Origin of the sequence: Candidatus Merdisoma sp. HCP28S3_D10 (genome assembly GCF_052065835.1) — a bacterium.
Taxonomy (GTDB): domain Bacteria; phylum Bacillota; class Clostridia; order Lachnospirales; family Lachnospiraceae; genus Laedolimicola.
Window position 1 is genome coordinate 572509 of record NZ_JBQHTG010000001.1, and the last position, 57671, is coordinate 630179.

Sequence of the window (57671 nt, forward strand, 5' to 3'; positions counted from 1 at the left end):
TGCTGCTTCTGCCGCAGGTGCCGCTGCAGGCGCGGTACCCTCCTTCAGGCCTTCGATGCTGTCTCCCGGCTGTCCGATTGCGCAGACATTCACCAGTACCGGTACCTCATCGCCATCCTGATAGAAGATCTTCAGAAGCTGTCCTGCCGCTGTAGACTCGCACTCGAAGGACGCCTTATCTGTTTCATATGTAAAGAGAACATCGCCTACATTGACCTGATCTCCCTCTTTCTTCAGCCACTCAGTAATCACGCACTCCTCTACGGTGATTCCCGCCTTCGGCATCAGGACTCCCTGTGCCATATGGGCTCCGCCTGCCGGTGCTGCCGCCGGTGCGGGCGCTGCTGCCGGAGCCGATGCCTCTGCTGCCGGTGCTGCAGGCGCTGCTCCTCCATCCTTAATTCCGGAAATATCGTCTCCCGGCTGTCCGATTGCACAGACATTGACCAGTACCGGTACCTCATCTCCATCCTGATAGAAGATCTCCAGTAATTCTCCTTCTGCTGTGGACTCGCACTCAAAGGACGCCTTATCCGTCTCATAGGTGAAAAGAACGTCGCCTACATTGACGTGGTCGCCCTTCTTCTTCAGCCATTCCGTAATCACACATTCCTCTACGGTGATTCCCGCTTTTGGCATTAATACGCCTACTGCCATGTTTTTACCCTCCATTATAATTCCTATATAGTTCCATTTTATTGCTCACATTTTCAGGATTCTGTCTACAGAATCTGGGTTCCGGACTTTTCCGCCCGTTCCCTTATGGATGCCGGAAGTTCTCCATCGGTAATGATATAATCCACATCTTCCACATTTCCAAAAGTGTAGGGAAGAATCTTTCCACATTTGGAGCTGTCCATCAGGATTACCTTCTTTCCGGCCCGCTCCAGCATAAGCCGTTTGACTAACATCTCATCCTCTTTACCGCAGGTAAAACCACCCTTGTCCGCATAACCGGATACTCCGATGAACGCCAGCGCGATATTGATCCCGCCAAGCATCTGCAGGGTACTCTGCCCTGAGACTGCCTGGTTCAGCCTGTTCAGTGTTCCGCAGCACATATGAATCGTCGGTGCGGACAGCCTGGATAATTCAATGGCCACATTGGGGGCCGTCGTAAAAATGTTCAGATCCATGTCCGGCAGCATCTGCGCCAGGGCGATACTTGAGGTTCCCGCGTCCATAAAAATGGCGCTTCCCGGTTCAATCAGCTTCAATGCCTTTTTCGCCATCTCGCGCTTTGCTTTCATGTTCGTCTGCATCCGCGCTTCCAGCTTAACCTCTGTGGGACTCAAACCCTGCACCACTGCAATTGCGCCTCCACGGCTTCTGGTAATCAGGCCTTCCTTCTCCAGCTTTTCCAAATCCCGGTGGATGGTCATCAGACTGACCTCCGGATAAAGAGCCCCCAGCTCCTTTACGGTAACAGCGCCCTTCTCCTGGATATATTTTCCTATACTCTCTTTTCTGAGTAAATTCATAACGATACATCCTTTGTTAAGATTTGTTACATTGATCCCGTTCTGTATAACACATCATAACATTTTATAACATTTAAGTCAACGTATTTTTCACATTTTTCCTCTTTTCTTCTATAGGAAGCTTTTACTGCCGGGGCTTGATTTTTCAGTTAAACCATGTTATACTATCGCCTGTTGCAAAGCCCACAAAAACAAGGTCTTATTGGGCTTTCGCCGATTCCCGGCGTTAAATGAATCGAGTGTTCGTGACCTTCCACTCGTAAAACAAAACTAAAGGAGAACTGAATATGAAAACAAACAAGGTACAGTTTATGACCCAGGCAGCTATGATCGCTGCCATCTATGTGGTGCTCTGCGTGGTCTTCCAGCCTATCAGCTACGGACCCATCCAGACCCGGATCGCCGAGGCGCTGACGGTTCTGCCGTTCTTTACCCCGGCTGCGATTCCCGGCCTTTTCGTAGGCTGTCTGATCGCCAATCTTCTGGGCGGCGGTATCCTTCTGGATGTAATCGCAGGAAGCGTGGCTACGCTGATCGCAGCCTTTGCCACCTACGCCCTTCGCGGCAAAAGCCGGTATCTGGCTTCCGTTCCGCCGGTTGTGGCCAATGCCCTTATCATTCCCTGGGTATTGAAATACGGCTACGGCGAGCCCTTCCCCATTCCCTTTATGATGGGAACCGTCGCTGTGGGTGAGCTTCTGACCGCTACGATTGTGGGAACTATCCTTCTGGTAGTCCTGGACCGTTACCGGACCGCTATCTTCAAGACAGCATAAGCTAAGGGTATCTTGAAAAACCTTCGAACACTTTTCTGTTGAAAGAGCAGAAAAGTGTTCTTTTTTATCAGCATTTCACCGCTTTAATCCGCTGTATTGACGCATTGGTACATTGTTTGCTATGATTATACTTATTTAAAATAAGAGGGAGAATTTTGTATGGAAAAACGTGAACGCTTTTCATCCCGGCTGGGCTTTATCCTGATTTCAGCCGGCTGCGCCATCGGACTGGGAAATGTCTGGCGCTTTCCTTATATCACCGGTAAATACGGCGGAGCTGCCTTTGTACTGATTTATCTGGTCTTTCTGATCATCTTAGGTATGCCGATTATGGCTATGGAATTTGCGGTGGGCCGCGCCAGCCGGAAATCCGCGGCGCGCAGCTTTCATGTGCTGGAGCCCAAGGGCACCAAATGGCACATTGAGGGCTATCTGGCCATGCTGGGCAATTACCTGCTGATGATGTTCTATACCACCGTGGGCGGCTGGATGATTTCCTATATCTTTAAGATGGCTTCCGGTTCCTTCCAGGGGCTCGCTCCGGATCAGGTGGGCGGCGTATTCAACGATATGCTGTCCTCTCCGGGCTCGATGACCTTCTGGATGGTGGTAGCTGTACTTCTGGCCTTCGGTATCTGCAGTATGGGACTCCAGAACGGCGTTGAACGCATCACCAAAATCATGATGTCCTTTCTACTGATTATCCTGATCGTGCTTTGCATCCGCAGCGTGACCCTCCCGGGCGCGTCCGCGGGACTTCAGTTTTATCTGATTCCCGATTTCGGCAAAATCGTGGAAAATGGTCTCGGAGAGGTCATCTTCGCAGCCATGGGACAGGCCTTCTTTACCCTAAGTCTTGGCATCGGTGCCATGGCCATCTTCGGCAGCTATATCAGCCGTGACCGCACTCTGATGGGAGAATCTGTCAATATCTGTATTCTGGACACCATCGTAGCCCTGATGGCCGGACTGGTGATTTTCCCGGCCTGCTTTGCCTTCGGGGTAGATCCGGGCGAGGGACCCGGACTGGTCTTTGTCACCCTGCCGAATATCTTCAACCAGATGGCTGCCGGAAGACTGTGGGGAACCCTGTTTTTTATCTTTATGAGCTTTGCGGCCCTGTCCACCATCATTGCCGTCTTTGAAAATATCATCAGCTTCGGCATTGACCTGTGGGGCTGGACCCGTAAAAAATCTGTCCTTGTAAACCTGGTTCTGATTCTGGTGCTGTCCCTGCCCTGCGTACTGGGCTTCAATGTATGGAGCGGTATCGCGCCCCTGGGAGCCGGAAGCACTATCCAGGATCTGGAGGACTTTATCGTATCCAACAACCTGCTTCCCCTGGGAAGCCTGCTCTACCTGCTGTTCTGTACCAGCCGCTATGGCTGGGGCTGGGATAATTTCATTGCCGAGGCAGACGCCGGTAAGGGAATCAAGTTCCCGAAATGGGCCAGATTTTATGTCAGCTACATCCTTCCGCTGATTGTGCTCTTTATCCTTGTGATGGGATACTGGCAGAAATTCGCGGCGTAAATAAAGCACATTGTTTAAAAAGCCCCTCTTCATGCAGTCACTTGCATGAAGAGGGGCTTTTTATTTATTCTACATCCTGCAGAGCGTCCATATCCACTTCGCCGGTACGGACCTTAACCACCTTATCCACACTGTATACAAAGATCTTGCCATCTCCGATATGTCCGGTATACAAAGCCTTCTTAGCTGCCTCGATCACTGTATCTACCGGGATACTTCCGACAATCACCTCTACCTTTACCTTGGGAAGCAGGGTTGCGTCCATCTCAACGCCACGATATTTCTCACCTGCGCCCTTCTGGATACCGCAGCCCATAACCTGGGTTACAGTCATACCTGTTACGCCGATATCGTTCATGGCCTTCTTCAGCTTGTCATAACGTGACAGCTTCGCAATGATGGATACCTTGTAAATACCCGTTGCGGATACCGCCGGCTGGATGACCTTCACCGCCGCGTTCTTCTGGACCTCGGAAGCTGCCTCATATTCATCTACGCCCAGATTGGTGTTCTCATTTACCTCCATGGTCATGGTATTGGAGATATCCATAATGCTGAAGCCGGCATAAGCGGAGGGAAGTCCATGCTCACAGGAATCCAGACCTACAATTTCTTCTGTCTCACTTACCCGGAGTCCGAACACTGCCTTGATAAAGAAGAATACCAGCGTCATGGTGACTCCGGTCCAGGCGAGTACGGAAACCATGCCCAGAAGCTGTTTGCCCAGAAGCGTAAAACCACCGCCGTAGAAAAGGCCTATCAGCGTATCATTTCCCGGAGCGCTGGTTGTCGCGAAAAGACCTACCGCAATGGTTCCCCACATACCATTCATGAAATGAACGGCTACCGCGCCAACCGGATCGTCCACATGCAGCACATAATCCAGAAACCATACGCCGAATACCACCAGGACGCCTGCCACCGCACCGATGATAATTGCACCGAGACAGTCTGTCACATCACAGGGAGCTGTAATCGCTACCAGACCTGCCAGAGACGCATTCAGGCACATGGATACGTCCGGCTTGCCGTAACGGATCCAGGTAAATACCATACACACTATGGTTGCCACAGCAGGAGCCACCGTTGTAGTCAGAAATACGCTTCCCAGCTGCTCTACGCTTGTGCAGGCCGCGCCGTTGAAGCCGTACCAGCCCAGCCACAAAATGAAGCAGCCCAGACAGCCCAGGGGCAGGTTGTGTCCCGGAAACGCGTTTACCTTGATAATCTTTCCTTTCTTATCCTTTCCGAATTTTCCGATACGGGGTCCGAGAATCTTCGCGCCAATCAGCGCGCTGCAGCCGCCTACCATATGGATTGCGCAGGATCCTGCGAAATCATGGAAGCCAAGCTGCGCGAGCCAGCCGCCGCCCCAGATCCAGTGCGCCTCAATGGGATACACCAACGCGGAAATGATAGCGGAGTATACACAGTAGGAAAGGAACTTTGTTCTCTCTGCCATGGCGCCGGATACAATCGTCGCTGTCGTGGCGCAGAATACCAGGTTAAATACAAAGCTGGAATAATCAAACTCTCCATAAGCTGTAAAAATATCAAAACCGGGCTTTCCGATGAGTCCGACCACGTCCTCACCGAGAAGCAGCCCAAAACCAATCAGAATAAACACAACAGTACCGATACAGAAGTCCATAAGATTCTTCATCAGGATATTACCGGTGTTCTTGGCTCTCGTAAAGCCTGCCTCCACCATGGCAAATCCTGCCTGCATCCAGAATACCAGCGCGGCTCCAATCAGGAACCAGACAGCAAACAGCTGACCGTCAACAACACTTAACATTTCCTGGGTCATAACACTTCCTCCTCTTTTTTCACAGATTATCCTGCAGGGCTCCGGAGTTATAATACATTCCCTGCAGAACGGTAACGAGCTTTGCTCATTACGTGTGGCAATAAAAAAGGAGATTCGGTCCGGCGGAATATCCGCTTCCAAATCTCCTTTGATATGTGACATATTATACACAGGAATTTCAGAAACTGTCAATCATTAGATTATATAAAATTACATCTTAAATTTTTGTAAAATTCTTTGATTTTTAACAAAATGTGCAAAATCTCCGTTCATATTTTATTCATATTTCTTTTAAAAATCGTTCAATTCATGCTCATATCGAATTCATTTTCCGCCCATATAATAACAGTATAAGATAAAGAAAAACAAAGAAACACCTAACAAAGTCCATTACTTATTTTTTGAATAAACTTTTTCATAATAAATGCCAGGCAGAATAGCTGCCTGGCATCCTCCCGTTTATGGGGCTTTTTTTATTTTTCCTTCTTTTCTTCCCAGTCTTCCCCGTAAAGCTCCTCCATGGTATAAACCCGCACCACGGATTTATCCTCTACCTCCCGGTAGGCGGGCCACATGATTTTCACCACGCAAAACAGGGCGCAGCCTGCCATCCACAGACAGACAAGCGTCAGCAACACCGATATGGCCTTCCGAGCTGCCTCTCCCCACCGTCGCTCCAGCCATTTCACCCAGAAATACAGGCCTCTGGCTATATAATACATAAAGGGAAGCAGCATAGGCATACTGTAGCGTCCCTGGGGCTGGTAATCCGTCCCATAGGAATACCAGAAATTCAGGATATTCGGAACCAGAACTGCCACCAGCATTCCCAGATGCCAGCACAGACGCTCTGAACCGGGCAGCGTCTTTTCTGTCCTACCGCGGAATTTTACGATACTCTCTGCCAGCATTCCAAAAACTCCGGCTGCAAAAAGCAGACTGTAGCCAAGATACATCCACCAGCGCAGAGCATACCACAAGGGGCCCAGTACGCCGATAAAGCTCTTCCATACGGAAATGGCCCAGTCTGAATGAAACAGCATATAGGCCATGGAATGACCCTGGTTCCGATAATTCTGCCGGTTGGAGGGCTTCAGAATATCCATGGCGTAATGCTCCGCATACTCCTCCTGGGTCCGTAGTCCCAGAATGTCCCCGTCGTACAGGAAATAATTCCGTACAAACCACCAGCCTGCCAATACCAGTACGATACCCAGAATCAGAAAACCCTTTTTCCAAAATTGCTGCCAGATCAGCTTCTTCCGCTCCGGATCCGGCTCCTTCCGGCTCCATTCCAGATGAAAGCCCAGGTAAATCAGGGCCGCGGTAATCAGAAAACCATAGGCATTGTAGTAGGACAGGATACAGATAGCGCAGGAAAGCGCAATCCCGATACAGGTTCTGACGGAAAACCGGTCTTCCATTCCCCTGAGCACATAGAACAGAATCATGGCCGTAGCCATCAGCGCCATAGAATCACAATTCAGATAGGTAAACAGAAAGCAGGCCTGGGGCAGACAGACCGTCAGCAGAGTAAACAGCCACTGTACCGTCTTCCGGTCAAACAGCTTTACGGAAATTGCCCTCACATACCCGGCAAAAATCAAACCGCAGATCACGCTGACCAGACGTCCCGCAAAAATCAGGGAAAAGGCGTCCTTCGTCACAAGCATGGCAATCCGCACAAAGAGCGCCTCTGCCATCTGGGGCAGAATGGGCCGGAAGCCATAGGTAAAGCCCCAGGAATAATCCATAATTTCCTGCTGATAACCTGTGGGCAGCTTGCCGTATTCCACGATATAATCCACGATACGGGAGCGCATATACTCATCCGGCCCCTCGTTAAAGGGCAGGATCCAGGCCCAGGCGATCCAGATCAGCAAAAGGAAAGCAAAGAATGCCAGCTCTAACCCTTTCTCTTTTGTAAGCTTTTTCATAAATTTTACATATTCCTTTATTCCATATTTTTCTTGTTGTAAAAATCTATTATTTTATTATAGCAATGAATGAACGGGAACACAATATAGAACACCCACTTAAAAAGGGCAAAAAAAATGCGGAGGCATTCGCCAAGGTCACATGCAAGCATGGACTTTGGCTCACTGCTCACGCAAATAAAAGGGAGAGATAGGGCCTGGTGCCCTGTAATATAGAAAAAGGCATCACCACGGGAATTGGTAACGCCTTTGTTATCATTAGTATTTTCTCTGTATTATCTTTTGTTGGTATGATTCTACTACGCGTTCCCCCAAAAGTCAATACGTTCTGCCGTCCAAAAATGTTGGTAATTTTTGTCGATTTTTCTGTGATTTGCACAAAGCGCTGAAATCTCAGGCCTCTGCTCTTTCGTCCAGCATCAGCTTCGCGCAGCCATAGATACCTGCGTCATTGCCCAGCTCTGCCAGGGCGAACGGGGTCTCACGGGTAGATTTATAGGCTACGGTCTGATAATGCTTCTGCACATAATCCAGCAGAATGGGACCAGCTTTGGATACGCCTCCGCCGATTACGATGATCTCCGGATCTAATACGGCTGTCATGACCGCAACCACCTTGCCCAGATACGCGCCGAACTCTTCTACGATTTTCTCTGCCAGCGCGTCCCCCTCTTTTAATGCGTCAAACACGGAACGGGCGCTGATTTCCCGCTCACGCAGCACAGACGCCTCGTTGCTCTTCTCCAGCCATTCCTGCTCCAGGCGGGCGATACCGGTCGCAGACGCGTACTGCTCCAGACAGCCCTGGTTACCGCAGCCGCAGTGTCTTTCCTCGCCGTCCTTCACATGGATATGTCCAATCTCGCCTCCTGCTCCATGGGCGCCCACCAGAATCTTTCCGTCTATGACGATCCCGCCGCCGACTCCGGTTCCCAGCGTAATCATCAGGACGTCCCGATGACCTTTTCCGCCGCCCAGCCACATTTCACCCAGAGCTGCCACATTGGCGTCATTTCCTGCCTTACAGGGAAGTCCGGTCAACTCGGTCAGCTCCTTCGTTACCGCCTTATAGCCCCATCCCAGATTCGCCGTATGGGGCACGCTGCCGTCTGCGGCCACCGGTCCCGGCACGTCTACGCCAATGCCTGCGATCTCGCTCCGATCCAGCTTCTTCTCCTCCATTTTATCCAGAACAGCCTTTGCCAGATCCGGAAGAATCGCTTCCCCTTTCTTTTCCGTACGAGTCGGAATCTCCCATTTATCCAATACGATACCAGCTGAATCAAAAAGTCCCAGCTTCATGGTTGTTCCGCCGATATCGGCTCCAAAACAATATTTCTTCATGTTCTTATCCCCCATCACTTTTTTAGTTCTTTCTTGCCATGCTCTCCTGTACGCGGCGGTACAGCTCCTGAGCCGCGTTGTAGCCCATCTTCTTCTGTCTGTTATTGACAGCGGCCGTCTCTACGATGATCGCCAGGTTCCGGCCCGGACGGATGGGCAGGGAATGGCAGACTACCTTATTGCCCAGGAATTCAGTATACTCCTCTGTCAGTCCCAGACGATCGTACTCCTTGTCCTTATCCCAGTCCTCCAGCTTGATTACCATATCGATGGTCTGGGTTTCCTTGACACACTCCACACCGAACAGCGTCTTTACGTCCACGATTCCGATACCGCGCAGCTCGATAAAATGCTTGGTGATCTCCGGAGAACGGCCCACCAGGGTGTCGTCGCTGACCTTGTGAATCTCCACCACGTCGTCGGTTACCAGTCGGTGTCCCCGCTTAATCAGCTCCAGGGCCGCCTCGCTCTTACCGATTCCGCTCTCACCCATAATCAGGACGCCCTCACCGTATACGTCGACCAGTACGCCATGGATCGAGATACGGGGCGCCAGCTGCACGTTCAGCCAGCCGATGATGGCTGCCATAAAGTTGGACGTCTTCTTGTCGGAATAAAAGACCGGAACGCCGTATTGATTAGCCATCTCCAGGGCATAGGGCTCCGGCTCTGTACGGGAAGTATAGATCACGCAGGGGATATTGCTGGAAAAGAACTTCTCGTAGATAGGCTTCTTTTCCTCGTCAGTTCTGCTCTGCAGATACGTATATTCCACATATCCCAAAATCTGCACACGCTCTGTGGCGAAATGCGCGAAATATCCGGACAGCTGGATAGCCGGACGGTTAATCTCCGGGGACGCCAGCTTCTTTCCTGTCAGCTCTATCTCCGGCGTCAGATTCTTCAGATTCAGTTTTTCCACCATAAGCGTCATGTCTACGGTCTGTACACTTCCCATTTTTGTTTCCTCGCTTCCTTATTTTCCCTTTTTATCAATTCTGACTGTCTGCGTTTCCTGCATTCCCGCTTGAATCCGGTATCGCAGACTCTGTTTTTATTTTACCATACTGCCTGAGAGCGGTACAAGGATCAATGGAAAAATTTCCATACTTTCTCCGCGGCCGCCCGGTTCATGGAGGGTACGGCTGCCAGCGTCTCCACGTCTGCCTCCCGGATAGCCTCCAGCGACTGGAAATGACGCAGCAAGGCCTTTCTTCTGGCCGGACCGATCCCTTCGATATCGTCCAGCACGGAATGTACCTGCTCCTTGCTTCGCAGGGAACGGTGGTACTCGATAGCGAAGCGGTGAGCCTCGTCCTGGATCCGGGTAATCAGGCGGAAGCCCTCGGAATTGCGTTCAATGGGCAGCTCGCTATTCTGGTAATAGAGGCCGCGGGTACGGTGATTGTCGTCCTTGACCATACCGCAGACCGGGATGTTAAGTCCCAGCTCCTCCAGCACCTGCTGGGCAATATTGACCTGCCCCCGGCCGCCGTCCATCATCAGCAAATCCGGAAACCGGGTAAAGCTTCCTACCTCCTCCGGCATTTCCTTCTCCTTCAGTTCCCGGCTTTCCTCCAGTCCGTGGGTAAACCGACGGGTCAGCACCTCCCGCATGCTGGCATAATCGTCCGGCCCCTTCACGGTACGGATTTTAAACTTGCGGTAATCGCTGCGTTTGGGCTTTCCATGATCGTAGACAATCATGGATCCTACCGACTCGAAGCCGTTGGTATTGGAGATATCGAAGGCCTCGATACGATGAATCCCGGGAAGTCCCAGAATATCCGCAATTTCCTTCATAGCGCCTATGGTCCGTCCTTCTTCCCGCTTGATCCGCTCCCGATCCTGACTCAAAACCAGACTGGCATTTTTCTTCGCCAGCTCCACCAGCTTCTCCTTTTCCCCGATCTTGGGTACTCTCAGATAGACCCGGTGCCCCTTGCGGGCTGTCAGCCACTGCTCGATGAGCTCCTGATCCTCGACCTCGCATTCCAGCATCAGCTCCCGGGGAATGTAGGGTGTGCCGGCATAAAACTGCTTGATAAAGCTTCCCAGAATGGCAGCCTTCGGCTCTCCCTCATAGGTCTTCAGATAAAAATGATCCCGGCCGATGAGACGTCCGTCCCGGATAAAAAAGACCTGCACCACCGCGTCCCAGCCATCGCAGGACAGGGCGATAATGTCCTTATCTTCCATGTCGCTGTTGGTGATTTTCTGCTTCTGGGCAATCTGTCTCACACTGTTTAAAAGCTCCCGGTACTCGATAGCCTTTTCGAATTCCATGGCGTCGGAAGCCGCTGTCATCTTTTTCTCCAGCTCCTTTAAAAGCGGGGCATAATTTCCATTCAGGAAATCCAGCACCCGGGCTATGTTTTTTCCATATTCATCCTGTGAAATATAACCCTGGCAGGGAGCGTCGCACTGGTGAATGTGATAATTCAGGCAGGGGCGGTCTTTTCCTATATCCCGGGGCAGAACCCGGTGACAGGTGCGGATCTTATAAAGCTTATGGATAAGCTCTATGGTGTCCTTGACTGCTCCGGCGCTGGTATAAGGCCCGTAGTATCTGGCCTTGTCCTTCTTAAGCATTCTGGAAAACAGGACCCTGGGGTAAGGCTCATTGGTGGTTACCTTAATGTAAGGATAGGTCTTATCGTCCATGAGCATGGTGTTATATTTTGGACGGTGCTCCTTGATCAGATTGCATTCCAGAACCAGGGCTTCCAGCTCTGAATCGGTAATGATATATTCAAAGCGGGCAATGTGCGTGACCATCTGCTCGATTTTCGGTCCCTTGTTCCGGCTGCTCTGAAAATACTGACGCACCCGGTTTTTCAGGGAAATGGCTTTCCCCACGTAAATGATTGCGTCGGTCTCGTCGTGCATAAGATAGACGCCCGGTTTGGATGGAAGCTTTTTTAATTCTTCTTCGATGTTGAATTGCATGGGATGGCTCCTTATAAACGGACGGGGCTGCTGTAATATACATGGCTTTCAGCTTTCCATATCCCATGTCCGCCCGTTTCTCGTTACATCTGGATATAAGAAAGCTGTCTGCCTCATATCACAACAGCCCCTGTCTTTGAAAGGTGTTACGTTATGCTTCTGGTTCGTCGTTCGGTGTAGAAGTCGGGACACTGGCCTCCTCGCTGCCTGCCGGGGTCGGAAGACCTTTGACCTCCCGGAAGATCTGCATGAATTCTTTACCTGTGATGGTCTCTTTCTCAATCAGGAAGTCGGCAATTTTATCCATCGCTTCCCGGTTTTCGGAAAGAAGACGCTTTGCCTCCTCGTAGGAGTTCTTCAGAATCTTCATAACCTCCGTATCTACCTCGGCCGCTGTGGCGTCGCCGCAGTTCATGACGGTACGGCCGTTCAGGTATTCATTTTCCTGTACCTCCAGTCCCATCAGGCCGAATTTCTCGGACATACCATACTGGGTAACCATGGCCCGGGCCAGACGGGTGGCCTTCTCAATATCGTTGGCCGCTCCCGTGGTAACGGTGTCAAAAACGATTTCCTCTGCAGCCCGGCCTGCCAGAAGTCCTATCAGCATGGCGTCAATTTCTTTCTTCGTATTCAGGTATTTTTCTTCCTCCGGTACCTGCATCACATAGCCCAGCGCTCCCATGGTACGGGGTACGATGGTGATTTTCTGAACCGGCTCCGCATCCTTCTGCAGGGCGCTTACCAGGGCGTGTCCTACCTCGTGATAGGATACGATACGGCGCTCCTCCTTGCTCATGATACGGTCTTTCTTTTCTTTTCCCACCAGAACTACTTCTACTGATTCAAAGAGATCCTTCTGGGATACGGCCTTGCGTCCGTTCTTGACTGCCAGGATCGCGGCCTCGTTGATCATGTTGGCCAGGTCGGAGCCCACAGCTCCGCTGGTAGCCAGGGCGATGGCGTCCAGATCCACCGTTTCGTCCATTTTGACATTTTTGGAATGAACCTTCAGGATATCGACACGGCCCTTCAAATCCGGGCGATCTACGATAACCCGGCGGTCAAACCGGCCGGGACGCAAAAGCGCAGGGTCCAGAACCTCCGGACGGTTGGTCGCTCCCAGCACCAGGCAGGCAGTATGGCTGTCGAAGCCGTCCATCTCTGCCAGCAGCTGATTCAGGGTCTGCTCACGCTCGTCGTTGCCTCCCATGCGGGAATCACGGCTTTTTCCGATGGCGTCTATCTCATCGATGAAGATGATACAGGGTGAATGCTTTTTGGCTTCCTGGAACAGATCCCGCACACGTGACGCGCCCACGCCTACGAACATTTCCACAAAATCCGATCCGGACAGAGAGAAAAACGGCACATGCGCCTCTCCTGCCACAGCCTTGGCCAGCAGGGTTTTTCCGGTTCCCGGCGGGCCCACCAGCAGGGCACCCTTTGGCAGCTTTGCTCCGATCTGGGCGTATTTGCCCGGATTATGAAGAAAATCTACCACTTCCTGAAGCGACTCCTTTGCTTCCTCTTCTCCGGCCACATCCTTAAAGGTGACGCCGGTGTCCTTTTCAATATAAACCTTGGCCTTGCTCTTGCCCACGTTCATACCCATCATGCCGCCACCGCCGCCCATCCGGCGCATAATCAAGGCAAAAGCTCCCCACAGCAGCACAATCGGCAGAATAATATTAATCACCGCGGACAGGATTACAGCCTTCATATCCTCAATGGGAGAAGAATATTCCACGCCTGCTTTTTCCAGACGCTCCTGCAGCTGGTAATCCGGCACAATTCCGGTAGTATAGATCTGTTCCCTACCCAGCGCGTCCTTTTCCTTCGCTGTGATCTTCAGGCTGCTGGAGGTAATCTCAACCTCCTTTACCTTGCCCTCGTCCAGCATCTGTACAAATTCATTGTAGGTAATGGTATTGCTGGTGCTGCCCATGCTTCCGATATAATTCCAGAACAGGATCGCCACCATGGCAATGATCAGAAACATCAGAATGCTCTGACGGTTCTTCGGATTCTTATTGTTATCTCCGCCTCCGGAGGGGCGGTTGGAATTTTTGTTATGTTCTTCCATATTTCTCCTCCTTGTATGCTATAGCATGGAAATTACAGAAAATCCTCCAACCATAACACTTCTATTATAATGTCCGGAAAAGGATAAAGCAATATGGAAAAATCTGAAATTTCCCTAAACAAGTTCAGCCCAAGGTTCCATATATGCGGATTTCATGCTTGCATGAAAATCCGTATGTATGAAATCTTGGAGGGAGCGCCATGGTATGAGCAAAATGAGCTGCGACAGCAGCGGAGAGCTCCAAAGGAGCAGTTTTGCGAATGGCGCGGCTGAACGCAGTCAGCCATGATTTTTCTCTTTTTTCCTGCGTATTTCCATAATTTTTTTAGTGTGTTTTTCTGGATTTTCCTGTTTCACAGTAGTATAATAATTCAGTTATTTTTTACCTATTATCCCACTATCAAATAAGGAGGAAACGTACATGCCTGTTAAATATGTCTTTGTCACCGGCGGAGTGGTCTCCGGTCTTGGAAAAGGTATCACAGCGGCTTCTCTGGGCCGTCTTCTGAAGGCCAGAGGATACAAGGTGACTATGCAGAAGTTTGACCCCTACATCAATATCGACCCGGGCACCATGAATCCCGTACAGCACGGCGAGGTCTTCGTCACCGACGACGGCGCGGAGACGGACCTGGATCTGGGTCACTACGAACGCTTTATCGACGAATCTCTGACAAAAAATTCCAATGTTACCACAGGAAAAATCTACTGGTCTGTTCTGCATAAGGAACGCCGGGGCGATTACGGCGGCGGTACGGTCCAGGTTATCCCCCATATTACCAATGAAATCAAGAGCCGTTTTTACCGCAATTTTAATGAGGAAGAGACTCATATTGCCATCATCGAGGTGGGCGGTACCGTCGGCGACATCGAAAGCCAGCCTTTCCTGGAGGCCATCCGTCAGTTCCAGCATGATGTGGGACATGAAAATGCCATTCTGATCCACGTTACCCTGATTCCCTATATCAAGGCCTCCGGCGAGCTGAAAACCAAACCGACCCAGGCCTCCGTGAAGGATCTGCAGGGTATGGGGATCTGGCCGGATATTATCGTCTGCCGGAGCGAGCATCCGCTGGACAACCATCTGAAGGACAAAATTGCCCTGTTCTGTAATGTGCCCAGCTCCCATGTGCTTCAGAACCTGGATGTGGAGTATCTCTACGAGGCCCCGCTGGCCATGGAAAAGGAGCAGCTGGCCCAGGTGGCCTGCGAATGTCTGCACCTGCCCTGTCCCGAACCGGATCTCAGCGACTGGACTGCCATGGTAGACGCTCTCCGTCATCCCACCTCCAAGGTCCGCATTGCCATCGTTGGAAAATATATCCAGCTGCATGACGCTTACATCAGTGTGGTGGAGGCCCTGAAGCACGGCGGTATCGCCAGCCACTCTGTGGTAGATCTGAAATGGGTGGATTCCGAGCTGGTCAACGACGCCAATGCGGCGGAGTATCTGTCCGATGTGGACGGTATTCTGGTGCCGGGCGGCTTCGGCGATCGCGGTATCGAGGGTAAGATCAGCGCCATCCGCTATGCCCGTGAAAATAATATTCCTTTCCTGGGGCTGTGCCTGGGTATGCAGATGGCCATTGTGGAGTTTGCCCGCCATGTGATCGGCTACGATGACGCCCACAGTGTGGAACTGGATCCCAATACCACACATCCAATGATTCATCTGATGCCGGATCAGGATGGAATCGAGGATATCGGCGGTACCCTGCGGCTTGGTTCTTATCCGTGTATTCTGGATAAGGATACAAAGGCTTACGAGCTGTACGGCGAGGAGACCATTCATGAGCGTCATCGCCATCGGTATGAGGTCAACAATGATTACCGTGAGGTGCTGCGTCAGTCTGGGATGACGCTTTCCGGTATTTCGCCGGATGGAAGGATTGTGGAAATGATCGAGCTGAAAGATCACCCGTTCTTCCTGGCGACGCAGGCCCATCCGGAATTGAAATCCAGGCCGAACCGGCCCCATCCGTTGTTCCGGGGCTTTGTGGCAGCGGCGCTGGAATACCGGAATGAACATCAGAACTAAGCTTTCTACTTTCTATAAACGCAAACCAAAAACCGGGACTGTCTCAGCGGACAGTCCCGGTTTTCCATTCTTCTACGTTCTTTCTCTGTATCTATTTTGCCTCAGAGGTCAGCATAATTCCCAGTTTCTGGAAAGTCTTTTCATCTGCCGCATTCAGCATCCGGGAGGTATGCACCTGGCTGCCCCGGAGATTCGGAAGCTGGCGGAGAGCCAGATCTGCCAGCGGGTTGCTCTCTGTGCTGGAGGACAGGGCAATCAGAACCTCTTCCATGTGAAGACGCGGATTGCGGCTGCCCAGATACTCTACCTTCAGCTTCTGGATCGGCTTAATGACATTGGGAGTAATCAGAAGTACCTCCTCGTCAATGCCTGCCAGATGCTTCAACGCCTTAATAAGCAGGGCGGAGCAGGCTCCCATCAGATCGCTGGTCTTGCCTGTAATCAGGGTGCCGTCCGGCAGCTCGATGGCTGCGGCTGTGTGTCCGGTCTCCTCGGCGCGGGCCAGGGCTGCCGGTACGACCTTTCGATCTTTGACCGTCACGCCTGCATTATTCATCAGAAGCTCGATTTTGTAAGCCTCTTCCTCTTTGGATCTGCCCCGGGCGATATTGACCAGTGTCTGATAGTAGCGGCGGATAATCTCCTGTCCGGACGCCTCCCGGCAGGCCTCGTCGTCTATGATACAGTTGCCGGCCATATTGACGCCCATATCTGTGGGGGACTTGTAGGGGCATTCCCCGTAAATCTCCATAAACATGGCGCGCAGCACCGGGAAGATCTCCACGTCCCGGTTATAATTTACCGTAGTTTTTCCATACGCCTCCAGATGATAGGGGTCAATCATATTGACGTCGTTCAGATCCGCGGTAGCCGCCTCGTAAGCCAGATTTACTGGATGGCCGAGGGGCAGATTCCAGATGGGGAAGGTCTCATACTTGGCATAGCCTGCGCGGACGCCGCGCTTATGCTCATGATAGAGCTGGGACAGACAGGTAGCCATCTTTCCGCTTCCCGGCCCCGGCGCAGTGACAACCACCAGCGGCTTGGTGGTCTCGATATATTCGTTGTGGCCGTAGCCCTCGTCGCTTACGATAAAAGGAATATTGTTCGGATATCCCGGAATCAGGTAATGGCGGTATACCTTTATGCCCATTTTCTCCAGACGGCTCTGGAACATCTGCGCGCTGTACTGGCCTGCAAAATGGGTAATGCAGACGCTGCCCACATAGAGGTTCTTAGACTCAAAGATAGCCTTCAGGCGGAGCAGATCGGAATCGTAGGTGATTCCCAGATCGCCGCGCACCTTATTTTTTTCGATATCCTCCGCGCTGATTACGATGACGATCTCTACCTGATCGGCCAGCTGCATCAGCATCCGCAGCTTGCTGTCCGGCTCAAAACCCGGCAGAACGCGGGACGCGTGATAATCGTCGTAGAGCTTTCCACCGAATTCCAGATACAGCTTATTGTCAAACTGGGCGATACGCTCCCGAATATGCTCCGACTGCATAGCCAGATATTTGTCATTGTCAAATCCTTTTCTCATGTTTTCTCCCCTGTAATTAATTTTTCATACGTTATAAAAATAGTTTCTATTCCACAAAAAGGGGATACTGCCGCTCTGATTCGCAGCAGTATCCCGAAACAGTTCTATATTCCAACTCTTATCTTAGTCTGCATAACCGTTCGGGTTCATGGTCTGCCATCTCCAGGAATCCTCACACATTTCCTCAATGCCATACTCCGCTACCCAGCCCAGCTCCTTCTTTGCCTTGGTGGGATCTGCGTAACAGGTGGCAATATCGCCTGCACGGCGCGGTTTGATCTCATAGGGAATCTTTTTACCGCAAGCCTTCTCAAAGGCATGAACCACATCCAGAACACTGTAGCCCTTTCCGGTACCCAGATTGTAAATCAGTACGCCGGGATCGGTCTTCTCTACCTTTTTAATCGCTGCCACATGTCCCTTTGCCAGATCTACCACGTGAATGTAATCACGCACGCCGGTTCCGTCGTGGGTATCGTAGTCATTTCCGAAGACGCCCAGGCATTTCAGCTTGCCGATGGCTACCTGCGCCACATAGGGAACCAGGTTGTTCGGAATGCCCTTCGGATCTTCACCGATAAGGCCGCTCTTGTGGGCGCCGATGGGATTGAAGTAACGAAGCAGTACCACTCTCCACTCCGGATCGGATACAAAGATATCAGTCAGCACCTGCTCCAGCATGCCCTTGGTCTGTCCATAGGGATTGGTAATCTTACCCTTGGGGCATTCCTCGGTAATCGGGATAAATGCCGGATCACCGTATACGGTAGCTGAGGAGCTGAACACAATATTCTTTACATTGTGCTTTCTCATCACGTCACAGAGAATCAGAGTTCCGGTAATATTATTATAGTAATACTCGATGGGCTTGCGTACCGACTCGCCCACGGCCTTGTAGCCTGCAAAATGAATAACGGATTCAACCTGCTCCTTATCAAAGATGGCATTCAGGGCGTCACGATCCAGAATATCCGCCTCATAGAACGTAACCTTCTTTCCTGTAATCTGCTCCACGCGTTCCAGCGCTTTTTCACTTGCATTATACAGATTATCTACAACTACTACCTCATAGCCTGCATTCAATAACTCTACACAGGTGTGGCTTCCGATAAAGCCTGCACCGCCTGTTACCAAAATTGACATCAAACTGTCCTCCTGTTTTCAAAGGTTAGCCTTTGCTAACATTTGTTTCACTACTACTGCTAAATCATAACACGGTTTCGTAGGTGGTGCAAGTGCCATTTCCTCCAAAATAAAGTTTGATTTTTTCTTAATTTTCCCCGAATCTCTTGTTCCTTCCACTCTTTCCCCGTATAATAGAGACATGTCGTTAAAAACCAAGGGAGATCCTATGAAACATATTTTACGCTTTATTAAAATCCAGCCGCCCGCAAGACTGATTGCCGCGGGCTTTTTCCTGGTTATCCTAACCGGTGCCTGTTTCCTCATGCTGCCGGTATCCTTGCGCCCCGGCGTCCATACCAGCTTTCTGGACGCGCTTTTTACCGCCACCAGCGCCACCTGTGTCACAGGCCTGGTGACCGTAGACCCCGGCGACACCTATACGGTCTTCGGCCGGGTGATTCTGGCGCTGCTTATCCAGACCGGCGGTCTGGGCTTCACCTCCATGGGCGCAGGCCTTATGCTGGCTACCAAACGGCGGGTGGGATTTAAGAGCCGGCTTCTTTTAAAGGAAGCCCTCAATGTGGACAACTTCAGGGGCATCGTCCGGCTGTTAAAGGCTATCTTGCTTACCACCTTAATTTTCGAAACAGTGGGCGCTCTTCTGAGCTTTCCGGTCTTTGTCCGGGACTATCCGCCTCTGGAGGCTGTGGGAATCAGTATCTTTCATTCCATTTCCTCCTTTAATAACGCCGGCTTCGACATTCTGGGCGGTGGCCAGAGTCTCATTCCTTACCAGAACGATATCCTGCTGAACCTGGTTACCGGCGGCCTGATTATCTTCGGCGGCCTGGGCTTCCTGGTGATCCTGGACGTCCTGAGAAACCGCTCCTTCCGGAAGCTGACCCTCCACTCTAAGGTGGTTATAAGCACCACCCTGACGCTTCTGATTGCGGGTACCCTGATCTTTCGTTTTACGGAGCATATGCCCTGGATTGGCGCGTTTTTCAACAGCGTCACCCCCCGGACTGCCGGCTTTGCCACTTACCCTATAAATGAGTTTTCCCATGCAGGACTCTTTGTGATGATTCTGCTGATGTTTATCGGCGCGTCCCCCGGCTCCACCGGAGGCGGTATCAAGACCAGCACCTTCTTTATCCTGATGCAGACCATGCGGAGTGCCCTGAATAAGCGACACATGGGAGCCTTTCACAGGAGCATTTCCCCGGAAAATACCTCCCGGGCCTTTCTGATTACCCAGCTGTCCCTCAGTGTCGTTCTCATCGGAACCTTTCTGCTCTGTCTCCTGGAGCCTTCCTTTGAAATGAGGCAGCTGCTTTTTGAGGTTGTCTCTGCCTTCGGCACCGCAGGACTGTCCACGGGAATCACGGCGGATCTGCATGCAGCCAGCAAGCTGCTCCTGATTTTCCTGATGTTTATCGGAAGACTGGGTGCATTTACGATTATCACCATGTGGATTGAACGGCCGGAGCAGAATGCCCGGTACACGGAAGAATCCATCACCATCGGTTAACATAACATGTTTTTGTCAGGCTCTTTTGCCTGCTATCATTACAGAAATGAGGAAGCGAAAAAGATGAAGAAAAATGCAAATTCTACCTTTGGAATCGTCGGCCTGGGCCGTTTTGGAACTGCTCTTGCCATCACTCTGGCGGAGGCCGGAAAAGAGGTCATTGTCGTCGATCAAAATGAAGAAAAGGTCAAGGCTATGCGGCAGTATACCGAATACGCCTTTGTCTGTGACAACCTCTCCAAGGCTACCCTGTCAGAGGTGGGAATCCAAAACTGCGATACTGTCATCGTCTGCATCGGCAGCCGTATCGATACCAGTATTCTGACCACCCTGAACGTGGTTTCCCTGGGCGTGCCCCACGTGATTTCCAAGGCCACCAGTCAGGATCAGGGCGCTGTTCTGGAGAAAATCGGCGCGGAGGTGGTCTATCCGGAGCGGGATATGGCCATCCGTCTGGGCAAGAAGCTCCTGTCCGGAAACTTCCTGGATTTCATTTTCCTGGACAATGATATCGAGATCCAACAGGTACCGGTCAGCGGCTTTATCGAAGGAAAAACCATTCAGGAAATCAATATCCGTAAAAAATACGGCCTGAATATCATTGCCATTGAGCACGATCAGAATACCATCATCGAGCTCTCCCCCGACTATAAGTTGCAATCGGAGGATATCATCGTCGTCATCGGAAAAGTTCAAAATATCCGGAAGCTGGAAAGGGATTTGGCGTAACTGCCAAATCCCTTTCCGGTTTCCGCTAAAATTCTACCGTCCGGAAACTTCCGTCCTCTTCGTTATAGAAAAATACCTTCTGGGACAACCGGTTCTCCTCCCCGCAGGTACGGTTCAAATGTTTCAGGCTCCGCAGAATCCGGATAGGAAGAGCACTTCCCGCCGGGTGGATACAGGCCTCATTGACACTGGTAAACGCCACGTAAAAGCTGCCGCCGGACAGCTTTGCCAGTCGCTCCTTCACCCCAGGATAAAACATGGCAATGGCTCCGTTCAGCCTCCGGGTGGTGGTCACAAGCGGCGCGCACTCCGGACTCAGCTTCTGAATTTCGCTGTCCTCATCCATAAACATTCCCTTTTCACAGGGCGCATGGATACTGTCCACCGGATCCACATACAGTCTCGGGGGCGCGGCGGCATAGGTATTTCTCATGGCGTCCTCCCAGATTTGCTTCCGGGGCAGCTTCCAGCTGTCTGCCGTAACCCGGGGAACCTTGATGGTACCCAGCCCCTTTTCTCCCTCATACACGGTCAGATACAGCACCAGCGCCACATCTCCATACCGTTCATAGACGTATTGGCGCAGCTCCTGTCTGCAGTCCCGGAAGTAAAGCGGGCGAATCTGAAGTCTGTCCCGCACAGCCTCATAATTCCGCATCTGCTCCAGTACTCCTGTTTCTGCCATTTCCCGGGCTGTGTCAAGACTATCCTTCACATATTGCCAGACGCTGTCCCAGCCCTTCTCCTCCTGCCGTTCATAGAGCTCCTCCAGGGAAAAGCGGGAAATCTGTGCCAGACGTTCCTCCTGGTTCTGTGTCACAGTCACATAGTCTCCAAGCAGCACCCCGGATTCCGTCCGGTAATAGCGCAGATTGGTCTCCCGGACAAAGGCTTCTTCATAGCCCTCGTCCCCTTCGGAAAGACCCTCCCGGTAAAACCGTATCTCCCCGGGTTTCATTCCCCACTCCTGCTTTTTAGAAAGCTGTGTAAGAAACCTGTCGCAAAACTCCTGATATGTCACGCCATATCCTCCTTAAATTTAGCTGTATTGGTCCGAACCTTCAACCTCCTTATCTGACGTAAACGCTGGCCCATACGATTGCTCTTATTTCGTATGGGCCTTTCAAAAAAATCATGGGATCAATGGGGAAGAAATACCCCGGTGATACAAAAGATTCATCTGATACCAAAAGAATAGCATAGTGTAATGGAATTGTAAATCAGTTCCGTTCGACAGGTTCCGCGAAGTTATTCCAGCTTTCCCTGTATTTTTGCGTAATTTCGCAGCTCCAGAAGACCTGCTGCCACGCCGGCGTCCCCGCCTTCCGGCAGATCCACCGTACAGATTACACGCTCGCAGTTATCCACCAGACGCTTTGCCTCTGCCAGTGCCTCCGGGCTGATGGCCTGAAAGGCCGGAATACTGACGATCGATGCCGCCAGAGCCTTTGCGGAGGGGTAGTCCAGATCATTTTCCCAGAGAATTCCGGCCGCAAAGGGAAGCTGCTCCCGCTGCAGTCTCCGGAATACCGCCGTCCCGGTGCCGTTTCCGGCCAGCACAAAGACCTTCGGCTCCCCGGACGCCGCCGGAAGCTCCAGATCTCCGGTCAGCTCGTCGTAGGTTCCCACCGTCATGCCATACAGCTTCGGAATATAGCCTTCTGTGAAGATCTCCTCCGGCGTGCCGAACCGATCCACCTTATCTCCCCGGACGCAGGCAATCTTATCCGAGATACGGCCCGCCAGATCAAGCTCATGCAGGGACATGATAACCGACAGATTTCTGTTTCGGGACATATCCTGGATAATGGAAAGAAATTCCAGCTTGTAACGAATATCCAGAAAGGAGGTAGGCTCGTCCAGCACGATGATATCCGGCTGCTGACAGAGGGCCCGGGCCAGCATGACCCGCTGCTTCTGTCCGTCGCTGGTCTTTGTGAAATCCCGGTCCGCCAGTTCGTGAATGTGCACCAGCTCCATGGCCTCCTCCACCACGTCCCAGTCCTCCCCGGACAGTACGCCGAATTTTCCCGTGTAGGGATAGCGGCCTGTGGCCACCACATCCCGGCAGGTCATCATCTCCGGGCGTACCCGCTCTGTCAATACGACGGAAAGCTTCCGGGACAGTTCCTTTCCGCTTAATTCCTCCATCTTCTTCCCGTCCAGCACCGCCACGCCACCCAAGGGTACCAGCTGCCGGATAATGCTTTTCAGAATGGTGGTTTTTCCCGCTCCGTTGGGGCCGATCAGCGTCAGAATCTCGCCCTTTTTCAGACTGATTTCAATATTCCGGATCAGAGGAACGCCATGGTAGCCCACCGTCAGTCCTTCCGTATGAAAATAATACGTATCCATGACTATTCCCCCTTCTCTTTCTTTCTGTGAATCATAATATAGATCACCACCGGCGCGCCGAATACTGCCGTCACCGTACTGATGGACAGCTCGGTGGGGGCAAACATGGTCCGGGCCAGCAGGTCGCAGAACAGACAGAAGGCTGCTCCGCCCAAGAAGCAGGCCGGGATCATCAGGATCGGCTTCGCCGTTCCGAACAGATTTTTCACCAGATGGGGCACCGCGATTCCCACAAAGGAAACAGGACCCGCAAAGGCCGTCACACAGGCAGACAGGACGCTGGATAAAAGCACCAGCAGAATCCGGAAAAGCTGCACATTCAGGCCCATATTTTTCGCATAGGCCTCGCCCATCTGGTAAGCGCTGATGGGCTTGGACATCAGAAATACACAGATGGCCGTGATACACACTACGATAGCCATAATCAGCACGTTATCCCAGGTCATACCGGAAAAGCTTCCCTTGGACCAGTTGTGGAGATTGACGATATCTGCGTCGTCCGCAAAGGTAACCACAAAGTCCGTCACTGCCGAACAGATATAGCCGATCATGACACCGCTGACGATCAGCATGGACATCTGATCCAGTACCCGGGACATGAGAATCACAAAGCCCATACAGATCATGGAGCCCACAAAGGCCGCACCAATCATCACCCAGGAGCTTACACGCAGGGCATTTCCCAGGGACGCCACCATCACCAGGGCCACCACCAGCTTGGCACCGGAGGAGATACCCAGGGTAAAGGGGCCTGCGATGGGGTTGTGGAAGAAGGTCTGCAACAGATACCCTGACAGGGCCAGTCCGCCGCCCAGAATACCTGCCGCAGCCGCCCTGGGGAAACGGATTCCCATAACGATATCCGTATAGGTATCACTGCTTCCGTTTTTTCCCAGAATCCGTGGAATCTCCTGAAGGGGAATCGTTACGGTTCCGATACAGATGCTTAAGACCAGAAATACCAGCACCAGCAAGGCCAATATGAAAAAGGCCGCCCCGTATCGTCCTCTGTTTCCGGCATTGCTGCCGCCTGTCACCCGGTTCATGTCTATCTTCTTCCTCCTGTCTCTTCTCTCATGCTCAGTTTAGCTTATACAGGTATGTCAGATCCCCATCGTCCCCCGTCAGCATCCGGTGGATATCGGAGATAATCGTTCCCAGCTCCATGGTAGACTGGTACAGATTCTTCGTCGTACAGTACACATGATCCTCCTGCACTGCCCGGAATTTCTGAAGCAGCGGGCTCTTCGCCAGCAGATCCTCCATGGAGGACAGCTCTCCTTCGATGGTACTGTTGTAAATGATATAATCCGCGTCCTTTGCTCCTGCGTAGAATTCCTCCATCTGCATGGACATCGTCGAGGTCGCGTCCTCTTCGCTTCCCAGATTCTGGAAGATATAGCTTCCCCCTGCCAGCTCAATCATCTTCGGCAGATAATCCGCTGATTTCCGCACATTTGCCTCGCCGGTACTGGTAATATAGAAAAAGGCCACGGTCTTGCCGGTAGCTTTCTCACCGCTGATTGCTTTAAAAGCGTCGGCTTCTCTGGCAAAGGCCGCCTCCGCTTCTTCCTCATGCCCGGTCAGAAGTCCGTAAAGCTTCACCCACTCGGTCCGGCCCAGCGGCTCCGGCTCGTAGCTGGAATGATCCACCAGAACCGGGATCCCGAATTTCTCAAGCTGCTCCTTTACCTCCGGCGTATGGGAAATCATGGTATTCTCAATGGCCAGCCCGCAGTGTTCTGCCAGGATCTGCTCATAATCCGGCGCGGAATATTTGCCTGCGTAGAGAATGCTGCCATTTTCCATGGCGTTCTTCGCTTCCTCGATATACCAGCCCTCCGCCTTCGTTCCGCTAAAGCGGACGCTGTCCAGGGCGTCCAGGGATACGAACATATCCATGGCTGCCGTGGCTACCAGATATATATTCTGAATGGGCTGTCTCAGAACCGTGATATCCGAATCCAGATCCTCCGGCGCTTCTTTTCCTTCCGGAACCACCAGAAAGCGTCCGTCATCCGCAATCGTCACCAGCTCATAACCGCCCTCGTAATTGTCTACGGTAAATTTCTGCGCGTACTCCAGCTTCATGCTGTCCGTCCAGGTCAGCTCTTTACTGATTTCTGTGTCGCGCTTTTTCTCTGCTCCGCCGCCACCCGCTGATCCGCAGGCCGCTGTCAGGCACAAGGCCAGACACAGCAGCAGCGCCGTCCATTTCTTTTTCATGCCTTTGTATTCCTCTTTTTCTGAATCACGGTTGCCGCAATCCCTGCCGCTACCGCCACAAGAATGATTCCCGCCGCAGCCATACCTGCGCTCTGATTTCCGTTACCGCTTCCTTTGCCGGTCTGAATAGAATCCGACGCAAAGGTCAGGGTATACTCCACCTCGTGGGGCGTACTCATGGCTGTGGTATCGCCGATTACGGGGATCTCCTCGTCAAATACCTCCACCGGAATTTCAAAAACAGAGTGTTCCTCTCTGCTTACCGGAAGATATTTTTCTCCGTCCACCACCATATAATCATAATGATTGCTGCTCCAGGTAATCTCTGCCATCGCCTGTCCGTCCTCTACGGACAGTTCCGTAGGGCTTTCTATGGTTGCCCTTCCGCTTCCGCCCTCCAGGCTTACCTCTACGGTGTAGCTGCCGTCCTCAAGCTGTAATTCTCCAAGTGTCATCCTGCTCATCCTCTTTCTATGGAACAAGGGGGCTGCCGCAAAACGTTCTGCACATTCTACAACAGCCCCTGCATGTTATTGTTCGCTTTTTCTAAAACCTAGTCCTGAAGAAGCTCCGGATTGGATACGCTGACCTTATGGTCATACCATACGCCCTTGGTTCCGATCAGCGCCAGGTCAAATTCCTCGTCCAGTGCGGGAACCGGTACGTCGAAGGCATTGGCCTCCTCCGGTTCTGTACCATCGCCGAAATCTACGGTCTCTACGGTCGGCTGCAGAAGCTCTGCGCCGTCCTTCTGGGCATCCTCTGCCAGACCTTCATACAGATTCACAATGTTCTTGGAAGGCATAACCACATGAATGGTCATCTGTCCGTCCTTTACGGTCAGCGTTCCCTTTCCCTCGTAAAATTCATTTACATGGAACATACTGCTGTCTGTATTGAAATCTGCGGTGTAAACGCCGTCCTCCAGTGTCACAGCTGCAGCTTCTTCTGAATCAGCCTTTTCCGGCTCCGCCGTTTCTTCTGTCTTTGCAGTTTCCTCATCGGAGCTTTCCGCCTCTGTGGTAGTCTCTGCAGCCGGCGTCTCAGCCTTGCTGCCGCATCCCATCAGCAGTGCGCAGCTTATAACTGCCATTCCCATTAACGCGATGATTTTCTTCTTCATTTCTTTTCTTGTCCTTTATCCTTACTTATTTCATAGCCTCTGCGGTATGAGCAACATAGAGATTCTGGATTGCCTCGATCTCGCCCAGACCTGCGATCTGGCAGTCTACGCTCTCGAACTTGCCGGATGCGTTGAACATACTCTTCCAGGAATCGTCATCGTCGCCTGCCATGTCGTTGTTTGCATGGTCGCCGGCAACTACCATCAGCGGACGAAGTACAACCTTGGTGTAACCAGCCTCTGCAACTGCGTTAATCACATTCTCGCATGCAGTCTCTTCCGGCTCGCCCTCTACGGTTCCGATAAATACGTTCTCATATCCCAGATCCTTCATCTGTGCCTGCATCTGGCTGTAGGACACCTTTGCGTTATGGGAGGTACCATGACCCATAAATACGAATGCCACGCCATCTTCCTTTGCTGCATCCAGAGTATCAAAACCAGCCGTCTTTACAGCCTCAGCAGTAATAGCCTCGGCAACAGCCTTCTTGTCTGCGTTGATTGCGGAAGCGTCTGCTCCAACCTCGCCCAGAAGCGGCTCAGCTACCTTTACAGACTCAAATTTATCTTTGTATGCGTCTACCGCCTCCATCAGCTCGTCGTACTCAGCGCCGTGCATCAGATGGGTCGGCTGTACTACCAGGTTCTTTACGCCGTTGGCAACTGCGCGATCCAGAGCCTGATCCATGTTGTCAATTGCCTCGCCGTCGCGGGCCTGGATATGATTGATGATGATCTGTGCGGTAAAGGCACGTCTTACGGACCAGTCCGGATTTGCCTCTGCCAGAGCGTCCTCGATACCCTTGATATCAGCTACACGGCTGTCATTGAAGGAAGTACCAAAACTTACTACCAGCAGCTCGTTCTCGCCGATCTCGTCCTGGTTTCTCGGATCATCCTTGGAAGCGTCTCCGGTGTCGCGTCCGAAGTAATCCGGATCAGCGTTCTCGCCCTCTACCAGCTCCTTCTGAGCGTCTGTCAGAGCGTCCCATGCTTCCTTGGCTGCCTTACAGTCAGCGTCTGTGGTCTCTGTTCTCTCCTGAACATAGATCTTATCAATCAGGGCTGCTACGTTGTCAGCTGCCTCCTGATCTGCGTCCGCGTCGTCTGCAGTCTCCTCTGCAGCTTCTGTGGTCTCTTCCGTAGTAGTAGTGTCTGCAGCCGGCGTCTCAGCCTTGCTGCCGCAGCCTGCCAGCATGGATGCTGTCAGAGTGGTTACGCATAAGAGTGTTACAAGTTTCTTTTTCATCTTTCTTTTCCTCCCCGAAGGTAATTTTGGATTTCTGAATTAAACAGGAAAATCGGGGATAAAAAAATCCGACGATCGAATGGATCGTCGGATCTCAGTTGTTCCTGATTTCTATTTCTTCATTCGGTACAATCAATCTTCGTGATCCGGAATAAAATTTATTCCCCGCACCACAGTCTGGCAGGTCTCCTGGCTTACAGTACTATCGCGTCTTGCCGTCTTCCCGATGACTCAGTGACGTAATGGCAATCCACTCCTGCTTACAGTGACGAGATCGCGCAGGATTCTCACCTGCTTCCCTATTCTCCGTTTTTTGAAACGGCACCAGCTGCTTCCTATTTAATTTTCACAACCTACACCTGTAGTATAACAGGCTTTTTAAAATAATCAACTGTTTTCCGCGATTATTTTCCACGTTTTTTCATAAGGAACAGATATCCCAGCAGCAGCACGATACCCACCGGCAGGGAAATCACCGCAGACTGGGTAAATCCGGCCACGATGTAGGTGATAAAGGAAATCATCGCCACACTCACCGCGTAGGGTAACTGGGTCGATACGTGGTTCACATGATTACACTGGGCTCCCGCGGACGCCATAATGGTCGTATCGGAAATCGGGGAGCAGTGGTCGCCGCAGACAGCGCCCGCCATGCAGGCAGAGATGGCCACGGTCATCAACGCCGGATGGGTGGTCTGGAACGCGTCTACCACAATCGGAATCAGGATACCAAAGGTTCCCCAGGAGGTTCCGGTGGCAAAAGCCAGGAAGCATCCAACCAAGAAAATAATAGCCGGAAGCAGAGCAACCATACCCTGAGAACTGCTCTTAATCAGATTAGCCACGAACTCCGCGGCGCCCAGGCTGTCTGTCATGGCCTTCAGGGTCCAGGCGAAGGTCAGAATCATGATGGCCGGAACCATGGCCTTGAAGCCCTCGGGAATGCAGTTCATGCACTCCTTGAAGCCCAGGATCTTACGGCTCACATACAGCAGAATCGTGATGACCAGGGCGAAAGCACTTCCGATGGCCAGACCGATGGACGCGTCGCTGTTGGAGAAGGCGGTCACGAAGTCCGCGCCGTCAAAGAAGCCGCCGGTGTAAATCATGCCGATAACACAGCAGATGATCAGGGAAAGAATCGGAATCAGCAAATCCTTTACGGAACCATTTCCCACGTTATCCAGGCCTTCTGCGTTGCCGTAAGGTCTATCCGGCGTAGTAAACAGGTCGCCCTTCTTTGCGTTGTCCTCATGGACCTTCATAGAACCGAAATCAATGTTCAGAATTGCTATCGTAATCATCATAACGATAGTCAGAATCGCGTAGAAATTATAGGGAATCGCGCTGACAAACAGGGCCAGTCCGTCCTCTCCCTCTACAAAGCCGGTTACTGCGGCCGCCCAGGAAGAAATCGGGGCAATGATACAGATAGGCGCCGCTGTGGCGTCGATGAGATACGCCAGCTTCGCCCGGGAAATGTTGTGCTTATCCGTCACGGGACGCATGACGCTTCCCACGGTCAGGCAGTTAAAATAATCGTCGATGAAAATCAGAACGCCAAGGGCTACCGTAGCAAGCTGAGCGCCGGTGCGGGTCTTGATATGCTCGCCGGCCCACCGTCCGAAGGCCGCCGAGCCTCCGGCCCGGTTCATCAGTGACACAATGGCTCCCAGGATAACCAAGAACACCAGAATTCCCACATTGTAGCTGTCGGACAGAACGCCTACGATTCCATCCTCGAAGATGTGAAGCACCGTTCCCTCAAAGCTGAAGCCCGAGTAGAACAGGCCTCCCACCAGGATACCCAGGAACAGTGAGGAATACACCTCCTTGGTAATCAGAGCCAGAACAATCGCTACTACAGGCGGCACCAGCGCCCAGAAGGTAGCATACATAACAGGTACATAATCCATTTTTAAAATCTCCTTCCCTCGAAAACAGTCGAAAAAAAGACCGTGAGCACATACTTCCCGACTGTACTCACGGTCTGAACTTCCCCTTCGACCTATGATAGCTCTCCACAGTCCTGTGACAGTCTGACGCATATTCTGCGACAGCCCAGAAACCCATCCTTCGGAACGGATGAATCCCTTCGGCGGTCTTCCCTTTCCCGGCTGACTGGTTCCGACCTTATGTCAACCGATACTCCTGAAGCCCCGCGCCTCTATCATTTTCTAAAATTGCCTATGTGGCTATCCTACCACGAAATCGTAGGAAGGGCAAGTGTTCTCTACTATTCTGATACTTTTTGTACATATTTACTATATTTCGACAACATTGCCGGATATTTCAGCAATTTTTCTGTCTAACCTTATGACACTTCCCCGCAGTAATTCCGCGCAAAGATTTCCTTTACCTCCGCCGGGTCTTCTGTCTGTCCCAGCGCCCACATCATTTTCGTCACAATGGCTTCCGTAGTCATATCGCGGCCCGGAATGACGCCGCAGTCCAGAAGCTTGCGGCCCACCTCATAGAGGGACAGATCGCTCTTCTCATAGAGACACTGGCTGCACACCGCAATGCTGACCCCATGATCCGTCAGTTTCTTCAGCTTGGGAAGAAGGTTCCGCCGTTCAAAATGGGTACCGCCCGCACCAAAGGCCTCGATGACAACGCCCCGGTACCCCAGCTCCAGCAGGCTGTCAAAAATCTCCGGCTTGGTTCCCGGAATCAGCTTCATCAGAAATACGTCCGTACAGAGCTCATTTTTCAGCTCAAAGGGAGCCGCCGCCTTTTCTCCTGCCCGGCTGTGCTCCAGATGTACGCCGTCCGCATAGATTTTTCCGATATAGGGCGCGGAAATGCTTTCAAAGGCGTCAAAGCCCATGGTCCGCACCTTTACCGCGCGGCAGCCGCCCATAATCTTATCGTCAAAGGCCACCATTACCCCGCTCAGACCTGCGTCCACCGCCGCGAAGGCCGTCTGCAGGTTCCGCTTGGCATCGGTAAACATCTGGTCGATGGGAATCTGCGCTCCGGTCAGCACCACCGGCTTCGTCAGGTTCTGCAGCATATAGCTGAGTGCGGAAGCCGTATACGCCATGGTATCTGTGCCATGGGTGATGATGATGCCGTCATAATCCGGCAACGCCTCCGCCACCTGCTCTGCCATAAACTGCCATTCCTCCGGCTGAATATTGGAGCTGTCCAGATTCAGGATATCCCGGCTTTCGATCGCGAAGCCTTCCCGCAGCTCCGGCATCCAGTCCAGAATTCCGTCTCCGGACATTCCCGGGGTCAGCCCCTCCTCTGAATGGGTACAGGCAATGGTTCCGCCTGTCGCCAGCAATAATACCTTTTTCATTCTCTTTGTTCCTCCTTACCCCTGCCAGGGCGCTGCCGCCCGGTCATGAAAATACAGTCGGTATTCCACACCGCTCAGTTCTTTATCCACAAAGGCTCTCGCTTTTTCCACGTCCCGTTCCTTCAGGGCCTCCACCAGCTCCAGATGCGCTTCCATCGCCCCCACCGCGTCCGCGCTTTTCCAGTCCCGCACCAGCACCCGGCGCAGCTTGTTCAGGGTTCCCTCCAGGGTGGAAATCAGATAGGGATTCCGGGACAGATAGGCGACCGACATATGAAACTGCATATTCATGTCGCTGTACTGCCGGTAGGTGCCCTCCTTCATGGCCGCTATCTGCTTATGTACCTCCGCCTCCAGGTGTGCCAGCTCCTCTTTCCCCGCGTACTGGATCGCCAGCTCTGCAGAGGCCTTTTCCAGGATTCCCCGGAACTGAAACAGGCTCTGCAGCTCCGCCACCGAAAGCCCTCTGACCAGATACCCCTTGTTGGGAATCTTGTCCAGGAATCCCTCCATACAGAGATAATTCAGCGCCTCCCGGGACGGAGTTTTGCTGACGCCGAACTTTTCCGAAATCTCCGCCTCGGTAATCATATCATTTTCCTCATAAACCCAGTTGATGATATCCTCCCGCAGGGCTTCGAGGACTTTTTCTGTCATAGACTGCCGTTTCGCCATAATGAGCCTCCTGTATCTTAAGTCTGCCTGTTGTTTTTTGGAATATCAGTGATATATCACTGATATTTGTATCGTACACCCGGGGATTTCCTGTGTCAATAGAAAGAGGACATTATCATACATTTTCTCTGATAATGTCCTCTTTCTGTTTGTATCCTGTTACCTTATTTTTCCGGAGAAATAATATATTTTCCTTTTGCGCGAAGCTCCGGTTTTCCTAAGATATCTGCCAGCCTGTCCAGACCGCATACCTCATACACCATACTGCTTACATCCAGCCGACCGGAATCTATTAGATCCAGCGCTCTTTTCTGTGTATAAGGATTAATATAAGAAGCCTTTAGTTCCAGTTCCTTCCGAAAGATTTCAAATGGCTTCACAGAAATCGTCTCATCTGGTTTAGTCAAACCGAACATCATAACAACTGCTTTATTTCCAGCAATATCGATGGCCTGTTCAATGGTAGACGGACGTCCCACACACTCAATAACTGTATTAATCCAGGTCATGCCCGCCTCCTTCAGGCGTGCTTTTACATCTTCATGAATCGGATCGATGCACACGTCAGCACCCAGCTTTTCCGCTACTTCACGTTTACTCTCCACTGGTTCCAGAAGCGCTATTTTCGCGGCTCCTGCCAGCCTTGCCAATTGAAGCTGTAACAGACCGATCATGCCTCCTCCGATGATGACTATCTGATGTCCCGGCTGAATCTCACACATATCCATGCCATGCAGACAGCAGGCTACCGGTTCCGTCATGGCTCCCTGCTCAAATGTTGTATGCTCTCCCAGCTTGTAAACCTGACGCTCATCTACCGCGCAATATTCTGCGAAACCGCCGTTTACAGTTGTTCCATAGCCAATCATATGCTCGCAGTAATGAGCTACTCCCTTTCTGCAGGGATCACATGCCCCACAGTAGCAGTTCGGATCGATGCATACCCGGTCTCCCACCTGATAATGCTGCACTTCACTTCCTACTTCGGTTATCACGCCGGAAAATTCATGCCCCAGAATCGTCGGGGGCGTTACCTCTGCTGCTCCTTTGTCCCCTTCATAAATATGTACATCTGTTCCGCACACACCACAGGCCTTTACTTGAATCAATACATCCTTCGGTCCCACCTTTGGCATCTCATGATCTTCAATTCTCAAATCATGTTTTCCGTAAAATACTGCACTTCTCATTCTGGTTTTCTCCTTTTTATTTTCCGCAAAGCAGGGAAAGATCGATCTGCTCTGCCAATGTTTTCCCGCCTTCGATACCCGGATGCAGTTTATCCTCTGAGCCACCCTTGGGGTTCAACCTGCTCTCGTCTGCGGGATCCTTCGCCCAACTGTCAAAATCAAAAATTTCATCAAATACCGTTGACCGACGAAGCAAATCATTCACACAGTTACGTTTTTCTTCATGCCAGGGACGCCAGTGATCCTTACAGCCTTTGAACGGAAGCAGGGTCGCCGCATAAATCTTTGTCTGATGATAGTGTGCCGTATCCGCGCAGCTTTCCAGGCCTGCCACTATCTCTTCCGCACTGACCGCCTCCTCCGGGGGAGCTTCCCCTATTGCCGGATGTAGGATATCATTGATACCCTCTAACAAAATCACTGCGTCCGGTACAAATCCATTTGCAAATACGTCCCGCTCAAAACGGACAATTCCACGCTCTCCGAACCAGCCTCCATGTCCGGAACCCACGGAAGCATCATGCAAAAGCCGGTTTCCACAGATCCCCATATTCAGTAACGTTACCCTGCCCTGATACGTCTCCAGCAATCGCTCTGCAAATGGAGCTGTCCACCGGGACATATGGGTAATGGAATCCCCAAAAGCTACTACTGTAAAGACAGGTTCTTCCGTCCGCACAGCGATTTGATCCAGACCTGTCACACATTGATGTAATGGTTCTTTTTCAAAAAAACTTCCGGTCAATCCACCTTCATTTTTCGAATACCATACACCCGTCATGGAATTTGCCAGAAAGGTACAGGCACTCTTCACCACATTCTTTCCGGACCATCGAAGCTTAATCTGTATCTTTTGCCCTGCTTCTGCCTTCTGGATCACTTCATCTGACCAGATCCTTTTTCCAGGTGCTACTGCTATCCGACGCTGTCCGTTCACAGTGACAGGACATTTTTCCCCATCTCTGACCACAAGCCATGCCTCTTCTATATGAAGTGTTTCTGTTCCGAAGGTATTCTGGAATCTTATCTTAAATGCTTCGCATGGCGGAAACGCACAGATCTCCACATACTCTGTCTCATTTTCCACATAAAGCGGGAATGCCCCGAAATCCAGACTTCGGTATCCCCAGATACTGTACCAGTTTTTCAATCCTTAATCACTGCTCCCTGTCTAGTCAACGTCTCTCTCAGCTTCTCCGTCGGTACATCCCCGGCTTCACAGCCTTCTCCCAGCGCCAACGCTGCCGCAGTTCCCGCTGCCTGTCCTGTAGCAATGCAGCAGGGAATCACACGGTAACTGGCTGCCGCGCCAGAGGTTCCGCTGATGCATCTTCCGGCTACTAGAAGGTTCTCTATCTTTTCCGGAACCAGGCAGCGGAATGGAATCGTATAGTAATCATTCACCTGGTGGAAAGTTGCCCCGCCGCCCTCTGAATTATGAATATCTATAGCATAAGCAAAGGTACAGATGGCATCCTCAAAATGCTTTCTATCCAGGATATCCTCTGTAGTCAGCTTATACCGTCCCTTGATATGTCTTGTTTCCCGTACACCCAGACGAGAGGCCATCTCAATTAGCTCAATATTCTCACACCCTGGAACATACTTCTGCAGAAAATGAAGTACTTCAAATACCTGACGGCGGCCTTCCATGACAGCCTTGCTGATTTCCTCTGTCCTGGTTGCGTCTACGTAAGCCATACGGGTAGTATTGATTTTCCAGCGGCCTTTAATGGGTTCCTCATAATTTCCCACCTCGTGGCGGTCGATATCCCAGTCGCCGTTGGCGCGCGCTTCTTTAATATACCAGGACCAGCAGTTTTCGCCCGGAATTCCCAGCTCGCCCTTCGCTTTTTTCTCCTCCAAAGCGCCCACAAACTTCTCCCGATCGATATTGCCTACTTCAAAGAACAGGGTAACCGGCTGCATTACTCCATCCTTCTCATCGCCCTTTACGAAATCACCGCCTGCAAAGTAAACCACGTCTGCATCTCCGGTACAGTCGATATAGGTCTTTGCACAAAATACTGCCATTCCCTCTTTCATGGCTGCCACTACGCCTGTAATCTTCCCTCCATCAGTCAGCACATCACATACCTGTACATCATACAGGATTTCTGCACCGGCCTCACGTACCATTTCCTCCATTACCACTTCCAATATTTCTGAAGAAAATGGCGTCACATGACAATGACTTTTTATATAGTACGAACTGTAGGTGCTCATACCTTCTACTCTGGAAGGATGAATAGCGCCTCCGCGCTCCTCTGTACGGGTACAGAGTTCATCAAAAATTCCTTTCACAATCTGCTCTGTCGGCTCGTCGTTATAGCAGGTCATAAATGGACCCACCAGACCTCCGGTCGCCATTCCGCCCAGCATCTGCTCCCGCTCAATTAACAAAGTTTTCGCTCCGTTCCGTGCAGCAGCCACCGCTGCTCCAAATCCGGCAGAACCGCCTCCGATCACCAGCACATCTGTCTCTATAATTCTGTCAATCTGCTTCGTATACTGCATGATTTTCCTCCTTCTCTTTCAACCCCTTTTCCCAACATACCCATGCAAATGCATTTGCTCCTATCTCGCTCAGTGCCGGAACCCCCGTTTTCCCAACGCAGATTGGCCCAATTTTCAGAATAGGGACCTGATATCTTGCCGATAGCATACCAATCTGATTCTGCTCCAGATAATGAAAATACTCATGATAAAGAATCAGGTTCAGCCCATTCTCATAAGACATTTCGTTGTGCTCACTCCAGAGTTTCACTGATTTCTTATATATGGTCAGCTGATTTTTCCCGGACAAATATTCACAGAAATACCGGTATTTTCCCAGCACATTATCGACATCTTCACAAGTAATTTTTACCTGATCCTTTTTCAGAATGTCCAGCATAGCAGGAAGCTCATTCTCCCGGTACTGCTCCAGGAACTGCTCTGCCTGAGCTTTCCCAACTGCCCAGGCCATTTCAAAAACATCCCTTATCTTATCTTTTGGTATCTTATGAATCATATAATCTGTCAGCAAAATCTGCATACTGCTCTCTTTATCGGGAAAAGGATATTGCTTCATATAGTTCTCCTTTAGTCTGTTCGTGCTGAGGTCAGAATCATCAGCTGATCATCCTCCCGGACTGCTGCAAGTTCTACCTCTGCCAGAGACTTCATCTGTGCTTCGTCCAAAAGTCCGGACAGATCCAGGATTCGCTTTCCAAATATCAGATAGGTATTGGGCAACGTTTTGCCTCCGTCATTGTACTCCGTCATATTGTCTACTGCCCGAAGTAATGCGTTCTCCCAGTTTTTTCCATCTGTCACGTACACTTTTCCATTCTTTTTCTGAAGACGAATAACACCTTCTTCATCCGCAATCGCTGTAGGCTTGCTCACTGATTTAATCAGGCCAAAGAGTTTTTTACTCTCCATCTTATATTGCATTGCATACATCATTCCGTTGCCTGCCGCCGTATAGACATTCTTTATGTCTGTATTCAAGTGCTCTGCTACTTTTTTGCGAATCTCCTCCTCTGTCAGTTTTCGATTCGTCATATCCTTGGAACGAAGCTCTGTCGTACCGATAGCAATAGCTCTTACCATGTTTTTCGTCGCATCAACCTCCACCGATACCTCTACGGTCTCCGGTGACGCACCGGAATGAATGGCTCGTTCTTCCGCCTCACGCCGCACAGCCAGAATGTCCTCCTGAGTTGGATTGGCAATGGTACGCTCTACCGTATCGCGAATCATAGCCAGCGCTACACCGATGGTCGAGATAACCGACGCATTTTTCGCATTCCGGTGTTTCATGGACAGGGTTTCTGCCAAATGAGGTACCACCGCAGCCGCTCCTCCGCCTCCGCCTACCAGCACAATGGTTCTCGGATCCATATTGTAATCTTCAATCAGTGCTTTTACAACCTTTCCATTCTTCACGGCAGACAACCGAAGCGCTTCCTTCGCCGCTTCCTCCACAGACATTCCCATGTTGTCAGCCAGCGGCTTCCATGCCTTTCTCGCTGCCTCCACGTTTCCTTTTGCATAATCCTCGTCCTTTACATAACCGGCGAGATTGGCCGCGCCTGCCAGAGACAGGGCAAATTTTTTTCCGTTAGAGCACTGCACATACGCGTAATCCGGGTCTGTATCCGTGGGCTTTATCGCACAGAGAACCGGATCAACAATATCTGCGCTGTCAGAATAGACCTCATAATCCAGACCTGCAATATGTACGCTTCTGGGTCCTACATCTGAAATTTTTCCATTTTCAATCTGAATCATACTTCCGCCGCCGATGCCCACTGTGCGCACATCCAGAGAAGTCAGATAGGTCTTGTGACCGCCTACCTCGGCGTATTTGACCATGACCTTTCCATCTTTCACACAGGAGATATCCGTACTGGTTCCTCCTACCTCTAGGAAGATACCGTTGGTCAGCTTCTCATACATCAGCGCGCCGGCCACTCCTGCTGCAGGACCGGACAGAATCGTCAAAATCGGTCTCCTGCGCACCTCATCTACTGTCATTACACCACCGTCACAACGCATTACCATAAGCGGCGTCTGAATTCCGGCTTTTTTAATACTGGATTCTGTCATATTGGCTGCATCCAGCATCTTTGGCATAATGCTGGCGTTGACAACCGCGGTACGTGTTCTTACCTTCAGGCCATAAAGCTTGGATATCTCGTTGGTGGCTGTCGCTGTAATTCCCTTTTCCTGGCAGATCTCCGAAACCTTCGTCTCGTTCTCCGGATGGTCTACACTGAACGCCTCAGCCGCCACGATTGCCTCACAGCCTTTTTCCTGAAGCCGTATCACTGCCTCAGCTGCATTCTGGCAAAATGCTTCAGTTTCACTCTCCACATACTCATTTTCTGAATGAAGGCTCTTGGTAGCCGTCAGGGGAATGTCGCCCATGACCGTATCGCTCTTGGACTTGGCGCCCTCAATTCCTTTTCCGATGGTTACAATACCTACTTTTACTACGTCGCCTTCCAGCAGGGCATTGGTCGCCTGTGTCGTTCCATGGGAAATAAATACTACATCTTCCGGCTTTACCTGATTTTTCTCCATGATCTCACGCAGTACCTGCACGATACCGGCTGCTACGCCTGCTTTATCCTTATGGGTCGTAGGTACCTTGGCTGTGCTGACCAGTTCAAACGTATCATTATTGATCAGTGCTGCATCCGTAAAGGTACCGCCTACGTCAATTCCAATTCTAACTTTCATGTTCCTACCTCTTTTTCTGTTTAAAAGTGTTGCGACCTATAATACTACAGGCCGCAACATTTTTTACTCTGTGAAATTTTTTACAGCCACATCACTGCGCTCACTACGACACCGACGATAACAACCGGCCAGATCCAGGGCAGGAGACGTTTGGTAACAGATGTTATCTCTTCGCCTGTATAGCTTGTTACCCATACATTATGAGTATTGGTCGGACAGCACAGCAGCTGCATAACGGATACGGATGCAAAGCCTCCCATTACCGCATTGACCGGAAGGATATTCATGCCCACCATCAGAGCCGCAATTCCAGCTCCCAGGCCCCACAGGTTCAGCGGTCCACGGTACAGGCACAACGGAGCCAGTACAATGAAGAATAGCAGGAAGGAAACCAGACCGTTCGGTGTAACCACACGCATAATCGGCTCCAGAGATGTCTTTACAGAAGGCTGATTGATAGCCAGAAGCAGCATTCCGATACCAATCATCAGCATCGCCGACGGCGCTGTCGCGGAAAATCCATCAAACAGGGTCTTGGTCAGCATATTCATGGTCCGGCTCCATCCGGCCTTCAGGCTGGTGAAGATACAGGCCCATACAATCGCAATCATAAAAGAAATAATCAGCGGAAACTTAAAGCCGATAACCAAAATCAGCGGAATCAATGGCGTAATCATCGCCAGACCACCCATGATTCCTTTTATCTGATAGACATCATCCTCAGCCTCTCCTACCGGAGCAGAAAAAGCAAATTTTCTTCCCACCTTTTTACAACGAACTACAAAGAATATGATGCCAGAGACAAAAGCACCTGCCGCGCAAATTGCCTGAATTAAAAATGTGTCATCGAAGCTGGTTCCCAAAATTGCACCAATTGCGTTTACATTTGATAAATTCACGTTATTTCCTACACAATAGGAAAAGAGCATTACAGCAGAGGCGGTAAACTTATCCACACCTACTGAAACTAAAATCGGAATCACAATCGTACCAACCATGATTACGGTTCCCAGTCCATTTACTACAGAGAACAAAATGGATGCGATGATAAACAGTACCAGGGTTACAATCAGGGTCTTATCGCCGCCAAGTTCAGCTCCCTTTTTAATCATTGTTTCACTGATACGTGTTTTTTCCATCACCATACCGAGCCATCCTGCAAAAATCGCTACCATAATCGGGTCACCAAGCCGGAGAGCACCCGCCTGGATAACGGCCTGTAAAAAACCTATGGCATTGCCATCCGCATCCGTGGCCACAGCCGGGACTCCACCTATCAGACAGATTCCAACAGCCAGTACAAAAAGTGCCAGTACTGTCGGCATCTTACGGGTAACCATAAGACCCATGATAACAAGCATAAACAGCAAAATCAGTATACCTTGAAGCATATCACATTTCTCCTTTTTGTTTTATTATTTAAAAACGGCCACACCTGCGCAGTTTTATGTACCGCCTTTAAGTTCTTTTATATCAAACAGGAAAACAGATTATGCCTAAGGATACGTTAATTTACTTCAATCAGGGCGTAACAGTTTTCCCACAAAATCTGACGTGCAAAAATGTCACAAATCTGTTTTCCCGGTTCTCCCGCTTTACGAATCACCGGTTGAAACGCAAAATTCTGCGATATCTTTTCTACCACCTGCTCCAGTCCTTCCATCTGTCCTCCGATAAATACATCCTTGACCGGGAAGAATAACAGCGCGCTTTTAATTACCTGGGTAAGCTTTTCTGCAAGTTTATCCGCAGAAAAACTCTTCAGAGCCGTTTCCTGGGCAATGGCCATCGAGCCTCCGGGATTATTCTCATACCCGGCAAAGTTTCCGCTCAGGACTGCGGAACTGATATCGAAAATAGAATCCTTCGAATTATGAATCATTTTCCGGTTCAGCACAAAGCTTGCCGTGATTCGTTCTCCAATATTCACATAAGCATAATCTGTGCAGCTTGCATCAGCCGTCTTCAGATAATAATTTAGATTATAACGATTCAGAAGTTCCTTCTTTACCGGAACTCCACATCTGGTAGCCAAAGCCGTCTCAAGACGAATCAAGTCTGAAGAAAGAGATGTGGAAAATTCTGTCATTAAATCATACTCCGGCAGATCATCCTGGCACAAAAGACCCAGTCCAATGATACGCGTCGGAAGTTCTGTTTTCCCATTCTGAATTTCCTGTACAAAATCACCTATCACCTTTAAAAGTCGATTGCCGGAAGTGTACCGCGATATCAGCGTCCGCTCCGCAATCCGTTTATCGGACAGATCAAACACCTCCGCCTTCACACCGTTTCTCAAAACAGAAACCGTAATGATACATCCGTAGTCTTCCTTTATCTGCAAAAGGATCGGTTTTCTTCCGCCAGTAGATACGCCTTCCCGTACTTCCTCAACCATTCCGTTTTTCAAAAGAAGCGACACAGCCATACTTACGGTACTTGGCGAAAATCCACTTTGTTCCGCTATCTCAATTCTGGAAACAGGCCCCTGTTTTAAAATGTATTCCAGCACCTTTGCTGTATTATTCCTTTTTACATCCTTTAAAGATTTCTTATCCATCTATCATACCACCTACTAATTTTTAATATCGAATTAAGTATACAATTCTATTTTCTTTTTTTCAATGGGCAGTATGCAATTTTATAATTATTTTAGAAATAGAAATCCTTGTTTATCTTTTTTCTATCTTCGAATTAAGTATATGACGCTTTGATTATTTTGTCAATTACCAAGTCTGTTTTCTTTATTTTTTTAGCTATTTTTACAAATTTTTTAGCTCATTTTTGTATATATCATATAAAATTAAGGCGGATATGGAACCCCTATCCGCCTTTTGTTTTTTCGATTTTAAAAATAATGATTTTACACCAGATGAATGATATCAATCAGCACCACGGCCACCAGCCCGTAATACACCACGATGGCCACCAGGTCGTTGATGGTCGTGATCAGCGGTCCGGACGCTACGGCCGGATCCACGCCTACCTTTTTGAAGAAAATCGGCGTCAGGGTTCCCACCAGGCTGGACACCACCATGGCTCCCACCAGGGATACGCCCACGCAGGCGGAAATCATCATGGAATAGCCCAGGGGAAAGCCCTTAAGCAGATGAATGTAGGCTCCCAGGAACAGCAGGGCCATCACTGCCAGAATCACGCCGTTGAAGAAGCCAATCTTCATTTCCTTGAATATCAGCTTCACCTTCTGTCCGGTGGTCAGATTTTCGTCCATCAGCACCCGGATGGTTACCGCCAGGGACTGGGTTCCCACATTGCCGGCCATATCCAGAATCAGGGACTGGAAGCACATGACGATGGGAAGCACCGCTACGACGGATTCAAAGACGCCCACTACAGCGGATACTACCATGCCTAAGAACAGCAGAATCACCAGCCAGGGCAGTCTTTTGCGGATGCTCTCCCGGGTGGTTTCGTTTAAGTCCTCCTCCGCGGTCAGACCAGCCAGCTTTGCGTAATCGTCGCCCATCTCGTCGTCCACGATTTCCACGATATCCTGAGTGGTGATGATACCGCCGATACTCCGATCCTCCAGCAGTACGGGAATGGAATCCTCTGCGTAGTCCTTGATTTTCTCGATACACTCGCTGATTTTCTCATGATCCATGACATAGGGATAAGAACGGCTGATCAGATCCTCCAGCTCCGTATGCTCCCTTGCGATGATCAGATCCTGCAGCTCAATGGCGCCGTAATACTGCTCCGCCCGGTCAACCACGTAAATCGTGGAAATGTTATCATTTTCCCCCGCCTGCTTCACCAGCTCCCGCATAGCCTCCCGGACAGTCAGGTCGTTGTGGATCAGGATAAAATTGGTGGTCATGTAGCTTCCGATTTCATCCTCGTCATAGGACAGCAGAAGCCGGACGTCCTCGCTGGCCTCTTTGTCCAGCATTCCCAGGATTTTACACTTTGTGTCGTCGTCCACTTCCTCCAGAATGTCTACCGCATCGTCGGAATCCATCTCGGAAATGACCTTGGCCTGCTGTTTTAAAGACAGCTCCTTCAGATACACGTCGCCGTCGTCCAGATAGGCGAAAATCTCCGCCACACGCTCCGCGCCCAAGGCTGAATACAGGCGTTTTCTCTCCTCCGGCGTCAGAAGCTCCAGAGCATCCGCTATATCATTGTCGTGGTAATCAAAGAGCCGATCTACCAGCTCCTCCCGGGACAGACCTGCCCGGATAATTTCAATCAATTCCTCTACATACTTTGTCATTTTCTGCCTCCATACCTTTCTGATACGGTGTGAATGATTCTTAAGAGGCAGCGCACAAAAAGCATGCAGCCGTTATATTCTCACAGGGATCTTCACGCACAGCTGCATACCGCCACTTATTCTATTCGCACCGCAGTTTCTACTTCGTCCCGAACTGTCGCAACTGTCCATGAAATTCACCTCCTGGATTGTGGTTTTATTCTTCCTTTGTGAGTATAGCATTTAAAAAGGGGAGATACAACCCCCCTTTCCAATCTGCGCTATGCTTCATAGGTTCCTTTTTTCAGAACCCTTCCGTCTTTTCTGAAAATTCTGCCGCCTGCCACATAGGTATCCAGGCTCAGCTTCCGGTCAAAGAGAAGGAAATCTCCGTCTGCCCCTTCTCTTATAACGCCCTTCTTCGGAAGCAGGTCAAGACTCTCCGCCACCTGGCTGGTCAGGTAGGGAAGCGCTTCCTCCAGCGGCATCCCAAGCTCCTTTACCATATAGTTCAGTTCCTTATACAGGGCGTCCACACTGGATACGCCAATTTCCAGCAGCGTACCGTCCTCCGCGTAATTGGACCAGCTTCCGTGTCCGTCTGAGCTCATGGTCATGTGCTCTGTGGGAATTCCTCTTTTTCTGGCTTCCAGCACACATTTTCCCGGAGAGATATGCATACCGCAGGTCAGATCCACGTAACCGCCCCGTCTAAGAAGCTCGTAGCCCTCCTCCATCAGCCTCTCATTCCGGTTCACATGGGTCGGCCGGAAGATCCGGATTGGAACAGAGCTTGTCTCCAATGCCTGAAAAACCGGAGTCAGTCCCGCCGGATCGTCCCCCATATGAAGCACCACGATACCGGGCTTTCCGCTGAGCATTCCCGCTACCCGGGCTTTGCTGGCAATCTGAATCAGCTCCGCCTCCGTCACGTTGGGAGCCCTGTGATCCGAAATGGCAAGCTTCACCCCGAGAATCTCTTTTATAAATACGATATCCCGATCCGGCTCGCCTGTAATGGTCGGACCGGGATATCCGTAAGCCCCGGTCAGCATATAGGCGCTGACGCCCTCCTCGCAGAGGGCTCTGGTCTTTGCGTATAGATTGTCCACGCTTCTCGTAATCCCGTCGGTTCCCAGCAGTCCCACCACTGTGGTAATCCCATACTCCACCAGCTCGGAAAGCTGCAGCTCCGGCGTCCGCGTATGAAAGCTTCCTTCTCCGCCGCCTCCCGTAATGTGTACATGCTGATCAAGAAAACCCGGCGTCAGGATTTTTCCTTCCCCGTCCAACACTTCACATTCCACCGGAAGCTCGCCGATCTGATCCTGAATCCGCTCTATTTTCCCGCCGCAGACCAGTACATCCTTTTTTCCCAGATATTCCGGAGCATACACCTCCGCATTTTTCACCAATAACATGCCGCGTCCTCCGTTTTTCTTATACCGCTTCCGAAACGTAACTTGCCCGTATCTGTTTTCTTACCAGCAGGAAGCAGACCACCTGCAGGCTAATGGTAATAATCCAGGATACCGGATAAGAGATAAATAAAATAAACAGGGAACGGTATCTCGGAAATACCCCGTAGATCCATACAATTCGCGTTCCCACGGTTCCGATAATGGAAAGAACCATGGGCACGCCGGAGCGTCCCATTCCACGCAGGGCTCCCGGAATTAGATCCATAATACCGCACAGGAAATAGGGTATGGTTGTGATGGAAATAATTTCCATTCCCGCCTGGATTACATCTGGTTCCTTGGTATAAATCTGCAGAATCTCCGGTCCGAACAGATAAAACGTGGTACCGACGGTTCCCGCAATCGCCAGAGAAATAATGCCGCAGTCCATCAGCACCCGATCCATACGTTCGAATTTTTTCACGCCCAAATTCTGGCTGGTAAAACTCATGCAGGCCTGGGTGACAGAGTTTACCGCCGCATAGAGGAAGCCCAGCAGGTTATTGGCCGCCGTATATCCCGCCATGGCCGTAGAGCCGAAGGAATTGACGGAGGACTGCAGCAGCGCATTGGAGAAGTTGATGACCACGCTCTGAATTCCCGCCGGAACCCCCACCTGGAAGATCTGACCCAGATAGGACGCATTGATCCGCAGCTTGGAAAACCGGAGCTGATAGCTGCTCTCCGACTTCCAGAGACACCACATCACCAGGACACAGGAAATGAACTGGGAAACGACCGTAGCAATGGCTACACCCTCTACAGCCATATGGAATTTTACGACCAGAATTACATTTAAAACGGCGTTGACGATACCCGCCACAATCAGGAACAGTAAGGGCCGTCTGGTATCGCCTACCGCCCTCAGAATCGCCGCGCCGTAATTGTACAGCATAAAGAAGGGCATTCCCAGGAAATAGATCCGCATATACAGTGTGGACAGATCAATGACGTCGTCCGGCGATCCCATCAGCTCCAGGGCCTTCCGGGAAAGTCCAAATCCCACCAGCGCCATTACCACGCCGCTGATCAGCGCAACCATAATCGCTGTATGCACAGTTTCCGACATCTCTTCATCTCTGCCCGCCGCATAGAACCGGGCCGCCAGCACATTGGCTCCCAGTGAAATGCCGATAAACAAATTGGTAAAAATATTAATCAGGGCGGTCGTGGATCCCACCGCCGCCAGGGACTGGCTTCCGCTGTACCGTCCCACTACAATGATGTCCACAGCATTGAACATCAGCTGCAATACGCCTGAGATCATCAGCGGTACCGCAAACACAATCAGCTTGTCCATCAGCGTGCCGTTGCACATGTCAATTTCATACTTGCTCTTTTTCACCTTTGTTTTCTCCCGTTCATCTTTCGCCTTTTTTCAGGCTCCTCCTATTTTCTATGTTACATGGAATTATTCTCAAATGCAAGGACAGCTGTGCACAAATCTTAGCGCTTTTATCGATGAATCTTTTCCCGGATTTTACAAAGACTTAACCCGAATCTGCCTCAAATCTAACATAGGTATCCTATACTTTAAAGCATAGAGAGGTGTTTATGATGAAAACAAAAACAATCATTCAAAATGTTATGTATTTTCTTATTTTTGCCGGTATCCTGACCGCGAATATTTCATCGATTCTGTACGGCGTGAATGTATCACATCCGGTCTTTCTGGCCGGTATCCTGCTTGCGGTCTTCGGCGTAAACGGCGTGCTGCTCCTGAAGTATCCGTCTTTTCAGATTCATTACATTTCCGAGAACTCTTCTTGGGTTCACCATGTAGATTAAAATCGAAACGCGCGTTGCAAAGCGCACTAAAAATCCACCCATAGCAGCATTAATCTACCCGGGTGGATTCCTTATAAGTTACCATATTCTCATCATTTCTCGTGCTGACTCCGTCCGCCCGTAGCCCCATCAAATTCAAAATCCCTGGCAAAATGCAGGAACCGTTCCACGTCGCTGTAGATATACTGATCCCGCTTCCACAGCAATACCGTATCGAAATAAATCGGCTCCGAAAAAGGCACCGCCACAATGTCCGGATCCTGCAAAACCAGCGCATCTACCAGGAATGCTGCAGCCGTTCCGCCGGAGATGAACTGCTTGATCATACTAAGCTGGCTGGAGTAAAGAAGCACGTTGGGCCGAAGCTGCTGCTCCGCAAAAAGCGACAGCACTGCATGGGCAGGCGCCGTATCCGCCCCGAAAAGTACCAGCGGCTCATCTTCCAGCATACCCACATGGACAGATTGTTCCCTTGCCAGACGATGGGACGGGCTGACGCACAGCATCAGCTCTGTCCGGGCCAGCTTCTGATAGGAGAATTCCGCCGACGGCGGCGCGGGAAGGGTCGCCATAGCCAGATCCAGCTCCCCCTGCTCCAGAAGCTTTTCCGCGTGCAGGGAACCACATTCCGTGATCAGCAACGTAATCTCCGGATATTTTTCTTTAAACGCCTTATAGAGCTGCGGGAAAAAGATGGTGCCGGCCATAGGCGGAATCCCAATCCGGAAACGGTTTTTCTGATTTCCCAGATCCTCCATCTGCCAGGAAAGCTCGTCAAACTGACGGATCAGCTGTTGGGCCCGTTCCCGTAAGAAACTGCCCTCGGCCGTCAGAACCAGGCGCCGGCCCTCGTGCCGGAACAGATTAATCTGAAATTCGCTTTCCAGATCCCGGATAGTCCCGGATACAGACGGCTGGGAAATATGCAAAAACTCCGCCGCGCGGCTTACACTCTGAAATTGACAAACTGCAAGAAACTGCTGTAATTTAGCGATCGTCATACGCTCTTCCCCCTTGCGTTCCCATTTCCCAAATCTATAGTTTTTTCCTATAATATCTTATTATATATATATTTTACTTTTCTGTAAAGTAGCGCTATGATACTCATAGAATGATTGTACCGTAAAAAATACAATGCCGTACAACCTATCGATAACCACTGACGGACAGAGAGCCGTTTCCCAGAAAAAAAGGAGATTATATCATGGATTACGCTGCAGAATCATTGAAATTACATTATGAATGGAAGGGTAAGCTGGAGGTTACGCCGCGGGCAGCCGTAGACAGCAAGGAGGCTCTTTCTCTTGCTTATACACCGGGTGTTGCACAGCCCTGTCTGGAGATTCAGAAGGATGTCAATAAAAGCTACGACCTGACCCGCCGCTGGAACACCGTTGCCGTAGTGACCGACGGTACCGCAGTTCTGGGCCTGGGCGATATCGGACCAGAGGCTGGTATGCCGGTTATGGAAGGTAAATGTGTCCTGTTCAAGGCCTTTGGCGATGTAGACGCTATTCCGCTCTGCGTACGCAGCAAGGATGTAGATGATATCGTAAATACCGTTGCTCTGCTGGCAGGCTCCTTCGGCGGCGTAAACCTGGAGGACATCTCCGCTCCCCGCTGCTTCGAGATTGAGAAGAAGCTGAAAGAGCGCTGCGATATTCCGATTTTCCACGATGACCAGCACGGTACCGCCGTTATCACACTGGCAGGTCTGATGAACGCTCTGAAGCTGGTAGGAAAGAAGATTGAAGATGTGAAGATCGTCACCTCCGGCGCAGGCGCAGCCGGTATCGCTATCATCAAGCTGATGATGAGCATGGGCCTGAAAAATGTTATCATGACCGACCGCAAGGGCGCCATCTACGAGGGCCGCGAAGGTCTGAACCCCATCAAGGAGGAGATTGCCGCAGTTACCAACCGGAACATGGAGAAGGGTACCCTGGCTGAGGTGATCAAGGGCGCAGACGTATTCGTCGGCGTATCCGCGCCGGGCGTTCTGACCAAGGAAATGGTTTCCACCATGGCAAAGGATGCTATCATCTTCGCATGCGCAAACCCGACTCCGGAGATTTTCCCGGACGAGGCTAAGGCTGCAGGCGCCGCAGTCGTATCCACCGGCCGCAGCGATTTTCCGAACCAGGTCAACAATGTTCTGGCTTTCCCGGGTATCTTCCGCGGAGCTCTGGACGTTCGCGCATCCGATATCAACGACGAGATGAAGATCGCCGCTGCACGCGCTATCGCTTCCCTGGTATCCGATGAAGAGCTGAACGCAGACTATATCCTGCCGGCAGCCTTCGATTCCAGACTGAAGGATTGTGTCGCTAAGGCTGTAGCCAAGGCTGCAAAAGAGAGCGGCGTAGCTCGTATCTAATATCGGCAATTACGTTTACTGGATAAACTCATCAAAGAAAAACCGCAGGAATTCCGGCTATTTAGCCAGGTGTCCTGCGGTTTTTTCGTGTCAGATTTTCTCATTTTATCGTGTACACATATTTCTGCTCCCAGGTTTTGATTACCTTATCCACGCGAACCATAGTTTTTTCCGGCACTTCCTCCCCCGGTCCGTATTCCACCGTCAGTTCCTGCCGATATTCAGCGAATTCGCCGTCCAGATACCAGGAAGGAATGAAGGTGCTTCCTGTGGGGTTGAATTCCCATTCACTGCCTGTGAGCTCCAGTTTGCCGGTGTCCTGATTTCTCCGGTAGCTTTTCTGCTCTTCCATATTGCCCCAGCTTATAGAAATAGAACTGAGCTTTGTGTTCTTTTCCAGGGTAATCGGTTCCACGTACAATGTCACAACCGTTCCTCGGGCTTCCTTGCTTTCTTCTGCATCCTCCGTACCCTGTTCTGTGACCGCCTCTGTTTCTGTCGGATCCCCGAGTTTTCGCTGTATTTTTACGATATGATAGCGATCCTCTCCCACTTCAAAAGGAATATCGACCTCTTCCGACTCATTTTCCTTCGGAACCGGGATTTCGAAAAGCGGCCCTTCCGTGCCAAGCTCAGCCTTCAGGCAAACTGCGGGAATCGTCAGCTGATAGGGCTTCCCCTGCTGCGCCTTTACTTCTGCCGTGAAGCTTCCGCTTCCGTCCAGCCCGTCAAACATCCAGTTTACATAACTCTCTTTTCCCATTTCTTCCGCAGACACGGGCCATTCTCCGAGTCTGCAGACTTTCCAGATTCCTTTTGCGTAACACCAGGCGTTCAGCTTCAGGGTATCTTCATCTTCCCAGTCACCGCTCACCACCACGGTACGCTCCTTATGGGTCACGGGCTTGCCGATCGTATCCAGGTCATCGTATTCTTTCAGCGGAACCATCTGCAGAATTATCGTCTTGTCAAACAGATGCAAAAGGAACTGCTCCTGCGGCTTATAATAATGGAAATCCCAATCCAGAATCAGAAGCCCGTTCCGGAGATCCTGACCGCTGGAACCGGAACCACGCAAGTGGGTGCCATCCTCACTTTCCGCCCAGATATTCTCACGGACGGTATCAAACCAGTCGTCTTCCTCCGGATGAACGACTGTCATTTTCACATAGAGAGATTGTTCCTGCCAGATGGCATACTCTACCGTAATTCTGCCGTATTCGGTCTCCACTTCCAGGGGAAGCGTCGTCCCTCTGTAAATCTCTTCTTCCGCGTCCCGGATCCCCGTCACCGGGTTGAACCGAACCCGGATGACAGCCGCCGCGCAGGCTCCCAGAATTCCCAGTGCTGCCAGAACCATCAATGCCAGCCGAAGCTTTCTGATGCTTCGCTGTTGCCGCTTTTTCACGGTTTCCACAGGCAGGTGCATGGCTTCGGCGATCTCCCGGCAGGTCAGGCCATCGTAATACTGCATCCGGATCATCCGGCTGTCCTGCTCCTTGAGCTTGCCAAGGGCCTGCTCCAGCGCCTCCCGGTTCAGAATCGCATTCTCGCCGCTGGCATCCGCGGCCTCCTCCAGCATTTCCAGAGGAACCATGCTCTGCTTCCCATTCTGTGCCGCCATCCGGATGGCTTTTCGCTTGGCAATCACATAGAGATATGCTTTGATCGTCCCCTTTTCCGTCCGGAACCGCTCCCGGTTTCCATAAAAATCCGCAAAGGTCTCCTGTACACACTCCCGGATATCCTCCGGATTCGTCAGATACAGCCGGCAGGCGCTCCACAGAAGGCCCATATATTGTTCCATCAGAAGGCTCATGCCCTCCTCCGGGTTTTGATCCAGCAGGTGCAGAAGTTTTTGGTCGGTCATTGGGGTGCCTCCTCTCTCGATCTCTCTTTATTATATTATTGCAGAAAGAGCGCAGTTTGGGGACATTTTTTTTAACATTCTACTGCTACCTTAATTACACCGTCTCTCTTATTTTCAAAGAGCTCATAGGCTTCCTCGATTCTGCTTAAGGGATAGGTGTGGGTGATAAGCGGCTCTGTGTCCAATTTGCCCTCTGCAATCAGCCGCAATGTTTCTTCACAGTCACAGCCGTCCACCCCGCCGGTTTTAAAAGTAAGGTTCTTACCATACATATCCGGAAGCGGAAGGATCTGCGCCTGATCGTAAAGAGCAACCACCGTCACCAGACCATTGGGTCTTGCGCATTCCCAGGCCAGACGGAAGGTGGCTTCCGCTCCCGCAACCTCCAGCACAACGTCAGCTCCCCCGTGCTCGCTGTTTGCCCGGACAAACGCTTCGCATTCCTCCGGCGAAACTGTCAGAACCTCCGGATAATGCTGCCGGATAAACTGCAAGCGGTTTTCCTCCTTTTCACACACGATAATCCGCCTGGGGTTCTTCAGCATTACGGAAAGCAGGGTACAGATACCGGTGGGGCCTGCTCCGATAATCAGCACCGTGTCCTCCTCCGAGATCTCCGAAATCCGCGCCGCCCAGTAACCGGTTGCCAGAACATCGCCCACCAGCAGCGCCTGCCGGTCCGTAACGCCCTCCGGAATCTTATTCAGTCCCTGATCCGCAAAGGGTACACGCACATATTCTGCCTGGCCGCCGTCTATCCGGCAGCCCAGCGCCCAGCCGCCATTTTCATCTGTGCAGTTATTTACATACCCCTTCTTACAGAAAAAACACTCTCCGCAGAAAGTCTCCACGTTTACCGTCACCCGATCTCCCGGTTTTACCCCGGCAACTGCATTTCCAACCTCCTCCACAATTCCCACCATCTCATGGCCGACCGTGATCCCGGGAACCGCCCGCGGAACGCTGCCATGCTTGATATGCAGATCGCTGGAGCAGATACTGGCCAGCGTCACTTTGACAATGGCGTCCCGCTCATGCAGCAGAGTCGGTTTGGGTTTTTCCCTCAATTCAAATTTTCCTTTTGAAACGTAAGTATACGCCTGCATGATTCTATTTCCCCCCTTGTATACAAAGCTGTTCTTTCATAGATCATACTATTTTCGCATGGCTTTGTAAAGGAATACCATATTTTCTTCTATTCCAAAGAGTGCTATACTGTCTGTATCTGCGGCGGACTTGGGAACGGCTGCCGCTCTGATTTAAAGGTGGTTGAAAAATGAAACGAATTGATTTTGAAAATGGAACTATTACAGAAAACATTCTGCAGGCCGCGCTGCCCATGCTGGTGGCACAGCTTTTAAGCCTGCTCTATAACATTGTGGATCGAATCTATATCGCCCGTATCCCGGAAGTGGGAACGGCGGCTCTGGGAGCTGTAGGGCTGTGCTTTCCGATTATTGTCATCATCACAGCCTTCAGCAATCTCTTCGGAACCGGCGGCGCGCCTCTGTTCTCCATTGCCCGGGGACAGAAGGATCGAAAGCAGGCAGAAAACATTCTCCATACTGCTTTCTTCCTCTTATCAGTCTGTGCTGTCCTTCTGATGACAATCGGCCTTCTCTTTGCCCGGCCTATCCTGATCCTGTTCGGCGCTTCCGACAGCGCCCTTACCTACGCGTATCCCTACCTGATGATCTATCTTCTGGGAACCTTTCCCTCTATGATCACCACGGGAATGAATTCCTTCATCAACGCCCAGGGTTATTCCACCACCGGTATGCTTTCCGTTATCATCGGTGCTGTGTCCAATCTGGTGCTGGATCCGCTGTTCATCTTCGTATTTCGGCTTGGGGCAACAGGCGCTGCCATTGCCACTGTTTTGTCGCAGCTTTTCTCCGCTGTCTTTGTCCTGTATTTTTTGCGAAAAAAAGCGGACTACCGGGTCCGTTTCCTGACGGTTCCGGAAATCCGCGCCTGCGGCTCCTGCGCTGCCAACATTGTCAGCCTGGGAACCGCCGGTTTTATCATGCAGCTTACCAACAGCCTGGTCAGCATCTGCTGCAACAGTGTGCTCTCTGTCACAGGCGGAGATATCTACATCTCTGTTATGACTATCATTTCCAGCATCCGCCAGATGGTAGAGACGCCGATTCACGCCATGACCGAGGGTTCTTCCCCGATTATCAGCTATAATTACGGCGCCCAGCGTCCGGACCGCGTCCGGCAGGCCGGAGTCACCATGGCTGTCCTGGCGCTTATCTATACTCTGGGAATGTGGCTTGTCATTCTCTTTGCGCCCCATTTTCTCATCAGCATTTTCAGCTCTGATGAGAGTCTTCTGACCGATACCATTCCTGCCATGAAGCTGTATTTTTCCGCCTTTATCTTCATGCTGCTCCAGTATGTGGGACAGACCATGTTCAAATCTCTGGGAAAGAAAAAACAGGCTGTCTTTTTCTCCCTACTCCGCAAGGTCATCATCGTTGTGCCCCTGACTTATCTTTTTCCCTACGGAATGGGCCTGGGTACCAATGGGGTCTTCCTGGCGGAACCGGTCAGCAATGTCATCGGCGGCAGTATCTGCTTTTTCGTAATGCTGGCGACGGTCCTTCCGGAACTACGGCAGATGCGGTGAGCCTCCTACCCCAGCAGTTCTCTCACCATCTGCCCATCAAAGCGGACTGCCTTCACCCCGTTTACCTCGATCTGGTATAATGCGTTGGCCGCAATATGCTCGGCCGCCTGCTCCAGATCCCGGATTCCGGTGGTATCCGCGTACTTGGCAATGACCGCGTCCAGTCCCTCCGGCGTCACCAGACACTCGTCCTCCCTAAGGCTCATGCGCTTCAGTACCTTCGGCAGCGCAAACTTCGAGAAAATCACCTTTTTCTCCTCCTCCGTATAATCCGGAATATCAATCACAGCAAAGCGGGACATGAGCGGAGCGCTGATCTGGCTCTTGTCATTGGCTGTGGCGATGGGGTACACGCCTACCGTCGGCACCATACACTCCATATAGTTGTCCGTGAAGCCCAGGTTATCCAGCAGGGTCAGCAGAACGTCCGCCGGATTTCCGTTGCCCTTTCCGGCATTGGCCTTATCCAGCTCATTGATGATGAACACCAGATTGGACTCGCCCGACATGGAAAAGGCCTCCATGATGATACCCGGCTTCGCATTTGCATAGACCCGGGAGCTTCCGGTCAGCTGCTCCGGATCATTGATAGAGCTCATATCCAGGGTTGTCCAGGGCAGCTTCAGAATCCGGGCTACCGCATAGGCTATCTGGGATTTTCCGGTTCCGGCAGGTCCCACCAGAAGCAGGCCGTAAGCTGGAAGCGTATGGGTACGGTTAATCTGGATAATCGTCTCGATGATACGCTGCTTTACCTTCTCCATGCCATAAAGCTCTTCGTCCAGAATCCGGCGGGCCTCCTTCGGATCAATGGCTTCGAAATAATTGCTTTTCCACTGGATATTCATCATGATAGACAGGGCTCTCTGCGCATGACGCTTCTCCTCGGGAGACACCTCATGGGAGCGGGCTACCGCCAGGTTTCTCCGGGCCCAGAGCTGGATATTATCCGGCAGCGTCCGGCCCGCACAGGTCATAAAATCCGTAATGCTCTGGAGGCTGGTCAGCTTCATATCGTCTCCGGCTTCCTCCTGATCCTCATCTTTTTCTTCCTCTGAGGGCGCATTGCTGGCAAAAAGCCGGTCGATCATAAACTGCAGGAAGCCGTCCTCCGCGGAAAGCTTCGTTCCTCCGCCAAAGGCTGTCTCACGGATTTTATATACTGCATACCCGTCCTCCCGGTTGACTCCGGACAGGCGCACATGGATCTGGTGCTCGCCCAGCCATTTGATCAGGCTTACAAAACGGGCGTCAATCAGCAGAATATCCGCATTGAATTTGCCGTCCTCCTCCTTAAACTCAAAGGCCGTCTGCTTGGCCGGATTGGTGAACACGCCACAGGAATGATGCTCCCACCGGCGCTTTTGATTGTCCAGCAGCAGAATCGGTTTTTCCGCGCTGGCTTCTCTCTCATTGGTGCGATATGTGGTATAGGTGCATGCAGGCTCCTTTTGCGCTCCCGCAGGCGCACTGTTAAAATCAAATACTGGCATTTTGCTCCTCCTTTTTGCAGTCATTTTTGTCTACTTGAATCTCTTCTTTCAGGCAGAAAGAATAGATGATCTTTTCCTTCACCCGTTTTCCGGTGAGCCGTTCCAGAGTCAGCTCATAATAATCCAGCTGCTTCTTATATTTTTTCAGAAGTTCTCCACCGTCCTTCACGAAATCTGTCTTATAATCCACAACCACGATCTCGTTTTCCCCATTTTCATTTTTTTCATAAAAATAGGCGTCGATAATTCCCTGAATGAGAACCGGTTCGTCGCTGTCGCAGCCCATTTCCAGTTCCCTGGCAGGCAGCTGAATCACAAAGGGCTGCTCCGTATGGAATTCCTTCCGTTCCCGGGCCGCCGTCATGCGCTTCGCCAGAGGCGTCTGCGCAAAGGCGTAAATATCATAGGGACGCACCACATCGGCCTGTTCCCGGGTCATTTTTCCAATTTCTACCAGGTGTTCCAGACCTTCCTTTACTTTTTCGGAATGGTAGAGGCCCCGGAAATCTAGACACTCCAGCGCCCGATGATAAGCCGTACCTCTGGCGGCTCCGCTGACCGGCTCCTGTTCCGACATAAACCGCGGAATATACGGGACCAGATCTTCCGCCGGATAGAGCAGGGTATCCTCGTCCTCTTCTTCGGTCTGTCCCAACCGTTTCAGCTCCGACACGCTGAATTTTCCCTGCGGGGCCATGTCTTCCTGCCAAGGATACCGATAGGATAACTGTTCTTCCAGCTTCCCGGCGTAATCCGGATCCGCCCCCGGAAGATCCTCCGGATGCAGGAAGGCCGCCTTCTGCTCCTCCTGCACCATCTGCCGCAGCAGAACTTCCTCTGTCGTATCCTCCAGTGTCACCTTTCCGACCGCAAAGGGACTTTCCTCCGATCCGGCTGCCGCCGGAAGCACCCAGTCCAGATAGGTTCCGGCTGTGGAAATCGTCCGGAAGGACAGGCTTTTCTGCTTTTTCTCCTCCGGCTTCGCCGCGCTTCCCAGCAGAATCAGCTTTTCCTTCGCCCTGGTAAATGCCACATAGAGAACCCGCAGCTCCTCTCCCAGCATTTCCAGATCCAGCGCCTTCTGCAGCACCCGCTTGGGAAGGGTGGCGGTGCGGGTGCGGAGTCCGGTGTCTACCCAGTCCACGCCCACGCCCAGCTCCGGGTGGATCACCACCCGGCTTCTGCTGTCCTGCCGGTTAAAGCTTTTACCCAGGCCTGCCACGATGACAATGGGAAATTCCAGACCTTTGCTCTTATGAATAGTCATGATCCGGACGGCGTCCTCATTTTCTCCCAGGATCCCCGCCTCTCCGAAATCTTCGTTATAGCTCTGAAGCTGCTCCATATATCGCACAAAATGGAACAGTCCCCGGTAGCTGGTCTTTTCAAAGGCGATGGCGCGCTCAATCAGCATCCGCACATTGGCCTCCCGCTGGGTTCCCGCGGGCTCCGCCGCCAGGTAATCGCCGTACCCGGTGGTCCTAAGAAGCTCTTCGATCAACTCATGAATGGGAAGGAATTCGGCGCGTTCCCGGTAAGTCCCAAGCTTCGTATAAAAGCTGCGCAGCTTTTTCTGAAGCTCCTCCTCCCGGTCCGGCTCCTTCTCCTGCTCCTCCGCGATTCCCGCGTACCGCATACAGGCCTCATGGAACCCGGTCTGTGGATACGCGCTCTTGATCTTCGCCAGCTCCACATCCGTAAAGCCGCCAATCATGGATTTCAGCACCGCCGCCAGCGGGATATCCTGTCTGGGATTATCCACGATACGAAGAAGATTCAAAAGGGTCTGAATCTCTATCGTAGTAAAATATCCGGTCCGGGATTCCGTATGGGCCGGAATCCCCGCCGCGTTCAGCACCCGGGCGTAGACGTCTCCCCAGCCCGTCAGGCTGCGGAGCAGAATCACAATATCGCTGTACCGAACCGGACGGAAGGCTTCCGTCTTTCCGTCCCAGACGCTTCCCTCCGCCATCACTCTGCGGATACAGTCTGCCGCCCCATGAGCCTCCAGCTCCCGCTCCGTCAGCTCGCTCTGTTCCGGATCCTCTGCCTCCGGCACAGCTTCTTTATTCTTCTCCAGCAAAAGCAATTCCGGCACATTTCCCGTTTTCTGCTCCGGATCCGGCATTTCCGCCCCCAGATACAGCGCCGCCGCGCTGTCGTAGGTAATTCCGCCCACGGCCTCTGTCATAAGCCTTTCAAAAACGTAGTTGGTACCCTCCAGCACCTCTCTCCGGCTCCGGAAGTTCTTATGCAGGTCGATCCGGATCTCTGCTCCTCCGTCATTTTTGGGATAGCTATGGTATTTTTCCATAAAAAGCTCCGGCCTTGCCAGACGGAAACGGTAGATACTCTGCTTTACATCGCCCACCATGAACACATTGGGAACGCCCTGTCCCCGGCTTACGCTGTTCAGGATAATCTCCTGAATCAGGTTACTGTCCTGATATTCGTCAATCATAATCTGTGCGTACCGGGCGGACAGCTCCCGCGCCGCAGCCGTGGGTACCGGCCGCAGCCTTCCATTTTCATCGGTCTTCACGTCCTCCACCAGAATCTCCAGGGCCAGGTGCTCCAGATCCGGAAAATCCGCCAGATTTTTCAGACGCTTCTTTTCCTGATAGCGATCCGCGAATTCTGCCGTCAGGGACAGCAGTACCTCCGTAGCCGGCGCCGCCCTCTGTATCACCTCTAGAACGTCTGCAAGCGGTGCCGAAATATACTTCTCCTTCAGCTCCTTCAGGCTTTTCTTCATACCGTCCCGGAAAGCCTTGATCTGCTCTTTTCGCTCCTCCTCCACCAGCGGATCCTTCTTCGTGGACAGCCGCGCGAAGGAAAGCCCCAAAAGCCGCTCCCTAAGCACCTCATAGCCTTTACATTCCTTAAGCTCCTGCACCTGTATCAGATCCGCCTGCAGCGCATCCTCATACATATACGGCCCGCCCGGCAGACGGCAGACGGCCAGCATCCGCTGTAGTTCCCCTTCCAGATCTGCCAGCGTCCGGTTTACATAATCCAGCATAAACCGGATCCAGGGGCTCTCCATCAGTTCTGCCTCTGACTTCGCCCGGTAAGGCTCCATACATTCCCCAAGCCAGCGCTTCGGATAGGGATAACTCATGGCAAATTCATAAAGCTGCAGAATCAGGGCTTCCAGCCCCGCGTCGCTTTTTCCTGTGGCATAGGCTTCCACAAATTCTGTGAACCGGGCCTTTTTTTCCGGATCCGTTTCCCCGTAGCATTCCTCCAGAAGCTCCTTTACCACATCACCCTTCAGCAGCTTCAGCTCCCCTTCGTCACCGATCCGGAAGGAGGGATCCAGATCAATCTGATGGAAATAATTGCGGATCACATACTGGCAGAAGCTGTCGATGGTCGTAATCTGGGCGCTGTGGATCAGAGTCTGCTGCTTCTGCAGGTGCTCATTTTCCGGATCTTTCTCCAGACGCTTCTCCAGGGCCAGCCCCACCCGCTCCCGCATTTCTGCCGCAGCCGCCTTGGTAAAGGTCACCACCAGAAGCCGGTCCACGTCCAGCGGCTGCTCCTGTTCTCCCTCTCCGCAGACCAGAGAAAGAATCCGCTCTACCAGG

43 protein-coding genes and 2 riboswitches (2 of these 45 only partly in view) are annotated in these 57671 nt (G+C 51.4%); of the genes, 8 read left to right on the forward strand and 35 right to left on the reverse strand.

What is annotated here, in order from left to right; translation table 11 throughout:
* Together ACTNCH_RS02655 and ACTNCH_RS02660 are read right to left on the reverse strand one after the other, a co-directional pair.
* A protein-coding gene (locus ACTNCH_RS02655) for a 2-oxo acid dehydrogenase subunit E2 (protein WP_441015014.1) crosses the window boundary here: on the reverse strand, positions 1-657 show its 5' end (the start). It extends 1338 nt beyond the left edge of the window; 657 of the gene's 1995 nt are visible here — the first part of the coding sequence; the start codon lies at positions 655-657; the stop codon falls past the left edge of the window.
* 65 nt (positions 658-722) lie between these two features.
* Positions 723-1481, reverse strand: coding sequence for a DeoR/GlpR family DNA-binding transcription regulator (locus ACTNCH_RS02660; RefSeq protein WP_441015012.1), 759 nt, complete (start codon positions 1479-1481; stop codon positions 723-725).
* A gap of 287 nt (positions 1482-1768) precedes the next feature.
* Between ACTNCH_RS02660 and ACTNCH_RS02665 the strand changes: the two genes are divergently transcribed.
* A complete protein-coding gene (locus tag ACTNCH_RS02665; protein WP_441015010.1) occupies positions 1769-2257 on the forward strand; it encodes a QueT transporter family protein in 489 nt (162 codons plus the stop codon).
* Positions 2258-2416: 159 nt separating this feature from the next.
* Positions 2417-3790, forward strand: a complete 1374-nt coding sequence (locus ACTNCH_RS02670; protein ID WP_441015008.1) for a sodium-dependent transporter — start codon at positions 2417-2419, stop codon at positions 3788-3790.
* Between the two features lie 64 nt (positions 3791-3854).
* Here ACTNCH_RS02670 and ACTNCH_RS02675 read toward each other — a convergent pair whose 3' ends face one another.
* The 6 genes from ACTNCH_RS02675 to ftsH all read right to left on the reverse strand — a co-directional run bounded on the left by ACTNCH_RS02675 (position 3855) and on the right by ftsH (position 13916).
* Positions 3855-5600: an ammonium transporter gene (locus ACTNCH_RS02675; RefSeq protein WP_441015006.1), complete on the reverse strand. Its 1746-nt coding sequence runs from the start codon at positions 5598-5600 to the stop codon at positions 3855-3857.
* Between the two features lie 473 nt (positions 5601-6073).
* Complete coding sequence (locus ACTNCH_RS02680) at positions 6074-7537, reverse strand: DUF2142 domain-containing protein (protein ID WP_441015004.1); 1464 nt, start codon at positions 7535-7537, stop codon at positions 6074-6076.
* A 393-nt stretch (positions 7538-7930) separates the two neighbouring features.
* Positions 7931-8881, reverse strand: a complete 951-nt coding sequence (locus ACTNCH_RS02685; protein WP_441015001.1) for an ROK family glucokinase — start codon at positions 8879-8881, stop codon at positions 7931-7933.
* A gap of 22 nt (positions 8882-8903) precedes the next feature.
* On the reverse strand, positions 8904-9839 hold the full coding sequence (hprK, locus tag ACTNCH_RS02690; RefSeq protein ID WP_441014999.1) for an HPr(Ser) kinase/phosphatase: 936 nt from the start codon (positions 9837-9839) through the stop codon (positions 8904-8906).
* A gap of 131 nt (positions 9840-9970) precedes the next feature.
* A complete protein-coding gene (uvrC, locus tag ACTNCH_RS02695; RefSeq protein ID WP_441014997.1) occupies positions 9971-11830 on the reverse strand; it encodes an excinuclease ABC subunit UvrC in 1860 nt (619 codons plus the stop codon).
* A gap of 151 nt (positions 11831-11981) precedes the next feature.
* Positions 11982-13916, reverse strand: a complete 1935-nt coding sequence (ftsH, locus tag ACTNCH_RS02700; RefSeq protein ID WP_441014995.1) for an ATP-dependent zinc metalloprotease FtsH — start codon at positions 13914-13916, stop codon at positions 11982-11984.
* A 421-nt stretch (positions 13917-14337) separates the two neighbouring features.
* On the opposite strand from ftsH, the gene ACTNCH_RS02705 reads away from it, so the two are divergent.
* Positions 14338-15954: a CTP synthase gene (locus tag ACTNCH_RS02705; protein WP_441014993.1), complete on the forward strand. Its 1617-nt coding sequence runs from the start codon at positions 14338-14340 to the stop codon at positions 15952-15954.
* A 91-nt stretch (positions 15955-16045) separates the two neighbouring features.
* On the opposite strand, the gene ACTNCH_RS02710 is transcribed toward ACTNCH_RS02705, so the two are convergent.
* Both ACTNCH_RS02710 and galE read right to left on the reverse strand, forming a co-directional pair.
* Positions 16046-17500 carry a DUF1846 domain-containing protein gene (locus ACTNCH_RS02710; RefSeq protein WP_441014991.1) on the reverse strand — a complete coding sequence of 485 codons (1455 nt, stop codon included), beginning with the start codon at positions 17498-17500 and terminating at the stop codon, positions 16046-16048.
* A 123-nt stretch (positions 17501-17623) separates the two neighbouring features.
* Positions 17624-18643, reverse strand: a complete 1020-nt coding sequence (galE, locus tag ACTNCH_RS02715; protein WP_441014989.1) for a UDP-glucose 4-epimerase GalE — start codon at positions 18641-18643, stop codon at positions 17624-17626.
* A 208-nt stretch (positions 18644-18851) separates the two neighbouring features.
* Here galE and ACTNCH_RS02720 point away from each other — a divergent pair, with 208 nt between their 5' ends.
* Positions 18852-20156, forward strand: a complete 1305-nt coding sequence (locus ACTNCH_RS02720) for a TrkH family potassium uptake protein (protein ID WP_441014987.1) — start codon at positions 18852-18854, stop codon at positions 20154-20156.
* Positions 20157-20162: 6 nt separating this feature from the next.
* Complete coding sequence (locus ACTNCH_RS02725; protein ID WP_441014985.1) at positions 20163-20885, forward strand: potassium channel family protein; 723 nt, start codon at positions 20163-20165, stop codon at positions 20883-20885.
* Between the two features lie 25 nt (positions 20886-20910).
* Here ACTNCH_RS02725 and ACTNCH_RS02730 read toward each other — a convergent pair whose 3' ends face one another.
* The 20 genes from ACTNCH_RS02730 to ACTNCH_RS02825 all read right to left on the reverse strand — a co-directional run bounded on the left by ACTNCH_RS02730 (position 20911) and on the right by ACTNCH_RS02825 (position 45236).
* On the reverse strand, positions 20911-21906 hold the full coding sequence (locus ACTNCH_RS02730; RefSeq protein ID WP_441014983.1) for a DUF5688 family protein: 996 nt from the start codon (positions 21904-21906) through the stop codon (positions 20911-20913).
* 227 nt (positions 21907-22133) lie between these two features.
* Positions 22134-23240 (reverse strand): ABC transporter ATP-binding protein, encoded by a 1107-nt coding sequence (locus ACTNCH_RS02735; RefSeq protein ID WP_441014981.1) that lies wholly within the window; start codon positions 23238-23240, stop codon positions 22134-22136.
* A 2-nt stretch (positions 23241-23242) separates the two neighbouring features.
* Entirely contained in the window at positions 23243-24286 is a 1044-nt protein-coding gene (locus ACTNCH_RS02740; RefSeq protein WP_441014979.1) for a FecCD family ABC transporter permease, read from the reverse strand.
* 34 nt (positions 24287-24320) lie between these two features.
* On the reverse strand, positions 24321-25466 hold the full coding sequence (locus ACTNCH_RS02745) for an ABC transporter substrate-binding protein (protein ID WP_441014977.1): 1146 nt from the start codon (positions 25464-25466) through the stop codon (positions 24321-24323).
* The gene (locus tag ACTNCH_RS02750) at positions 25463-25921 is read right to left on the reverse strand and encodes a hypothetical protein (RefSeq protein ID WP_441014975.1); all 459 of its coding nucleotides are present in this window, start codon (positions 25919-25921) and stop codon (positions 25463-25465) included. Before ACTNCH_RS02750 ends, ACTNCH_RS02745 begins: the two co-directional genes overlap by 4 nt.
* 98 nt (positions 25922-26019) lie before the next feature.
* Positions 26020-26589: a hypothetical protein gene (locus ACTNCH_RS02755; protein WP_441014973.1), complete on the reverse strand. Its 570-nt coding sequence runs from the start codon at positions 26587-26589 to the stop codon at positions 26020-26022.
* Between the two features lie 25 nt (positions 26590-26614).
* Complete coding sequence (locus ACTNCH_RS02760) at positions 26615-27838, reverse strand: sirohydrochlorin cobaltochelatase (RefSeq protein WP_441014971.1); 1224 nt, start codon at positions 27836-27838, stop codon at positions 26615-26617.
* A 162-nt stretch (positions 27839-28000) separates the two neighbouring features.
* Positions 28001-28182: riboswitch (cobalamin riboswitch) on the reverse strand.
* 60 nt (positions 28183-28242) lie between these two features.
* Complete coding sequence (locus ACTNCH_RS02765) at positions 28243-29754, reverse strand: Na+/H+ antiporter NhaC family protein (RefSeq protein ID WP_441014969.1); 1512 nt, start codon at positions 29752-29754, stop codon at positions 28243-28245.
* 90 nt (positions 29755-29844) lie between these two features.
* Positions 29845-30016: riboswitch (Lysine riboswitch) on the reverse strand.
* A gap of 136 nt (positions 30017-30152) precedes the next feature.
* Positions 30153-31145, reverse strand: a complete 993-nt coding sequence (locus ACTNCH_RS02770) for an asparaginase (RefSeq protein ID WP_441014967.1) — start codon at positions 31143-31145, stop codon at positions 30153-30155.
* Positions 31146-31160: 15 nt separating this feature from the next.
* Positions 31161-31820 carry a GntR family transcriptional regulator gene (locus ACTNCH_RS02775; RefSeq protein ID WP_441014965.1) on the reverse strand — a complete coding sequence of 220 codons (660 nt, stop codon included), beginning with the start codon at positions 31818-31820 and terminating at the stop codon, positions 31161-31163.
* A 164-nt stretch (positions 31821-31984) separates the two neighbouring features.
* Positions 31985-33010 carry a zinc-dependent alcohol dehydrogenase family protein gene (locus ACTNCH_RS02780; RefSeq protein WP_441014963.1) on the reverse strand — a complete coding sequence of 342 codons (1026 nt, stop codon included), beginning with the start codon at positions 33008-33010 and terminating at the stop codon, positions 31985-31987.
* A 16-nt stretch (positions 33011-33026) separates the two neighbouring features.
* Complete coding sequence (locus tag ACTNCH_RS02785) at positions 33027-34160, reverse strand: GDSL-type esterase/lipase family protein (protein ID WP_441014961.1); 1134 nt, start codon at positions 34158-34160, stop codon at positions 33027-33029.
* On the reverse strand, positions 34157-35527 hold the full coding sequence (locus ACTNCH_RS02790) for an FAD-dependent oxidoreductase (protein WP_441014959.1): 1371 nt from the start codon (positions 35525-35527) through the stop codon (positions 34157-34159). The genes ACTNCH_RS02785 and ACTNCH_RS02790 overlap by 4 nt, the downstream gene beginning before the upstream one ends.
* Entirely contained in the window at positions 35505-36083 is a 579-nt protein-coding gene (locus ACTNCH_RS02795) for a hypothetical protein (RefSeq protein WP_337539757.1), read from the reverse strand. Before ACTNCH_RS02795 ends, ACTNCH_RS02790 begins: the two co-directional genes overlap by 23 nt.
* A gap of 11 nt (positions 36084-36094) precedes the next feature.
* Positions 36095-38242, reverse strand: a complete 2148-nt coding sequence (locus ACTNCH_RS02800; RefSeq protein ID WP_441014956.1) for a hydantoinase/oxoprolinase family protein — start codon at positions 38240-38242, stop codon at positions 36095-36097.
* 80 nt (positions 38243-38322) lie between these two features.
* Entirely contained in the window at positions 38323-39633 is a 1311-nt protein-coding gene (locus tag ACTNCH_RS02805) for a C4-dicarboxylate ABC transporter (RefSeq protein WP_441014954.1), read from the reverse strand.
* Between the two features lie 116 nt (positions 39634-39749).
* Positions 39750-40802: a winged helix-turn-helix transcriptional regulator gene (locus ACTNCH_RS02810; protein ID WP_441014952.1), complete on the reverse strand. Its 1053-nt coding sequence runs from the start codon at positions 40800-40802 to the stop codon at positions 39750-39752.
* A gap of 303 nt (positions 40803-41105) precedes the next feature.
* Positions 41106-42479, reverse strand: coding sequence for a magnesium transporter (gene mgtE / locus ACTNCH_RS02815; RefSeq protein WP_441014950.1), 1374 nt, complete (start codon positions 42477-42479; stop codon positions 41106-41108).
* A gap of 260 nt (positions 42480-42739) precedes the next feature.
* Positions 42740-43879, reverse strand: a complete 1140-nt coding sequence (gene iadA, locus ACTNCH_RS02820; RefSeq protein WP_441014948.1) for a beta-aspartyl-peptidase — start codon at positions 43877-43879, stop codon at positions 42740-42742.
* A 19-nt stretch (positions 43880-43898) separates the two neighbouring features.
* Entirely contained in the window at positions 43899-45236 is a 1338-nt protein-coding gene (locus ACTNCH_RS02825; RefSeq protein WP_441016120.1) for an MATE family efflux transporter, read from the reverse strand.
* Positions 45237-45472: 236 nt separating this feature from the next.
* On the opposite strand from ACTNCH_RS02825, the gene ACTNCH_RS02830 reads away from it, so the two are divergent.
* Positions 45473-45706: a hypothetical protein gene (locus ACTNCH_RS02830; RefSeq protein WP_441014946.1), complete on the forward strand. Its 234-nt coding sequence runs from the start codon at positions 45473-45475 to the stop codon at positions 45704-45706.
* Between the two features lie 92 nt (positions 45707-45798).
* Here the strand turns inward: ACTNCH_RS02830 and ACTNCH_RS02835 are convergent, their stop codons facing one another.
* Positions 45799-46707 (reverse strand): LysR family transcriptional regulator, encoded by a 909-nt coding sequence (locus ACTNCH_RS02835; protein WP_441014944.1) that lies wholly within the window; start codon positions 46705-46707, stop codon positions 45799-45801.
* A 203-nt stretch (positions 46708-46910) separates the two neighbouring features.
* Between ACTNCH_RS02835 and ACTNCH_RS02840 the strand changes: the two genes are divergently transcribed.
* The gene (locus ACTNCH_RS02840; protein WP_441014942.1) at positions 46911-48083 is read left to right on the forward strand and encodes an NAD(P)-dependent malic enzyme; all 1173 of its coding nucleotides are present in this window, start codon (positions 46911-46913) and stop codon (positions 48081-48083) included.
* Between the two features lie 100 nt (positions 48084-48183).
* Here the strand turns inward: ACTNCH_RS02840 and ACTNCH_RS02845 are convergent, their stop codons facing one another.
* Both ACTNCH_RS02845 and ACTNCH_RS02850 read right to left on the reverse strand, forming a co-directional pair.
* On the reverse strand, positions 48184-49953 hold the full coding sequence (locus ACTNCH_RS02845) for an RNA polymerase sigma factor (protein ID WP_441014940.1): 1770 nt from the start codon (positions 49951-49953) through the stop codon (positions 48184-48186).
* A 71-nt stretch (positions 49954-50024) separates the two neighbouring features.
* The gene (locus ACTNCH_RS02850) at positions 50025-51059 is read right to left on the reverse strand and encodes an alcohol dehydrogenase (protein ID WP_441014938.1); all 1035 of its coding nucleotides are present in this window, start codon (positions 51057-51059) and stop codon (positions 50025-50027) included.
* 170 nt (positions 51060-51229) lie between these two features.
* On the opposite strand from ACTNCH_RS02850, the gene ACTNCH_RS02855 reads away from it, so the two are divergent.
* Positions 51230-52588, forward strand: a complete 1359-nt coding sequence (locus tag ACTNCH_RS02855) for an MATE family efflux transporter (RefSeq protein WP_441014936.1) — start codon at positions 51230-51232, stop codon at positions 52586-52588.
* 5 nt (positions 52589-52593) lie between these two features.
* Here ACTNCH_RS02855 and ACTNCH_RS02860 read toward each other — a convergent pair whose 3' ends face one another.
* A complete protein-coding gene (locus tag ACTNCH_RS02860; RefSeq protein WP_441014934.1) occupies positions 52594-54081 on the reverse strand; it encodes an AAA family ATPase in 1488 nt (495 codons plus the stop codon).
* A protein-coding gene (gene addA / locus ACTNCH_RS02865; RefSeq protein ID WP_441014932.1) for a helicase-exonuclease AddAB subunit AddA crosses the window boundary here: on the reverse strand, positions 54068-57671 show its 3' portion. 98 nt of this gene lie beyond the right edge of the window; the window shows 3604 of its 3702 coding nt (coding positions 99-3702); its start codon lies beyond the right edge, outside the window — the gene reads right to left on this strand; it ends in the stop codon at positions 54068-54070. Before addA ends, ACTNCH_RS02860 begins: the two co-directional genes overlap by 14 nt.

What these genes read in the sequence shown, in the direction of transcription:
- ACTNCH_RS02660 (WP_441015012.1), bottom strand. Translation starts at nt 1,481, where the DNA reads ATGAATTTACTCAGAAAAGAGAGTATAGGAAAATATATCCAGGAGAAG.
- ACTNCH_RS02665 (WP_441015010.1), top strand. Translation starts at nt 1,769, where the DNA reads ATGAAAACAAACAAGGTACAGTTTATGACCCAGGCAGCTATGATCGCT.
- ACTNCH_RS02670 (WP_441015008.1), top strand. Translation starts at nt 2,417, where the DNA reads ATGGAAAAACGTGAACGCTTTTCATCCCGGCTGGGCTTTATCCTGATT.
- ACTNCH_RS02675 (WP_441015006.1), bottom strand. Translation starts at nt 5,600, where the DNA reads ATGACCCAGGAAATGTTAAGTGTTGTTGACGGTCAGCTGTTTGCTGTC.
- ACTNCH_RS02680 (WP_441015004.1), bottom strand. Translation starts at nt 7,537, where the DNA reads ATGAAAAAGCTTACAAAAGAGAAAGGGTTAGAGCTGGCATTCTTTGCT.
- ACTNCH_RS02685 (WP_441015001.1), bottom strand. Translation starts at nt 8,881, where the DNA reads ATGAAGAAATATTGTTTTGGAGCCGATATCGGCGGAACAACCATGAAG.
- hprK (WP_441014999.1), bottom strand. Translation starts at nt 9,839, where the DNA reads ATGGGAAGTGTACAGACCGTAGACATGACGCTTATGGTGGAAAAACTG.
- uvrC (WP_441014997.1), bottom strand. Translation starts at nt 11,830, where the DNA reads ATGCAATTCAACATCGAAGAAGAATTAAAAAAGCTTCCATCCAAACCG.
- ftsH (WP_441014995.1), bottom strand. Translation starts at nt 13,916, where the DNA reads ATGGAAGAACATAACAAAAATTCCAACCGCCCCTCCGGAGGCGGAGAT.
- ACTNCH_RS02705 (WP_441014993.1), top strand. Translation starts at nt 14,338, where the DNA reads ATGCCTGTTAAATATGTCTTTGTCACCGGCGGAGTGGTCTCCGGTCTT.
- ACTNCH_RS02710 (WP_441014991.1), bottom strand. Translation starts at nt 17,500, where the DNA reads ATGAGAAAAGGATTTGACAATGACAAATATCTGGCTATGCAGTCGGAG.
- galE (WP_441014989.1), bottom strand. Translation starts at nt 18,643, where the DNA reads ATGTCAATTTTGGTAACAGGCGGTGCAGGCTTTATCGGAAGCCACACC.
- ACTNCH_RS02720 (WP_441014987.1), top strand. Translation starts at nt 18,852, where the DNA reads ATGAAACATATTTTACGCTTTATTAAAATCCAGCCGCCCGCAAGACTG.
- ACTNCH_RS02725 (WP_441014985.1), top strand. Translation starts at nt 20,163, where the DNA reads ATGTTTTTGTCAGGCTCTTTTGCCTGCTATCATTACAGAAATGAGGAA.
- ACTNCH_RS02735 (WP_441014981.1), bottom strand. Translation starts at nt 23,240, where the DNA reads ATGGATACGTATTATTTTCATACGGAAGGACTGACGGTGGGCTACCAT.
- ACTNCH_RS02740 (WP_441014979.1), bottom strand. Translation starts at nt 24,286, where the DNA reads ATGAACCGGGTGACAGGCGGCAGCAATGCCGGAAACAGAGGACGATAC.
- ACTNCH_RS02745 (WP_441014977.1), bottom strand. Translation starts at nt 25,466, where the DNA reads ATGAAAAAGAAATGGACGGCGCTGCTGCTGTGTCTGGCCTTGTGCCTG.
- ACTNCH_RS02750 (WP_441014975.1), bottom strand. Translation starts at nt 25,921, where the DNA reads ATGACACTTGGAGAATTACAGCTTGAGGACGGCAGCTACACCGTAGAG.
- ACTNCH_RS02755 (WP_441014973.1), bottom strand. Translation starts at nt 26,589, where the DNA reads ATGAAGAAGAAAATCATCGCGTTAATGGGAATGGCAGTTATAAGCTGC.
- ACTNCH_RS02760 (WP_441014971.1), bottom strand. Translation starts at nt 27,838, where the DNA reads ATGAAAAAGAAACTTGTAACACTCTTATGCGTAACCACTCTGACAGCA.
- ACTNCH_RS02765 (WP_441014969.1), bottom strand. Translation starts at nt 29,754, where the DNA reads ATGGATTATGTACCTGTTATGTATGCTACCTTCTGGGCGCTGGTGCCG.
- ACTNCH_RS02770 (WP_441014967.1), bottom strand. Translation starts at nt 31,145, where the DNA reads ATGAAAAAGGTATTATTGCTGGCGACAGGCGGAACCATTGCCTGTACC.
- ACTNCH_RS02775 (WP_441014965.1), bottom strand. Translation starts at nt 31,820, where the DNA reads ATGGCGAAACGGCAGTCTATGACAGAAAAAGTCCTCGAAGCCCTGCGG.
- ACTNCH_RS02780 (WP_441014963.1), bottom strand. Translation starts at nt 33,010, where the DNA reads ATGAGAAGTGCAGTATTTTACGGAAAACATGATTTGAGAATTGAAGAT.
- ACTNCH_RS02790 (WP_441014959.1), bottom strand. Translation starts at nt 35,527, where the DNA reads ATGCAGTATACGAAGCAGATTGACAGAATTATAGAGACAGATGTGCTG.
- ACTNCH_RS02795 (WP_337539757.1), bottom strand. Translation starts at nt 36,083, where the DNA reads ATGAAGCAATATCCTTTTCCCGATAAAGAGAGCAGTATGCAGATTTTG.
- ACTNCH_RS02800 (WP_441014956.1), bottom strand. Translation starts at nt 38,242, where the DNA reads ATGAAAGTTAGAATTGGAATTGACGTAGGCGGTACCTTTACGGATGCA.
- ACTNCH_RS02805 (WP_441014954.1), bottom strand. Translation starts at nt 39,633, where the DNA reads ATGCTTCAAGGTATACTGATTTTGCTGTTTATGCTTGTTATCATGGGT.
- ACTNCH_RS02810 (WP_441014952.1), bottom strand. Translation starts at nt 40,802, where the DNA reads ATGGATAAGAAATCTTTAAAGGATGTAAAAAGGAATAATACAGCAAAG.
- mgtE (WP_441014950.1), bottom strand. Translation starts at nt 42,479, where the DNA reads ATGACAAAGTATGTAGAGGAATTGATTGAAATTATCCGGGCAGGTCTG.
- iadA (WP_441014948.1), bottom strand. Translation starts at nt 43,879, where the DNA reads ATGTTATTGGTGAAAAATGCGGAGGTGTATGCTCCGGAATATCTGGGA.
- ACTNCH_RS02825 (WP_441016120.1), bottom strand. Translation starts at nt 45,236, where the DNA reads ATGTGCAACGGCACGCTGATGGACAAGCTGATTGTGTTTGCGGTACCG.
- ACTNCH_RS02830 (WP_441014946.1), top strand. Translation starts at nt 45,473, where the DNA reads ATGATGAAAACAAAAACAATCATTCAAAATGTTATGTATTTTCTTATT.
- ACTNCH_RS02835 (WP_441014944.1), bottom strand. Translation starts at nt 46,707, where the DNA reads ATGACGATCGCTAAATTACAGCAGTTTCTTGCAGTTTGTCAATTTCAG.
- ACTNCH_RS02840 (WP_441014942.1), top strand. Translation starts at nt 46,911, where the DNA reads ATGGATTACGCTGCAGAATCATTGAAATTACATTATGAATGGAAGGGT.
- ACTNCH_RS02845 (WP_441014940.1), bottom strand. Translation starts at nt 49,953, where the DNA reads ATGACCGACCAAAAACTTCTGCACCTGCTGGATCAAAACCCGGAGGAG.
- ACTNCH_RS02850 (WP_441014938.1), bottom strand. Translation starts at nt 51,059, where the DNA reads ATGCAGGCGTATACTTACGTTTCAAAAGGAAAATTTGAATTGAGGGAA.
- ACTNCH_RS02855 (WP_441014936.1), top strand. Translation starts at nt 51,230, where the DNA reads ATGAAACGAATTGATTTTGAAAATGGAACTATTACAGAAAACATTCTG.
- ACTNCH_RS02860 (WP_441014934.1), bottom strand. Translation starts at nt 54,081, where the DNA reads ATGCCAGTATTTGATTTTAACAGTGCGCCTGCGGGAGCGCAAAAGGAG.